This is a genomic window from Halobacillus litoralis (assembly GCF_009856445.1).
Classification (GTDB): domain Bacteria; phylum Bacillota; class Bacilli; order Bacillales; family Halobacillaceae; genus Halobacillus; species Halobacillus litoralis.
Genome location: NZ_WMFA01000004.1, coordinates 172273 through 229006 on the forward strand (window position 1 = coordinate 172273; position 56734 = coordinate 229006).

Sequence of the window (56734 nt, forward strand, 5' to 3'; positions counted from 1 at the left end):
GCGGTTGCTATGGCTGAGCATTACATTAATTTCATGGCATTCTCGAAATCCGGGTTGATCGATCAATTGGAGTTTGAGGGATTCAGCACAGAAGATGCTACTTATGGTGTAGAAAATATATCGGTGGATTGGGAGGAACAGGCGGTGATCAAAGCCCAGGAGTATCTTGATTTTACGGCTTTTTCGAGACAGGGTTTGATTGATCAGTTGGTTTTTGAAGGTTTCAGTAAAGAACATGCAGCGTATGCGGCCAGTCAAGTGGGGTTGTAATCCCGAGGTGGAATCGTAACAGGTGAAAAGACAAATTTGCAGGTGCTAAAAGGTTGGATTTACTTAACAGGTCGAATATGATTCTAAACATCACATACAAAAGAGCGCTTCGTGACTGAAGCGCTCTTTGTCTATTACTACCGGTTTGCGACAGTTTCTTCAGTACATTCTCCTTCAGAAGATGGCCAGTGTGATGTTAACTATATTCTAGAGTAAAACCAAACTCAATAGTGGCTAAATATTTAGAAAATTAAAAAATATCCTTTACTATTGGATTTTTTTTCTTTATAATTCTCAGTAACTCATAAAGGAAGGGGGAACCTCCAAAATCGTTCGAAAATCTTTTTTTATGAATTTTTGAATGCGGATTCAATAATTCATAATGTATAAGACTTACTTTAAGGATTATCTTTTTGTCTGTTTTGAATGCGGATTCAAAATTTAAAAATTTAGATAAGGTAGTGGTTAAATGGAATCTGTACATTTGAAAAATAAGAAAATGATTCATGAACTTTCATCAAAGTTGTACTACTCAAATAATGATAGTATCGCTGAGGACATTAAGGATTATTATCATGAGGATGCAGTCCTTTACGGTTTTCATCCTATTAACAAAGTAGAGGGTATTGAGCAGATCATAAACACTTTCTACAAACCATTAGTTAGTTCTTTTCCAGATTTGAAAAAAGACTCCTATATTCTCATGGCAGGAGAGTACCAAGAGAATAAATGGGTCACTGCCACCGGAAACTTTGTCGGAACATTTGTAAATGATTGGCTGGATATTCCTGCTAGTCAACATGCGACGTGGATAAGGTTTGGTGAGTTCCATAAAATCAAGGATGGAAAAATTATTGAAACAAGATTATTAATCGATATGCTTGATGTTATGAGACAAGCGGGGTTCAAGTTCATTCCAACATTAGCTCCTGAAATTAACGTACCCGGCCCTTCTACATACGATGGACTTTTGTTGAAAGTAGATGATACTCATGAGAGAGCGAAATCTCTCCAACTGGTAGAGGATATGATCTTTAAAGGTCTCAGGAAAGCAACCTCCGGCTTAGAAAAGCAGGGATTGGAAGCATTTTGGAAAGAGGACTTTATGTGGTATGGACCTGGAGGAATAGGGTCGACTAAGGGAATAAAGGGATTCAAAGATTACCATCAAGGACCTTTCGTCAAAGCGCTGCCGGACCGTGTGGGTGGGCACAATCATGCGTCAAGGTTTGCTGATGGAACTTATATCGCTTCAACGGGGTGGCCTAGTGTGGAAGCGACACACACGGGCGCGGGATGGTTGGGAATACCAGCCCCAAACAAAAAAGTGACGATGAGAGTTATGGATTGGTGGAGGAGAGAAGATGATTTACTAGCAGAAAACTGGGTCTTGATAGACATTGTAGAATACTTGCTTCAGTTAGATATTGATATTTTCGATAGGCTTAGAAAAAGACAATACCTTATCAGGTGAAGGTAATAGATCTTGAATAATACAGGAGAGTGATGGTGATCACATGCATCCAATTGATATAACGATTATTGTAGCTTATATGGCAGGATTAATAGTTATGGGCTACATGCTAGGGAAGGGAAATAAATCACAGAAAGATTATTTCATTGGTGGCAGATCCGTAGCAACTCTACCGATCGCTTTATCGATTGCTGCTACTACGATGAGTGCTAATGGGTTTATTGGAGGCCCAGGGTGGGCCTATACGTCAGGTATGATTGCTTTTATGTTGAATTACAGTATCCCTATTGTCATGATCATTACGTTGTCCGTATTTCTGCCATTCTTCTACAACTTGGATGTTACGTCTATCTATGAATATATTGAAATGAGGCTTGGCGGGATCAGCCGCATGTTGGCGGTTTTTGGATTTGTTGTATCGAATATCATTCAGGTTGGATCATTTCTTTTTATACCTTCTTTAATCATCCAGCAATTTACGGGGTGGTCCTTGTCTGTGGTGGTTCCTATCGTCGTCGTCGTATCAATCATATATACGCTTCTTGGCGGGATAAAAGCAGTCATTTGGACCGATGCGATACAAATGATTGTCCTATGGGGAGGACTCATTGTGACCATGGGGATTATCATCGCTAACCTGGAGGTGGGTTTCTTTGAAGCCCTTGGTGAAGCTAAGGAAGATGGAAAGCTTGCAGCGCTTGATTTCTCTTTGGATGTCCAACTCGAAAACGGGTTTTGGGTGGCGCTAATTGGTGGTACATTCTTGTGGTTGAAATATTATGCTACAGACCAAACCCAAACACAGCGCATGTTTGCTGCCAAATCCGTCACTGAAGTGAAGAAGTCCATTTGTATCAGTGGTTTTGTTATGAATATTATGTATTTTGTGTTTATGTTAATTGGTGTGTTGTTGTTTATCACGATGGATGGTCGTTCATTCGAGAATTCCAACAATGTTATGATCACCTTCATAGCTTCCAATATTCCTGTTGGTGTTCTTGGACTCATGATAGCTGGGGTTTTTGCAGCTGCCATGTCAAGTATTGACTCTGTACTGAACTCTGTCACAACGGTGTTCATAAAAGATGTGTATGAAAAATTCATTACAAAAGGCGAAGAGGCTTCGCTTAAAGTTTCTATGATTTTCACATTGGTTTTTGGATTATTGCTGATTGTCTTCACGTTATTGGCTTTCGGGGACACGACAGCTTCGATCCTCCAAGTAGTCGGAAGTTATCTTTCCTACTTCTCTGGTTCAATTCTTGCTATGTTCCTGCTTGGAATGTTGACGAAGAAAGCAAATGATAAAGGGGTAGCTATCGGTTTTGTAGTTGGGATCATTCTAACAGCCTATATAGGCAAGATGGGAATTGTGAACTGGTTATGGAATTACCCTATTGGCTGTGCTTTTACACTAATCATTGGTTACACAGCAAGTTTTCTTTTCAAAACAGAAAAAGTGGGCTCCGAAGAATTCACAATCCTTGGTCAAAGAGCAAAGCTCAAGGCAGAGGGTCGAACCGAAGATCAGGAAGGAACGTCTATTTTACCTGGTGCCATCGACAAGTACACTTACATTTTATTAGGATTCTTTATCGCTCAAACGGTCTTTCTACTCCTAATTCAGTTATAATGAAAGAAGACTGAATGTTCTAATATTAAAAAAGATGAAATGTATATAATAGAAGGGATTTTAAAAAATGAAAGATCGTATTAGTGCTTATGATGTTGCTGAAAAAGCTGGAGTATCACAATCGACTGTTTCAAGAGTATTGAACAACTATCCTTTTATGAAAGAAACAACCAGGCAAAAGGTCCTGACCGCCATTGAGGAATTAGGATTCACTAGAGATGAAATTGCCAGAAGTTTGGCAAGCAAGAAAACGAGAACCATTGGTTTGATTCTTGGAGATATTACGAACCCATTTTTTTCAGAGTCGGCAAAAGTAATTACAAGGAAAGCGCAGGAAATGGATTATAACGTTATCCTTTGTAATACCAATCATAGTGAGGAAAACTTGAATAAGTACATTCAGACACTGATGGGAAAACGTGTAGACGGCATCATTATTGCCTCAGCAGATAAGGATAATCAAAAAATCAAAGAACTTTACGATAAAGGGTTTCCTATCATTCTTTACAACAGCATTATGGAGCATGATCATGCTAACTACATTGCTGTCAATAACTATAAAGGGGCTCAGCTTGCTGTTGAACACCTTTACCATTTTAACCACCGGGAAATCAGTTACATTGCAGGTCCTTCTAAATATGTAACGACACATCTGCGTAATTTAGGATTTAAAGATGCCCTTGATAAATTTGGTTTGAAAATGAATGACAAGTTCATATATGATCGTGAATTTTCTTATGATGAAGTTTATCTGTTTGCGAAGAATCTATTAAACCAACAGAGTAGGCCTACTAGTTTTTTTGCATCTTCTGACCAAATGGCGCTGGCCGTTTTAGATGCTGCTGCCAGTGAAGGTATTTCAGTACCTGATCAACTTTCCGTTATCGGATTCGATGATATTGATCTTGCCAAGAACCAATTCATAGGACTGACAACCATCACTCAACCTAAAGAGAAAATGGCGATGTTAACTCTAGAAAAACTCGTGTCTTTAATTGAAGAGAAAGAACACGTGGATGCTCCAATACAGATTGTGTTAGAACCTGAGCTTATTTCTAGAAAAACGACAGGCGTATACAAACCATAATTAAAGAGGAAAGGAGTGAAATGATGACTGACTATTTCTCTGATATAAAAGGAAAGCAAGTCATTGTCACCGGTGGAAGTAAAGGAATTGGAAGAGATATAGCTATCGAGTTCGCTAAACTCGGTGCTTCTGTTGTCATTACAGGAAGGGATGAGAATGCCTTACTAGAGACTAAGAATGAACTGATGAAGTTTAGCTCACCGCATTATTATATCAAGTCTGATATAAGAGAAGTCACAGATGTTATTCAGATGGTAGATGAAGCTGCTGGGCTCATGGGAGGTATTGATATCCTCGTAAATAATGCAGGTGTGAACTTGCCAAAGTCAGCGTTTGAAGTGACAGAAGAAGACTGGGATTCCATGATTGACACGAATTTGAAAGGCAGTTTTTTCTGCTCTCAGCAGGCCGGTCGGTACATGCTTAAGCAGAAGAGAGGGAAGATCATCAACATTGTTTCACAGATGGCTTTTGTCGGTTATTTCAAACGAGCGCCATATTGTGCTAGTAAAGGCGGGGCTGTACAACTAACAAAATCTTTGGCTGTGGAATGGGCCTCTCAAAATATTAATGTGAATGCAGTGGCTCCTACATTTATTGAAACAGAATTGACCAAACAGATGTTGGAGGAGCCTTCATTCCGAGAAGATGTCATCAATAGAATTCCTATAGGGAAACTTGCACGACCTCAGGACGTGACGGGAGCTGTGATCTACTTGGCATCGAATATGGCCGATTTTATTACAGGTGAAACGATAAAAGTAGATGGAGGCTGGACGGCAATTTAAATGTGTATCCAATTTTGAATGCGGATTCAAAAATCAGAAGGAGCGTCTTTATGGAAAGTACAGAAAATGAGTTGAATCATGAAACAAACTTAAGTCATGACCGCGTTTATTATGGCGACACAAGTGAAGTGAATCCAGTCGGGTACGCGGATTATAATGAGTATTCTCAGAATAAAGAGAAAAAGCAGAGCATGAAAGGGTTCGATGAGAAATATTCGGATTTTGTAGATTATATCTTGAAAATCACTCATAACATCTGGGAGGAAAAAGGCATTGGCGTGATTTATGACACGTATCACAGTAATGTCGTTATGCATACGGGTACCATTAATATTCATGGGATTAATGAAGTGGTATCCGGAACTTTACAAACCTTGCACGCTTTCCCTGACAGAAGATTGCTGGGAGAAAACGTTGTTTGGTCGGGGAATGACCAAGAAGGTTTTTACTCTTCCCATCGTATTGCATCAAAAGCTACGAATCTTGGAGATTCATCCTTTGGGCCTTCAACAGGGAAAAAAGCATTCTTCCGGACGATCGTGGATTGCTTCGTACATTCCAACCGAATCATTGAAGAATGGTTGGTCAGGGATAACCTTTATATTGTTCAGCAGCTAGATCTTGATCCTGTTGCAGTCGCAAAGCAATTGGCTGAAAAAACGAAGAATAAAAAAGCCTCATTGCAAACAAGGTTTGGGGTAAATGAAACAATGGAAGGCCAGTACATGCCGACCGCCTATATACCTAAACATGATGAGTTTGAAATCGGAGATTTTATTCTGGAACTCTATAACCACATATGGGAGCGGAGGCTATTCAACAAGGTCAAAGATTTTTATATGGATCATTCGACCGTCCACTATATTTGTGACAAGGACTTGATTGGTACCCAACAAATACAAGGGATGCTTGTGAGTTTATTTGCATCATTTCCAAATGCCAAGTTCATCGTGGAAAGAGTGACTTGTAACGAACTCTCTGATGAAAAATGGGATGTGGCGGTCAGATGGAGGATGATGGGACTTCATGAGGGGATTGGATATTTTGGAGAGCCTAGTGGAAACCATGTGGAAATCCCAGGCATTAGTCATCTGAAAGTATATAACCAGAAGGTGGTGGAAGAATGGATTACCTTTGACGGCTTAGATGTACTACGGCAGGTGCACATGGATTCAGAGGATGATCATTTCCATTCAGAAGAAAGTGAGTAAACATGTATTGTTTTTTGAATGCGGATTCAAATACTAGGAGGGGATGAAATGTCAATGCAAACAACCCAACCACAAGTGAAAACGGAAGACTTTCAGGATTTTTTCATGCCGGGGTATGTACGGTTCGGAGTGAATGCCAACCTCACTCTTGCAGAAGAAGTGACGAAACTAGATGCCCGTAAAATCACCATTATCAGCGATAAAGGGTTGGAAAAAGTAGGAGTTGTACAGAAAGTTTTGGATCTACTCGCACCTCTAGACAAAGATATCACTACATTCACTGATATCTCAGGGGAGCCAAGTTTTGATCTGCTTGCTCATTCGATTGATTGGGTGAGAAGGTATGAAAGCGACATGATTATCGGTATCGGAGGGGGAAGTGCTCTGGACGTAGCTAAAGCGACGGCAGCACTGGCGCATGAGGAGGAACTGTCCTTGTGCTTCAGCGGGCAAAAACCCATAGAGACACGAAGCGTTAAATGCATTTTGTTACCGACGACTTCTGGCACAGGTTCAGAGGTCACGATGAACGCTATCTTCGGTGATGAAGAACAGGAAGTTAAACGAGGGTTAGTGAGTCAAAGTTTGTTACCTGACGTAGCCATTGTTGATCCTGTCCTCACTTTATCTTGCCCTCCAAAAGTGACAGCCGCTTCAGGTGTGGATGCTTTCACGCATGCTCTAGAATCGTATGTCGCTGAGCGGGCGACTCCAATGACGAAAATGTATGCAGAAAAAGCGATGAAATTATTCGCTGCCAATATTCCGAAAGCCGTTCATAACGGAAAAGATTTAGATGCGCGAAAAGAGATGAGCTGGGTTAGTCTACTTGCTGGTGTTTCCTTAGCTAATGCAGGAGTGGGTGCGGTCCATGCTCTGGCCTACCCACTAGGTGGAAAGTGCCATGTAGAACACGGGGTGGCGAATGCGCTACTCATGCCGTTTGTATTCGATGTGATCGGGCAGTCCTGCATGGAAGAAATGGTAGAAGTGTCTTCATTTTTGCATCTGGGTGATTTTACAAACCATCCCCATCAAGCAAAAGGTGCGGTTGTCCATTACCTTTATGAGTTGTTAGAAACATTAAACCTCCCTACCTCCTTATCAGAGCTTGGGATTCAAGAAGAAGATCTTCCGTTACTTGCAAAACAAGCATCAAAAGTAGATCGCCTTCTTTCGAATACGCCTTATGAACTATCAGAAAATCAAATATTAAAAATCTATGAAAATGCCTATCGTGGCCAATAAAGGAGTAGATGATTTGCAGAATAAGACCATAAAAAAGTCATTGTTTCTCAATGGCAGTTGGCAGGAAGCAAATGAATATTATGAATTGACATCTCCATACAGTGAAGAATTGCTAGGATATATCCCATTGGCCTCTGAAAACGAGGTAAAACAAGCGATTATGGCAGCAGATGATGCTGCGAGTCAAATCAAGAAGTTGACCGCGTTAGAAAGGGCGAACATTCTCGAGAAAGTGTCTTCTCTTTTTGAAAAGCATGCAGAGGAAGCCGCTTCTATACTGGCTAAGGAATGTGCCAAGCCGTTGAAAGCTGCAAGGGGCGAAGTGGGCCGAACCATTGAAACTTACAAATTTGCTGCAGAAGAAGCAAAGCGTATTCATGGGGAAACCATTCCTATGGATGCAGCCAAAAGTGGACGTGGACGGTTTGGTTATACCGTTCGTGAACCTGTGGGTGTGGTTGCAGCCATCACACCTTTCAATTTTCCTTTCAACCTTGTTGCTCATAAACTTGGACCAGCTATTGCCGCGGGAAATCCAGTAGTTTTGAAACCAGCAAAACAAACCCCTCTAAGTGCTTTGTTCACAGCGGACCTTTTTCAACAAGCTGGTTTGCCGGATGGTGCATTGAATGTTGTTACTGGAAAAGGCAGTGAGATTGGGGATTTGCTTGTGAAGCATGACAAAGTGAAATACATCACTTTCACTGGCAGTTATGAAGTAGGTCTTAGTATTAGAGAGAAAGCAAAGCTGAAAAAAGTGACGCTGGAGCTCGGGTCCAATTCAGCTGTAATCATTGATAGTACAGAAGATCTTGTGGGAGCTGCTAAGCGTTGTGTGGAAGGTGCTTTTGCCTATTCTGGTCAAGTATGTATTTCTGTTCAACGTATTTACGTACAAGAAGCGCTTTATGAAGATTTCATCGAAAGTTTTGTTAACGAAACAAAACAACTGGTATTGGGAGATCCCCTTTCAGAGGAAACCGACCTTTCTTCTCTTATACATCCCAATGAAACGGTACGGATAGAAGAATGGCTGGAAGAAGCTGTTCAATCGGGAGCTTCCATTGTTGAAGGGGGGAAACGATCGGGGAATATGTTGATGCCGACCGTCTTCACAGAGACGGATCAGAATTCCCTAGTCAATTGTAAAGAAGCTTTTGCTCCTATTGTAACGATTACAAAATATAAAGAGTTGGATGAAGCGATCTCTCTAGTGAACGATTCAGAATATGGTCTTCAAGCGGGCATCTACACAGAATCTGTTAATAAAGCGTTTGAGGTAGCTGAAAAGTTTGAGGTTGGTGGCGTGATGGTCAATGATGTTCCGACATTCAGGGTAGACCAAATGCCGTATGGAGGAGTGAAAAACAGCGGAACAGGACGTGAAGGGATCAAGTATTCTATCGAAGAGATGACAGAAATGAAACTCATCACATTTAAATTATAAAAAAGTAATTCCTCTCTGCAGTTAGGGTGGGGAGTAGCCTCAGTAGAAATAAAACAATGAATCATAGAATCGGAAAGGAAGGATTGTATGGAAAATCAACAGCCGAAAGTAAAAAAATCCGTAACTAATGAGGAAATGGAGAAAAACTGGATTGTTCGCTTTGATGAGTTAAAATCAAAATCAATTCCTTTAATGTTTATAGACAGCATCATCCCTGGACACCAACGATTGAATTATGCCTTAATCGGTGATACAGCCAGTGAAAACGACAAATATTCTCCGGAAATTACAGAACCCCATGGTTTTCAAATTGGAATGGTGAAGGCGCCGCCTGGAAATGGACCAGCCTTTCATAGCCACGATTATATTGAGGCCTTTGTTCCATTGACTGGAAAGTGGCGTTTTTATTGGGGAGATGGTCCAGAAGAAATAGAAGGGGAAACGATTATTGATGAATGGGATATGATTTCTTTACCTCCAGGGTTATGGAGAGGATTTGAAAATATCAGCGAGGAAGATGCTTGGTGCTTTGCTGTCTTAGAACAACACAAAGTGTATGACGGGAAAGATCCATACTGGGCGCCCGAAATCATTAAGCAAGCCTCGGAATATGGATTCCATGCCGATGAAAAAGGAAAAATGATTAAACCTGATAATTTTGAAGAATTAGAGAAACAAATAGCTGAAAAACTTCGGTCTGGAGAAAGGTAATGGTTCATAAAACCCCATTACTCCTTCTTCCAGGCACCTTATGTGATGAACGTTTATGGAAGCATCAACTAGCAAGCCTTGACGACATTGCAAATATGACTGTCATTGACCTTACGGGAGCTACGTCTATAAAGGAGCTGGCTCACTCTGTACTGGAAGGAGCTCCAGATACTTTTGCGCTTGCTGGATTATCATTAGGGGGCATCGTAGCGATGGAAGTCGTCCGTCAAGCACCAGAGCGCGTCAGCAAAATTGCTCTTCTTCATTCGAATCCATATGCCCCCCGACCTGAGCAATTGGAAACATGGGATCACCTCGAGCACTTGGTGGAACAAGGAAGGTTTATGGAAGTCTTTAAAGAAAAATTATTGCCTAATTTGATTCATCCCAATCGACAACAGGATGAGAGGTTAGTCTCCACCATAGTAAGCATGGCAGAAAAGATTGGGCCTGAGGCCTATATCCGCCAGCTTAAAGCCGTTGCTACAAGATCAGATGCGAGACAGAACTTGGAGCAGTTACAGTGCGACACTCTTTTATTGACAGGGAGGCAAGATAACGTGTGTCCCCCGGCTTTTCATGAAGAAATGGAACAATTAATACCAAACTCTACCTTGAAAGTCATTGATCAATGCGGCCATTTGAGCAGTTTAGAGCAGCCGGAGGCAGTTAGCGGAGCTTTACGTGCCTGGTTATTAGAAACACCCGAAGGGAGGAATGACTTTTGAAGAATCCGCTGAAAGAAAAATTGGAGAATGGTAAAAGTGTATTAGGTAGCTTTTTAGGGATCTATTCTCCCCCTCTAGTAGAGATGATCGGGTATGCAGGCTATGATTTTGTTGTTATTGATGATGAACACGGCGCATTCAGCACAACTGAATTGGAAGATATGATTCGTACCGCTGATTCCGTTGACCTTGTGCCAATCGTTCGTGTTTCCTATGATCAATCGAGTATACAGAAGGCATTAGACCGCGGGGCATTAGGTATCCAAGTACCGATGATCAACACGAAAGAAGAGGCAGAAGAAGCAGTACAAAAAGCAAAATATCCTCCCAAAGGACGGAGAGGAGCAGCGTATTCACATCGCGCTGCTCACTATGGAAAAGAAAAAGGGAAAAAGTTTTTAGACGAATCAGATGAAGAAATTTTAGTCATTCCTCACATCGAAACTTTAGAAGCGGCAGAAAATTTTCATGAAATTTTCAATGTCGAAGGGATCGATTTCCCTTTTATTGGAACCACAGACTTGTCAGTCAATATGGGTTATAAAGAGGAAGGACCAAATCACCCGGAAGTTAGGAAAGTTGTAGACAGGATTTACATGAAAGCCAAAGAGCGAAATATTAAAATAGGTACGGTTGCTAATGATGCGATTGGAGCTAACAATGCCTATGATAAAGGGGCTTCTTATGTAGGGATTGTCGCCATAAATGTAATTACAAATGCTTTAGGAGATGTTTTGCAATCAAGTAAAGGATAGATACATTTTCACTGTGAATTGGAATCAAATTCTCTTTTATCATCTGATTTTGGCTGGCTGTATGCCAGCCTTTTTCTTTTCCCTCAGATACGGCCTTCCCATTTTAGTTATAATCTTTATAAATAAGCTCTAGTTGATTCAAAACGTTTTTGGTTGTTTACGATCTTCACAGTCGGTTCAGCACCCCCTTCTTGTTTTTTTACTCGGTTAGCTTCCTATTTAAACCACTAAAAATGGTGCAGGATTGCTTTACTCACCAAAAAAAGTACCTGCCCTCCCACTGCGCTACAGTGCTAACGAGGTGGGGGTCAGGCAATTTCTTAAATAATATATGACTAATTAGTATTAAGATTATGATTCTTTCTTGACATAGTCAGTAACTTTTTCACCAGAAACAGTAAACCCTGATGAAACATATTTATCAATATACTCTAAGTATTTTTTCATTTGTTGATTTTCTCCCTCTTTGATTCTCTGTTCTACCGCATCAATTGCCTTAATGAAATTTTCATCCAAATATTTAAAATTAAAATACTTTGGGTCGTTTTGATTAATTATTAAAACACCCATACTATTGAGGGTTAAGGCTATTCCATTAAATCTACCGGATAATAGGTCATCATTTTTCTCATTAAGTATATAGTAATTTACAAATACTACATATTCTCCTAGTCTTAGGGCTTGTTTCTTAGAGTGATGTTTTCTTACCGCAATAATATATAAGACATCGATATTTGAAAATGATGATAGAAACTTTTCAAGGTATTCTTGTGTATAATTTGCTTTTACAATTTCCTTATTCTCTTTTTCAGTGGGTAGTGGTTGAAAGTTCGGCTCAGTTTCGCTGCTTTCTAATATCCTTGTTAAAGAATCAATTCTTTCATATATTTCTTCTCGCATTGAATCAAACTTTGGATGAAGCTCTTCAAATGTGTTCAATTGCTTATCAAAAGTGTTTAACCTTGTATCAATTTGATTTATGAAGTCTTTATAATCTGTCACATCTTTCAATTCATTAGTGATATTTTCAATCTTATCAGCAGAATCATCTAATTTACTTTGGGTATTAGCGAATCCTTGAGATTGGAAGAAACTATATATGATTGCTACTACTGCCAATAGTATTGAAGTGATAGTTCCCGCAAAACCTATATAATTAACTATCTTGTCATCGTCAGCTAAATTGAATGTAAATGCATTTATTACGAATAATGCTGCTATTCCAACTCCATACTTTAAATGAAGTTTAATATAATTTGCTTCAGTGTACTTCTCTTTAGTCATAAATACCTCCATTAACTTTAGGTTTCATTCCTTTTTGAACCCGGTGTGAGAGTAAGGCAAACAGTGAAAAGTCTTAAATAGATCTATCCTAACTTTTATTTCAATATCATTTAGCTAATATAAGCAATAATGATCGAAACTTACTAGACGTAATTTAGTAATTTAATGACTATTTGGTACTAAGTTAATTCCTTTTACGAACTCGTTCATTTAATGTATAAATTAATCTGAAATAGTCCTTTAATGCAAAACACAATATAAATCTTATATAAATTATCACATAGAGAAAAAGCGCTTCAGTCACGAAGCGCTCTTTCTCTATGACTACCCGTCTGCGACAACCTCTTCCGGACATTTTCATTCAAAGCATCCATCTCTTCAATAAACTGCTCACTCGAAGCAATAATCCGTTCCGACGACTGCTCTGTCGTTTTCAATGCATCAAACACATTATCAAAAGACTCCTGAAGAGCCTCCATACTAATGGCCGGATTTTCCATCATCTCTGTCGTCTCTTGCGCATTCTCCTTCAGATTCCTGGAGTTCGAAAGCAGCATCTCCTCAGTCGCTTTATTGACCCCGTTCACCGTATCAATTACTTTCCGCTGATTATTCAAAGCGAGCTGAATGGAAGCAGAGACGGTAATGATGTTTTTCGTCAACGTCACCGCATTACGGATCGATTCCTTCAGTTTCTCATTGTTTTTCTTGATGATATCGACAGAAGAAATGCTCTGATGCAGCACACTCTTCATCTGCGTCATGTTTCTCGTACGTGTAATGATTTTCTCTTTTCCTTCGGTAATCAGTGCCAGGTCGTATTCGCCGGTCGCTTCTTTTTCTCTCAAAAGCTCAAACAGCTTCTTACCGAGGTAGATCTGCTTGTCCAAATCATAAATACGTTTCTGGGCATTTTCTTTAATCAGCTGCAGTTCGACGCTATCTTCTTCGAGGCGGTCTTTCCCAGCAAGCAGGCTCCTAACAACCATATCAATCTTCGAATCGACCGTCTCATACCTCTTCATGTAGCGGTCGATGGGCTGCTTTTTGCTTAGTTTGTAAAAGAACTTCTGCACGCCATTGCCTTCAGTGCGCTTTGGATCAAGGTTCGATACGATCGTTTCGAGTTCTCTCAGTGAATCGGGGATGTCGTTATTGCCTTTAGTCATGAGGTCGTTGACTGGCCGCTTCAACGTTTCCATCGTCTCTCCGGCAACACGCTGTTCTCTTTCTCCGAGGTCTCCAAGTTCTCTCATCACGTCAGATAGGGAGTCGTCCCTGGATGTATCGAACCTTCCGGCGTAAGCTTCGGCCTCTTCGTTCAGGCGGTCGATATCTTCTTTTTCAATAAGCGTCATCGCTTCTCTCAGGTCCTGTTGGTTCATTTCCGCTTCTTTATCTTTATAGGGAGAATGTTTACTCATGTCCATACCTCCTGTATGTCATTCGTTGGTTTTGTGAAAAACAAAAAGGTCGTTTACTTTCGCGAAAGGAAGTTTTCGTCTTCCTTATTATATTTGGAAGCAATGATGCCTTTGCTTCTGGCAAAGTTCTGCGTATGGCTTTCTTCTTCTTTTCGCTCCAGAGTTTCAATGAACTTCTGCAGATCGTACATCGTCTCTACCAGTTCATGTTTCCGTTTTTCTTTATTCTCATCTGATAATCGCTGAAACGATGCGATGAAGTTGGGGACGTCTTTGTCCATCATCGTCTCAAGAGAGTATTGTTCTTCGATGTCGAGTTCTTCCATCCTTCTGAACTGTTTCTCTGTCCGTTCCTTCAAAGACGTCCACTCCTGTTGAAGGTCCGGATGGTTCTCGAGAAACGGGAAGTCCCAGTCTTCGAAGATCGGTTCCTCCGGTTGTTCAAACGTTGTACTCTCTCCGGATATTTCCATGTGCTCGACATAGGTGTTCACATGTTTGAACAGGATCTCTGAAAAATCCCTCAGCGTGCCTCCAAGTCCTTTTTTTCTGGTGAATTCTTCTTTCAGAAAAGTAGGGAGGAAGGCTTTTTCTTCTTCGATCCATTCAAAGCGTCCGAGCAGCATTTTCGGCGGCTTGCCGTAAAATTCGAGGGTTCCTCTGAATGTGTTGGACTTCGGAATCACGGCGGAAAATAAGACACCGTTCCAAAATCCATCCATGATATATCTCTTCTTCATTTCTACCAGTTCTTCTATATCCAGATCGAAATAAACAGGGCGTTTTCCTTTGATCACCTGCTTCATATCTCTCATCGTTTGAAAATCGATGTAGCGCTGATATTCGGAGGTATGTGGCATGAATGTTCTTTCCAAATTCTCAAGCATAAAAGAGTTGAGGTTTTCCATGCTTCGTCAGCCCCTTTTCCATCTTTCCTTTTTCCACGACTAAATGAATCTATGCTACTTCAAGAATACCACAAAATGGGGGTTGAGACTAAGATATGCCTACGTCACTTCCCAATGAGAAGGAGGAGGCGGAGTCATCATCTGTGGGAAATCTATCTTCCATTTACTATGAATATACGTATGTGCGGGCTTCAATGTTTCACTATTTTACATATTACTCTTCAAAGTCCGGGTGGGAGTATTGGTGCATATTTTTTCCTTTGTAGGGAATTAGGACCAAAAGAGAAGGACACTAGCCATTGAAGCAAGAAGGAATATAAGGAGGAATTTCAAGGTGAAAAGGATTTTAATCGTCATAGCAACCATCCTATCCGTTTTATTCGTTACCAGTGCCTGCACAAATTCGGATCAAAGCTCTGTGGAACAAGAGGGAGATTCAAGTGAGGGAAACGAAGCCACAACCCCTTCAGATGAGAATCGTGAGCGAGTACGGGAGTTTCTCGAACACGAATTTAATGGCCCGAGTGAAAAAACGGAAGAAATCTATAGGGAGGGGACGAATGCAGAGCTCTGGAATTATGTAGAGGAGACGTACAAACCTTACTTTAATGAAAAAGGATACAAAGACATAACACAATTACAAAAAGCTTCGATGTATATCAGGGAAGCAAGTAGGAGCGGTTATGAATTGAACGCAACAGACATTAACATTGATAAAGATGAAGAAAATAATGCTTACGCTTTTGAGGTCGATGTGGAATACAGCAAAGATGGCGAAACAGATGCTACAACGGTGCAAGGAAGAATCAATTTGGATGAGGATGGAAAGTTCAGCTTCCTCCGATATTCAGATCGAGGCGGATTGCTTGAGAGTATGTAAGTTTCTTTAAGCATCATGTTTGGATTCCTCCTAAAAGAAGCACCACGATACTTACCTAAGGTGGATACCTAAACATTTGGTTAAGTTTATTAAAATTTGAACTTTTGTCCAATGAATTATGATAGGTTGGTCATACAAAGATTCCTATTAAAATGGAAGCAGATAGAGTTTGGTATCACAAGTGGTGAACAGGAGGGGTTGAAGTGACGAGGGTTTTGCTTCATATGGAAGGAGCATTCGTATTCCTGGCAAGTTTATATTTTTACCAGCAGAATGATTTCAGCTGGCTCGCCTTCGTGTTCCTTTTATTGATCTTCGACATTTCCATGCTCGGATACCTCGTCAATGAGAGAGTCGGGGCGGTTGTCTATAACCTTTCCCATAGTTATGTTCTACCGTTATTGCTTATCGTAGCTGCTATCGCTGCCTCCCTGGATGCCCTCTTAATGATCAGCTTGATTTGGATGGCGCATAACGGGATGGACAGGATGTTCGGGTATGGGCTGAAATATCCGACCGGTTTCAAGGATACGCATCTTCAAAGAATCTAGGAGGGTAAATCAATGGTCGATGCTTTTCTCGTAGGATGTACGGAGAAGTTCTATGAAATTTTCGGTGAGAATATAACAGGTGTGTATCTACATGGTTCGCTTGTCTTAGGTGGATTTGTGCCTGCGAAAAGTGATGTCGATTTGATTGTCGTGACGGAAAAACCGATGTCCCGTATGGATGCCGTTCAGCTGACAGATTTTCTTCTCGAACAGTCGGGCTCTCCTTATCCGATCGAAATCTCTGTATTGAACCGCCGTCAGCTCGACGAATGGCAGCACCCGTGTCCGTTTGATTACCACTACAGCGAGGACTGGAGGAACCGTTTTCTCACAGGCGGATCAACCTATGGCGAAGAAAGGGAAGATCCAGACTTGGCTGCTCATCTGACCATCATCCATCACAGCGGGTGTGTGTTGTTCGGAAAGCCGGTCGATGAAGTATTCCCTCCTGTTCCGAAGCAGGACTATTTGGATTCGATTCTGAGCGACTATGAGGATTGTCTGGAAAATGTCGAGGTGGAACCGGTTTATAGTGTGTTGAACATCCTCCGGGTCTATTATTATTTGGAGGACGAACGCATCTACTCGAAGGATGAGGCCGGCCAGTGGGCCTTGAGTTCTCCTTTTTCAAAAACCGTGGTGAAAGTATTGAAGCGGAGGCGGGGGGATGATGTTTCGATCGCAGATGAAGAACTCGCATCTTTCAAACGATATTATCAAGAGAAAATAGAAGCCTCCCTTCATGAGAAGAAGGTGAGGGTGAAAGGCTCTGTCAACGTTGGTGATTGATCGCTGCTTGAGGAGGATCCACGATGAGCAGGGGAAGGACTGGGAGCGCAAACGATATCCTTAAAACCAATAGCTAACCGGAAAATCACCGTATACGTAAGCTTACGTGAATCCTTCCCTACACAGGAAAGGTATCTTCCTGTCATCGATCAAAAACGGACTATCATCCTCCCTCTAATTCATGTATAGTAGGTAAGGCATATCTTAGGCTTTTTAAGCAGAAGATTAATTATTATTAGAGGTGAAACAGATGGACTACAATCAAATTACACAAAAAATTGAAGATATTGGTGGCAACTATATCACCATATCTTACTTGCAGGCGACAGAAGAAGATGACTCGCTATATGACGTTTTCGTTAATGTATGGCCCAATAAAAGTATGAAGAGAAACTTTGAAACGATCGTCGTTAAAACGGATATTCCAATGGAAAAGGCTGAAAACATTTCTAAACGTCTGCACACATCATTGGGACGTGTTTATGGAGATGTCCATTACACAGGACTCGAAGCATAATATCTTAGGGAAAAGCATGGATGGGATCCATGCTTTTATTTTTTACTTCAGGCCATCTACCGGCGCCAAATAAAAAAAGAGAGAAAAGCGTCGATGGCTTTTCTCTCTCTAAAATTAAGAAATGGAGAAACTTTTTTCTTCCTGTACGCCTGCGTTTTCCGTAAATTCATCAAGGAGAGCGCGCACTTCATCGGTCGATTCTGTGTTCATCAGCTGGTTTCTGAGCTCACCGGCTCCACGGAAACCGCGCACGTAAATCTTGAAGAAGCGGCGGAGCGGTTTGAAAAGACGTGGCTCAAGTTCTGCTGAGTACTTATCATGCAGGTCGAGCTGCAGACGCAGAAGATCGAGCAGTTCTTCACTACTATGCTCTTTCTTCTCTGTTTCGAAGCAGAACGGGTTGTGGAAGACTCCGCGTCCGATCATGACTCCGTCGACGCCGTATTTCTCTACGAGTTCAAGACCTTTCTGGCGGTCAGGGATGTCTCCGTTGATCGTCAGAAGTGTGTCTGGAGCTATTTCGTCACGCATTTTCTTGATTTCCGGAATCAGCTCCCAGTGTGCATCGACATTACTCATTTCTTTTTTCGTACGAAGGTGGATGGAAAGGTTGACGATATCCTGTTCCAACAAGTGCTTGAGCCATGTGCGCCATTCGTCCACTTCCGTATAACCGAGACGGGTTTTCACACTGACAGGAAGTCCGCCGGCTTTCGAAGCCTGAATGATCTCTGCGGCGACATCCGGACGGCGGATCAGTCCGCAGCCTTTCCCTTTTGTCGCGACGTTCGGAGCCGGGCAGCCCATGTTGATATCGATTCCTTTGTATCCCATTTCGGCCATTCCGATACTCATCTGACGGAAGTATTCAGGTTTGTCACCCCAAATGTGGGCGACGATCGGCTGTTCATCTTCAGTGAACGTCAGACGTCCGCGTACGCTGTCTTTTCCTTTCGGATGGCAGTAGCTTTCCGTATTCGTGAACTCTGTGAAAAACACGTCAGGTCTCGCCGCTTCACTCACGACATGACGGAACACGACGTCCGTCACGGCTTCCATCGGTGCCAGGACAAAAAACGGTTTCGGCAACTCATGCCAGAAATTCTCTTTCATATATATCTGAACCCTTTCTTTATTGAAAATAATCGTAGTATTTTTTGTAAATGTCTTGTTTCTATTATATCCATTACCATTTAGGCAGGATTTGAACCATTATATACTTTAATGGTATCGCGTGAAAAGTGCAAGGGGAAGAGCTGGATTGTATCTTTACAGGCGTTTATTGAAGCCTATCATATATTTCTCCTTTAATCGGTAGAAAGGGTTTGTCAGTGGTCTCTCCAGGTAATAGAATCCTAAAGAGTAGTATGGAGGGCTGTTATGAATGATACGCTGATTTCAGTCATCATTATTCTATTGGTTTCAGCGGGTTGGGGAGCCATTATCCTTAGAGACTTTGATATCGCAAAAGGGATAACGAAGGGAAATGGTGTTCACCTTGTGGCTGCTGCAGGATTCGCTTTTTTACTTATTTGGATAGCGACAAGCTTATAATCATAGAAAAAGCCAGTACTCCCGAAGAAGGAGACTGGCTCTTTTTTATATTTCGTCAAGCACATCATTCAACTGCACACGCTGCTTTTCCATCTCTTGTAGCACAAAAGTGATATTCCGCTCATGAAGCTGCAAAATCAGCTGACCATACGTCTCTCCAGGAACAGCCCAGCGGCCGTTCAAGCGGGTCCACGTCGGGGCGATCCCTCGCGTGACGAGGTCGAAGCGCGGATCTACTTTTTCCAATCCTGCTGGAATGGGATCCGTTGAAGCATAGGCGTAAAGATGCTGGATGTGGGCGTGGACGCCTTCTTCTGGTGTGGCGAAGGTGGCTCCCTGAACGCCTCCACCGGTCGCGCCGATGCCGGCGAAGTTATTCTGTTCCGGTCTCACATCTCCTGTGAAGCGGAAGTAGTTTGTTTCATTAAGCGCTTGGGCGTAAGCGACGTCGCCGCGGATGCCGTAAAATTCTCCGTATTTCAAATAGAAGTGTCCGAGATTAGGAGCGCCAGGGTTTACAGTTTTCGCGTAATCATCGAGCTGGCAGGCGGTCAAATACATGTCACCGAAGATCTTGTACCCACCGTCGTCGACAGGAGGTTCTGGTTCCGTCGGCGGGGTCGATCCGTCCGTGACAATGAAGGCATCCGTGATGCCGATCGATTGGAGACGTGCGATCTGTGCTTCGGCATTTTCTCTCATGGAATAGGCACCGGCCTGCAACCGGAAGTAGGTGACACCGTTGATTTCCACTTGGATAATCACGCTTACAATGCCGTTTTGAGCGAGAAAAGCGACTCGTTCTTCTGCATTCTCACGGTTACGGAATGAACCTGCGATGACGCGGAACAATCCATCGCCTGGCTCAGGTTGTGGTGGGGCAGGGGTATCTCCATCACGCACGATGAAAGCTTCTGTAATGCCGATGGCTTTAAGACGTGCGACCTGGGCTTCGGCGTTTTCCCTCTCTGCGTATGCGCCGGTTTGCACGCGGAAATAGGTTACGCCGTTGATTTCGGTCGGCACGATGAAGCTGTCGATGCCATTTTGGGCGAGGAAGGCGACGCGTTGATCGGCATTCACTCGATTTTGGAACGACCCGGCGATGACACGGAACAAGCCGTCTCCAGGTTCCCCCGGTTCCGGTGGCGGAGGTGGGGCAGGTGCATCTTCGCCGCGGATGATGAAGGCATCCGTAATTCCGATGCGCTTGAGACGCTCCACCTGTTCTTTTGCATTTTCTTCATTAGAAAAAGCGCCTGTTTGCACACGGTAATACGTTGTTCCTGAAATCGTCGTCGGTACAACAAAGCCGGGGAAGCCTTCGGCAGCGAGTGCTTCGACCCGTTGTTCAGCATTCTCGCGGTTTTGGAACGACCCGGCGATGACCCGGTACAAGTTGCCATCCCCCGGTGGTGAAGGTGGTGATGGGGTTCTCGGCAGATCGAGTGCATCCGCGACGCCTTCGGCGATCCCGCGGCTGACATCATTGATGAAGGCGGAATTCCTCAAAAGCGCAAGGTCGGCGGGGTTGTCGACGAACAGGACTTCGATGAGCAGGGAGCTCATGTTCGTTTCCCTCGTCACGAAAAAGTTGGCGCGTTTTTTCCCACGGTCGCGTACATTGTACTTTCGGATCGCGCGGTAGGTGGTGTCATGGATGATATTTTGATAGGTTCGTGTATTCGGAGCCAAAGGACCGTTGTAGATATAGCTTTCAAAGCCGCTTCCTCCTGCCGCATTGTTGTGGATCGATAAGAAGAAGTCAGCGTTCACACGATTGGCGAGGTTTGTGCGGTCCCTGAGGGATACGGTAGCATCTGTCGTTCGGGTCATTAGAACCCTTACTTCATAATTCAATGAAAGGATGCGTTGGACATTCAGGGCAATAGACAAATTGAAGGTCTTCTCCTGGAACCCTTGAAAGGTTGCACCAGGATCCGACCCTCCGTGACCAGCATCTATGACAACGGTTTTCATATAAGTCAGTCTCCTTTCTGAACTTCCTCCTATTATATGAAATTATCAGACAAGGAGTATAGTCAAATATAAGGCAACCATCACAAAAATTTCGCCTTAGATAAAACTTTATTCCTACTCTTTCATTTCTACCATTCTTCGGATTCATCATTTATAATTCCATCAAAAAATCGTGTATAATGGAGGCAGATAAAGAAAAGCAGGAGGGGGACACATGGATCCACTCGATATCTTAGGCAATTTACATAAAATCAGACCAGTCTTCCAGCCGATCGTCAGTGCCATCAACCAGGGCGTCATCGGCCACGAAGTCCTGGCACGCTATGAAGAAGATGGGAAATGGCATAGTTTAGGTCCGTTTTTCCTGGACCCCGACGTCCCGGAAGAATTCAAGGTTGAAGTCGATCAGCATGTGCTGAGGCTTGCGGTCGACCAGTTTTTAGAAAAAGGGACCGATGGGATGTTGTTCATCAACCGCAATGCGAAGCAGTTGATGATCAATGACGGGGACGACCTCATACAGTCACTGCTTGAATATGAACAAAAGGGGTTGGAGTTGAACCGGATCGTCATTGAAGTCACGGAGCATGATTTCGATGAAGAGTTCGAGACGTTGAACCATCTGCTTCTCTATTACAAAACGTACGGCATCCAGATTGCGGTCGACCATGTCGGAGCGAAGAGCTCGAACATCGACCGGATCCGGCAGCTGGAACCGCATATCCTGAAAATCGATTCGAGGATCATCCGCCAGCAGAATGGAGATACGTTCCATGACATCATGTTCTCACTGTCGATGCTCGCACACAGGATCGGGGCGGCCCTTCTTTTTGAAAACATAGAAGATGACTACCAGCTCTATTTTGCATGGAAACATGGCAGCCGCTATTACCAAGGGTTCTATCTCGGGTACCCTGCCTTCCAACCGGTCACCCGGGAATCGCTCGCCTTGAATATCGGGGAGAAGATGGCTGGTTATGTCCAGCGTGAAAAAAGCTTACTGCAGCAGCGCCATGATTTCATCAAAACGTGGGAAAAGAAAGTGAAGAACCTGCTGCCGAGGTGGGAAGGTCCGAAGAAAGCGGACACCTTCATAGAAGGGGTCACCCAGCAGTTCGATGAAGAGAGCTTCCGGATGTTCGTCTGCCACATGGATGGCCAGCAGGTGTCCTCGAACTTCAGGAAAAAGACCGATGTATGGGAACTCGAGCCCCACAAGCGTGGAGCGAACTGGGCGTTCCGTCCATATTTCCTCGAAAACGTCATGCAGATGAAAGCCCTCAATACCGGGTTGCTTTCTGGTCTTTATTCCGATATCGAAACGAAGGAAATGGTCCGGACGTTCAGCTTTCCACTGACGGATCAGCATTTCCTTTTCATCGACTTGAGGTATGCGTACCTCTATGAACACGAGTGCCTGCTTGCCTGATCAACGGAGAAAGAGGTGCAGGATGATGATGACCACCACGCCATTTGATACGTTCCTGTAGGGAGAGAGTGAGTGCCTTGAGCCTCCTTGCGGGATCGTGTCAAATCTCGAGGGACAGGACGTGGGTACGATGAAAAACAGAACGACCGATTATTACCGCCATCACAGGGAGCGCATCATCCGGAAGCAACTGGACATTCTGCTGAACGTGAGAAAGTATGAGGAAAGTGAACCTGGGCATCCGTGGTTGCAGCACCCCGGAAAACTGGCGAAAGCGCACCGGAAAGGGGCGTATCGGTATGAAAAGAAACACAAAATCAAAACAGCACCGGAAAAGTCCCGGCTGCAGATGATGCTTGCCGAGATGGAACATTTTGAAGAGGACTGGTGCTGAACGAGGGGGAGCAGGTTGAACCTTTCTTTACAAACCATGACGAAAGAATATGCGGAAGAATCTCTCCAGTGGACGTACGAGCCGCCTTACGATTTTTACAACGTGGAACTGTCCGAAGAGGCGCTTGCCGAGCGGTTGGACGGAACTTACCGTTCGGTTTTGGATGACAAGGGAACGCTCATCGGCTTCTTCTGCACGGGAGAGAGTGCGAAAGTTCCTGCCGGTGAAAAGGACGGCGTCTATGAAGAAACCGCTGTCGATATGGGTCTCGGACTGCACCCTTCGCTTACAGGACAGGGGAATGGTCATCTTTTCGGGAAAAAGGTCCTTGCCCAAATTCAACAGGAAAATGAAGGGGTCCCCATCCGACTTTCCGTGGCCACCTTCAACAAACGGGCCATCCGTCTTTATGAAAACATGGGCTTTGTCAAACAGGCTTCATTCCAGACAGAGGCGTGTCCATTCATTACGATGATCAAAAAATAAGCAGAAGTCCGGGACGGTTGTTCCGGACTTTTTTTATCCTCTTGTACTCTAATTGTCTAAAACATTAAAATTGCCAGACATCTTTCCAGTGGGTATAATGATGAATATACAGGGATAGGTATTATGGATTATTACAGGGGAGAGGGTTGTTACAATGGTACATAGTTTAGAGAAAAAGAATGTGAAGAAAGATCTAATGTTTGAAGCGGCGGAAAAGAATCTGGCCATCATCCAGTTCGGGACCGACCGGAGAGTATCCTACGTGAATGAAATCTTTTCATCGACGATGCAGTTCCGGTCAACCGAAGACATGATGGGCTTGCATCATAAGAACTTTTGTTTTGATGATTTTGCTAAAAGTAGAGAATACGATACGTTCTGGAACGACCTGCTGAGCGGGCGCAGTTTTCAGGATAAAATCGAACGTAAAGATGCGAAAGGCCGTCGTGTCTGGTTGGAAGCAACCTACATGCCGGTGTACGATGACGCAGAAATCGTCGGTGTCATGAAGATTGCGACAGATATTACGAAGCGTCAAAGTGAAATCACCGAAGTGGTGGAGAGTTTGAAAGAGATGTCTGTCACACTGAATACAAGGGCCGAAGAAGGGGTTCGCCAACACGAAGAACTGAACGATAAAATCAATGAAATCGCTGTGAAATCAAAAGGGAACACGGATATCCTCATCGACTTGCGTGCCCAGGCAGAAGACATCCAGGGAGTTGTGAAGACGATCAGGGACATCGCCGCGCAGACAAACCTTTTATCCTTGAATGCAGCGATTGAAGCGGCTCGTGCCGGCGAGCATGGTCGCGGATTTGATGTCGTTGCCAAAGAAGTGCGGAAGCTTTCGACGAAGGTGGAAGAGTCGATCGGAGAGGTGCGCGAAAATATCGATAACATAACGAAAGAGATTTCCAATATCACATCAGGAACAGAGCAGATCAGAAAAGATGTGGAAGGCAGCCAGACACAGATCAACGGAGCCTCTGCAGGATATAAGGAAATCGTAGGGGCTGCCGAAGCACTGAAGAAAGAAGCAGAAGCCTTATCCGGAATCATTTGAACATTGAAACGTTTCAGATGTAGGAGGAGGGGTATCTTTATCTTAGAGTAAATAGACCTAGGTCTTAATGACTTCAAAGACACTGTTTATTCGAACCCCTTTGGAAAGGTCGTCTTCGTATGAAAATGAATTATTTGAGATGGATGCTCATTATCTATATCGTGCTCGGGACTGTCATGGGCATCAGTTTTTCACTGGTCCTCGATCAGTTCATCCCGATTCCGGATCAACTGTTCCTGTTCTTCATGATCGCTTCGGTCTTTGCTGGGGCACTGTTAGGGTCAGTCAACTATTTGATCTATTATTACTTTACAAAACGTTTCATCCGACATGTGAATCTGGTCCTGAACGCGGTTCGAAATGGGGATTTGTCTGCAAGGACCACCTTTCGGTCCGGGGGCATGATTGGTGAATTGAATAAAAACATTAATAAAACGCTGGTCAACCTGGAGCGTTCCCAAAAGAATATCCTCCATGATGATCTGACAGGGATACCGAACAGACAGGCTTTGCAGCAGCGTTTCCTCGAAGGGGAGGAGAGCGGAGTCCATGTTCTCTTGTTTATTGACGTAAATGAATTCAAAAGGATCAATGATACATACGGCCACGTGATGGGAGATGAGATGCTCCAATCCATCGCTGCCCTCCTTCATGAAGCGGTGAAAGGGAGCGGCCACGTGTACAGGTTGAGTGGCGATGAATTCGTCATCCTTCAAAAAATACAGGACGGCGAAAGTGCGGATGAACTGTGTGCCCGCATCCACCATGCTTTTCTTGAACCGTTCCATCAAGGGGGACACCGGATTCCTGTCAGCATCAGCATTGGCGTATGTGAATTCGTGTTCGGGCAAAAGGATTTCGTCAGCATTTTGGATGAGGCGGATCAGGAGATGTATCAAGCGAAAAATAGCCGGAAAGTTCGGTTGCAGTCGTAAAGGAAAGGCGCTTGGATTAGATCCAGGCGCCTTTCCAGGTTGTTGCAGCATCTTATTTTACGATGAACGCCAAATCTCCGACGCCCATTTCAGCGTTGATGTGAATGCGTGGACCACTAGAATCATACGCTTCGTTCACCCATGAGTCTCCTGATTTTAGTAGACCATCCGTCTCGATATCTCCAATCCCTTTTTCAACTGTAATTTTGACACCTGTATCTTCCGGCAGATAAACGGTACTTTCCCCAACGCCAGTTTCGATGGTTGCATCAAAGCTTTCCTCATAATCGCCGGAAAGGTCGACGGTCAACTCTCCTACGCCAGCCTCGATGGAGAGGTTCTGCAACCAGGCTTCTTTTAGATCCAGTTTCGATTCTGCTGCCCACGTCTGGAGGGCTAGATCGACCGGAATCTGATTGGTCAAAAGAACGTCCCACTCACTCTTTTGATTGTTGAGGAATTTCTTTTTACCTTCCGTTTGGGAGAGTGTGATCGTGCCATCCTGATAGGAAAGTTCAGGAGTCAGAAAGTTTTCAGGGTAAAGGAACGACCCTTCCAGCCAGTCTTCCGATCCTGTTGCTAACGTAAGCTCACCGACCCCCATCTCGATCTCCATCTTCAGTTGATCGGCATCATCTCGTTCGATCCGTTGAGTCTCCTCCACCTGTTCACCCGCATGAACGAATGAACACCCGGCTAGTGTCATGAAAGTACTTGCACCCAAAAGAGTTTTGACTAATTTCTTCAACCTCATCGCTCCTTTTTTGCATCTGAAAATAGTATAGCGTGCTTCATCCAAAAGGCTAACTGCCTGCGGGTGTATCTTTCATAGGTCCCGAGATGTATTTTCTTTCATGGAAAAGGGGCGTTCTACTCGGTGGAATAGGGAATAGATTGAAAAAGAAGGAGGAGATGTCATGAAAGTCGTTGCCTTGAAAGATGTAATCGGGACGAGTCAGGATGTCGATGGAGGAACGTGGAACAGCCGGCGTCTCATCGTTAAGAAAGACGGGATGGGCTATTCCGTCCATGACACGATCATCCGCGCAGGTACGGAAACACACATATGGTACAAGCACCACCTGGAATCGGTCTATTGCATCGAAGGAGAGGGTGAAGTCGTCACGCTGAAAGATCAAAAGACCTGGCCGATCGAGCAGGGTGTCCTCTATGCCCTCGATGAACATGATGAGCATGTGTTACGGGCAAAAACGGATGTGAGAATGATCTGCGTTTTCAACCCACCCATCAGCGGGGATGAAGTCCATGATGAAGATGGTGTGTATCCAGTCGATGAATCTTAACCTTTCCTAGTCCAGGAAGGGTTATTTTTTTCCATAAAAACGGAAATTTTTGTTACAATAAGAGCCGTGGCATGTGGAAAGGAGGGTCTTTGTGTTGAAAGTGTGGGACAGAGTTGGAGGCATTTTCCTGATCGCTGGATTATTCGCTCTCATCCTCCCGCTGTTTACAGACTTTCCTTTCCGATGGGAGTTGTTATGGATTTGCTCGGTGCCATCCACAGTAGTGATGCGGGTGAAAGACATTCAGGAAGGGAAGAGAGTAGAACCGATCCTTGTTATTACTTTTTGTGTACTTATTTTTGGGTTTGCGCTGTACAGTTTGTTCTACAGTCCTTTATAAAAAATGATAGAACTCTTTGACCGCATACATATTTTTATAGGACCGTAGTCGTTTGGAGAGGGGGAATGAAATTGAAGAAGACTTGGAGGTGGATCGGACATTTTCTCTTCGGGGCTGCCGTTCTCATTTTTCTTGTGATGCTGCTCACCGACCTTCCATTCCGCACAGAATGGGCCTGGATGTTCCTTGCGCCATCCGTCGCCATTACGAGAGTGCGGGATATGCGTGAAACAGAAAAGACAGTAGAGCCGCTCATCACCATCGGTCTTTGTGTCCTCATTTTTAGTCTATCATTATTTGGTTTATTATTTATCTGATTACATATCGCGAGGGATTTTATATGGAAGAAGCTTTAAAACAAGAAAGTGTCGACCAGAAAAAGGTTAGAAACAAAGCCCGGAGCTCAATGTGGTACCTTTTCTTATTGATGGTTTTGTGTATTGGCTTCGGGCAGATTTTTTTCAATATGATTCAGGGTCTCTTTTATTTGGGGGCTGTCATCTTTTATGGATCTTTCCTTTACGAAACGTACATGAGCAGGAAAACGAACGAAGAGTTGTGGCAGATCTGGGATGAACGGTGGAGGGACCGGCGGTTTCTTTTCCAATTCCGTTCTTCGCTGTCCAAAAGTATAGAAGTGCTGTTCCCTGCCATTCTTGGAGCAAACGCGTCGTGGATGATGTTTGGCCTCTTCCTGGTTATCGGGCTCGCGACTGGCTTTAGACAAGGCATACAGAAATGGAAAGCCAAAGAGCATTACTACCAGGAATACTTGGAAGATAGGAGCATGGCCGCATGAAAGCATTCAGGATATTTATCGCTCTCTGTGGAGTGATGACCATCATATGGATGACGGTCAGTTTATTTAATGAACGGATCAACCCTTCTCCATTAATCAATGCTCTCATCATCGGCGCTCTCTTTATATTACTTGGAGTAGAAAATTGGATCGATGATCAAAAGAAATACGCTGCTTTTTACATACTCCTGGCCTTCATTCCAATCCTATCACTCTTGATATAAAAAAAGAGCCAGAAGCTGGCTCTACCTTTGATGGTACGTTAAATCGATCATTAAAGTCGTACATAATAACAGAATCGCTTGTTCCTCCGTCCACTCGCGGCCTCTCACATGGTAGATATCGCCCGAGAGCCACGCTTCTTTTGTGGTCGGGGCCGGGATGGATCGTTTTTGGATGGTAGCGATTTGCGTATCTCCTGCTTTCGCTTCAAAATCAGATGCCATATTCTTTCCATTCACTTCAAAAAGCGTTTCCCCAGAAGATTCAGCAATGATTTTCTGCGAAATGCTCCCTTTGAAGCGAAGATCGTATGTAGCATCTCCTGTTTGGATAGAAACATCGCTCGTGAGTCCTTTTTTGCGGTAAATATGTGCGATGACCTCCTGATTCACTGATAAAAGTTTGATATGTAAGCTGGTCATTTGATTAAGATTGAAAAATTGGAGAGCATGGTTCAGCCAGTTTCCGGAGCTTGAAGAGTCCTCTTCAAACGTGGCTACTCTTTGATTCTCTTTATCTGATATGCAGTATTGTTTGCTTTGATGAGTCATGATGGTTTTGGTTTGTAGGGTGTAGTAGGTAGAGTTATGTAACATAATCGTCTCGCTTTCTATAATAGGTATGACTAAACAGTACGGATGAGTGTGTGTGATGGTTTCATCCATTTGAAAAAAGTGAGTCGCGCGCTGGAAGCCTGAGTCGCGCGCAAGGAGCCCGAGTCGCGCGCAGGGAGTCCGTGTCGCGCCAAAGAGAGCCCGAATCGCGCCAAAGGGGGCCTGAGTCGCGCCAAAGGGAGTCCGAGTCGCGCCAAAGAGGGCCCGAGTCGCACCAAAGGAGGCTCGAGTCGCGCGCAAAAAATTACGAACCGCACGAAAAGAATAAAAGTTAGGAAGATACATATGAAAGGAAAAACATTCATCATCTCTCTGCTGATCATCGCCATCAGTTGGGGAGGAAATTTATGGTTCTACCATTCCAAGCAGCTGGAGGAACCAATATTTCTCGAACATTTTTACGATGGAGCCGGGATGTTCGAGCTCTATTACTTAACCAATAGAGATGACCCGTCACATATCGTCCGTGTAGAGTTTAGTGACGGAACAACGTTACATGCGGAAGCGGATCAGTATGCTTTTCGGAATGAGAACCCTGCCTACGGGCCGGATGTCCGCAGCAAATCCACGCATTATCTGCTGAAAGCGACTAGGTTTGATGAGCAGAGAATGAGAGAATTGGGCGTCGATCATGAAGGAAAAGCCACGATCCATTTTAATGGTGGTGAAACAATCGTCGCAGATATTGGCATGGTTGAAGCCGGTGAGTTGAGGAAGGGGAATGGACTATTCACTCAACAATCCAGTTCGAGTAGCAGTAACGGTCGTTCCTTCCGGTCATATTCAGTAAAAGAGGAGTTGGATATAGAATCTATATCCTCTCCGTTCCCTGAAGTCGACGATGGTCTCAAGATGAAATTATACGCACCATCGATTGGTTCAACGGGTACGCCCGACGGGGGAGGGCCCCGCACATACAAAAAAGAGCTGGATGAGGACTGGAGCGAAGTGGCAGGAATGCCTTTGGCAAAGATTGATTTTCCAATCAAAATGAAGTCCCAAGATCGAATCAGGCTGACGATGCAGGAAAAGAAAAATAACCTTCGTTCATACTCCTATGAAATAGAAGTAACAGGTACAACAAAAAACGGTGTGCCTTTCACGCAGCCTTTCCTCGTCTCCAATGATCCTCAGTTTACACCAGAACAGATGGAACTCCTGATCGAAAGGAGGGGAAGAGAGTGAATCCTTTTTATCGGATCTTCGGAGGTTTATTACTGGTCTTAATCGACATCCATCTCGGCCAAATTGAAATCTTGGCTGACTTTATCGGTTATCTCATGGTATTAAGTGCCTTGAATGGAATGGACGGCAACTTAAAAGGGATGAAGGGTGCGAGAACCACAGCCCTGGTCATCAGCATTCTTGCCATCCCGCTTGCTTTCATTGGTCAGCCTACAGGAACAACGATGGGTGTCAGTATCAGTACCGATCTTGTGACGATTTACCACCAGTTCACGACTATCGTTCATCTGATCCTTGCCTACTTCCTGTTTTATGTTTTCATGGATTGGTCGAGAAAAGAAGGCAAGGAAGAGCTGAGAAAGAGAACCCACAAACTATTCCGGTTTTATCTAGGGGCGCATATCCTCTATTTTGTACTCATCCCCTTTTCGATCAATATTCCTGAGAACGTGACGATTCCTTTGTTTATCTTAGGGCTGGGAGCGTTGCTCATCATGGAGATCGCTTTTCTGGTTTTGATAAGAACGTACCATAAAGAACATCAGAATATCGTCCCTATGTAAAAAAAGGCGCCTCATTATGAGGCGCCTTTTTTAGGCGGGCTGTTTTTCCAATTCCGGATCGGCTTCCGCTGCATCAATGAACAAAAAGATTGCTGTCAAAATGTGCATGACCATGCCGACGAAAGGAACCCAGCCGACGCAGGAGGTGACGATTCCGAGGATGCTTCCTCTCGTTTCCCGGCCTTTTTGCTGGGAAAGCACAAGGGTGATGATGTGAAGAATGAGCATGACGGCCAGGGGCGTCCACAATAATGTGATAACAAAAGATCCTCCGATCAAAGGGATACCTAAGAATGCTTCCAAAGAGGCGGTGACCCACATGAGAACACGTGCTGCTGACATACAAACACCTCCCATATATCCTTTTTCAATGTATTCAAAGAACCCATGTTTAGAACTTGGGACTATAGAAACAGGACAAACGTTTCTTTTTGGATCATTTTCTGAATATTTATTCACACTCAGGAAATCTATGGTATATTGTTTGTGAAAGCGTTTGCACTAACGATCGCGTATCGCTCTCGGAAACTCATATAAGGAGGATGAATAATTTGAGGATGAATAGACAATGGTGGAAAGTTGTCATCAGTGTTGTGCTCGTATTTTTGCTTGCGGTTCCGACTTCTTTTTCGCAGGTCACTTCGATGAAAACTTTTGCGGAAACTGATGAAACCGTTACCATTCATTACAAACGATTAGATGGAAATTATGAAGGGTGGGGCCTGCACCTATGGAACCAGGACGGTTCCAATCCTGCGATTGAACAAGGGACAGACTGGTCGGACCCTGTGGAGTTTACCAATGAAACCGACTATGGAGTATCCGTGGAGATTCCGGTCATTGATATAACGAACGGATTGAACTTCATCGTACATAAGGGGGACATGAAAGATACTCCGAACGACAGAAGTTTTCCAACAACGGGTGAAACGGAGTTCTGGCTAGTCCAAGGCAAGGAGGACGTTTATTTGGAAGAACCTGTGCTGACCACTTACGTCGAGTCTGCGAAAATCAAGGATGATATGCTCATTTCAGCAAAAATGAGTCAGGTGATCGAAAGTGCAGATCATTCAGACTTTGTTCTGAAAGGCGCGGATGGAGAAGAGGTCATGATTGAGTCTGTAGAGGCAGATGGACAAGATGTCCAGCTGCACACATCAGAAGCCCTTGATCTCACTCAAACGTACACCATCCAGTATGGAGAAGAAGTAACGAATGTGATCGTCGACTGGAAGCTGATGGATGAAAAGTTTGCTTATGATGGGGACGACCTTGGAGCGACGTTACATGACAACGGTACCGCTGAACTGAAGCTTTGGTCACCGATTGCGACGAATGTCTCTGTCGTTCTTTATGATAAAGAAGATCAGTACGAAGTCGTGAACGAGGACATCCAGATGGAAAAAGGGCACGATGGCGTCTGGTCTGTGACGCTCGATGAATCCAATACGGGAATCAAAGATCTGAACAGCTACTATTATCAATACAAAATCGAAGCTTATGGCGAAGAGAAGCTTGCTCTCGACCCATATGCGAAATCGATGGCGGCTTCGAACAATGAGGACAACGATGATGTCGGAAAAGCGGCGATCGTCGATCCTTCTGACATCGGTCCGAAACTTGATTTTGCTAAAATCAAAGGCTATGAAAAACGCGAAGATGCGATTATCTGGGAAGCACACGTCCGTGACTTCACATCTGACCCGAGCATCGAAGGGGAACTGAATTCCCAGTTCGGAACGTTCAATGCTTTTGTAGAAAAATTGGATTATGTAAAAGAGCTCGGTGTCACCCACATACAGCTGCTTCCTGTCATGAAGTATTATTTCGGGGATGAGTTCGACAGCAGCACGCGTGAGCGTGAGTATTCCGCTTCAGGGAACAATTACAACTGGGGCTATGATCCTCACAGCTATTTCGCTCTTTCCGGCATGTATTCGGAGCGTCCGGAGGATCCGGAAGAAAGAATCGAAGAGTTCAAGAATCTGATTGATGAAATCCACAAACGCAAGATGGGCGTCATTTTGGATGTCGTATACAACCACACGGCAAAAGTAAGCATCCTGGAAGACCTTGTCCCGAACTACTATCATTTCATGGATGAGGAAGGGAATGCCAAAGTCGGTTACGGCGGAGGAAAAGTGGGAACGACGCACGAAATGTCCCGCAAGCTTATGGTCGACTCCATCGAATATTGGGTCGATGAATTCAAAGTGGACGGGTTCCGCTTCGACCTGATGGGTGATTTGGATGCCGAAAGTGTTCAGGCGGCCTACGACGCAGCGGAAGCCTTGAATCCTAACATCCTGATGCTTGGAGAAGGCTGGAGAACGTATGCCGGCGATAACGATGGCGAAGGTGTTCAACCGGCCGACCAGGATTGGATGGATGAAACAGATGGAGTCGCTGTGTTCTCTGATGAAATCAGGAATGAACTGAAGTCCGGTTTCGGCAGTGAAGGCGAACCGCGTTTCATCACAGATGGCGCTCGTAATATCGATACCATTTTTAACAACATCAAAGGTCAGCCTGGAAATGTGATGGAAGATGATCCAGGCGATATCGTGCAGTACATCGCAGCCCACGACAATCTGACGCTTCATGATGTCATTGCCCAGTCGATTAAAAAGGACCCAGCGGAGCATGAAGAAGAAATCCAGAAACGGATCCGCCTTGGTAATTCTATGATTCTTACAAGTCAGGGCATCTCTTTCCTTCATGCCGGTCAGGAATATGGCCGCACGAAGCAGTGGAAAGCCGATGGTGTTCCTGAAGACAAGTGGACCTACATGGAAGATGAAAACGGGAATCCGTTCGAGGATCCTTACTTCATCCATGATTCCTATGATTCTACCGATGTGATCAACCAGTTCGACTGGCAGGCGGTGTCCGAGCCAAGCATCCAGCAGGAAACGATGGAATATACGAAAGGTCTGATCGAACTGAGACGCTGGACAGATGCTTTCCGCCTCGGTTCTGAGGAAGCGGTCGAAGAAAACGTAACCCTTTTGGATGCACCTGAAATTCAGGAGACGGACTTGATGCTCGCCTTTAAAGCTGTCGATCCTGGCAAGAAAGCAAAAGGAAGCTATTACGTATTCATCAACGCCGATGACGAAGAGCGTACGTTGACGCTTAGTGAGAACTTGAAGAAAGGAAAAGTACTCGTCGACAATGACGAAGCCGGACGTAAAAAAGTGAAAGATCCGTCCGGTTTCAAGCTCAGTAAAGATGGCATTACCATCGATCCATTGACGACGGTTGTGATTCATACGAAATAAAAAGAAACCAGCTTCCTCTTGGGGAGCTGGTTTTTTGATATGGCAAAGTGACTTTATGGAGCGCTAAAGTGCCCAAACGCACGACCAAAGTGACTTAACGGGAAGTCAAAGTGCCCTAACGCACCACGAAAGCGCCCTAACGCCAGCCTAAAGTGACTTAACGATCAAGAAGCGGACTTTTCCCTGTACCGAGCCGGCTTCTTTTTCGACTCATTCACTATGATGACTGATAAAAGGACGAGCGCGACGCCGGCATATTGGTAGACCGTCATCACTTCCGCATAAACGAAGTACCCGACAAGGGTCGCGACGACTGGTTCGATGGTGGCGACGATGGAGGCGCGGCTCGATTCCACATGCTGTAGCCCTTTCGTGTAAAGAAGAAAGGGCATAACCGTCGAGATGAGTCCAAGTCCTAAAATCAACAGCCAGACCCGCCCATCAGTAAGGACATCTGCATCGTTCCATAGACGGCTGAAAGGAACAACAGCGATCGTTGCAAAGACGAACGTGTAAAAGGTCACCGTCAAGGAAGGGTACTTTTTCAAAATGACCTTGCCAAAGATGCTGTAAAGCGCGTAAAACAAGCCGGAACCCAGTCCGAAAAGGAAGCCGGCGAGGGACAAGGAAGCTTCCAATTCCGGAAGCAACCCGATGACGAATGTACAACCGATAAACGTGGTGACAAGAGCCATCAGTTTTCTTCCTGTCCACGTTTCTTTGAAGAACATCCTCGAGAAGATGGTCACGAAAACAGGCGCTGTATAGAGGAGCACGAAAGCGATCGACATCGAAGTGGCTTCGATCGCGCTGAACAGACACCAGTTGAACAGGGCGATGCTGATGACCCCTGTGCCGAAGAAGTAGCTTGTATCCGCGGGCTTTATTTTCAAAAGTGCTGTATTGGAAACGAGGATATAACTGAATAGCATCACCATCGCAGAGGTCACTCGGAGAGCGACGACCTGGATGGGGGAGAGGCCATACTCGTACAATTCGTTCACAAACAGGCCGATGATCCCCCATAGGGATGCGCCGAGAAATATGAGGATAAACGCGCGGTTTCTCGTCACCTGGATCCCTCCTTCTTCCATGAATGTCCGTCTATTATACAAAAATTTAGAAAGGTTTGAATATAGCTGTTGCAAAAAAATAGAAATTCTTGTTTGATAGAGGATAAGGATGAAATCGAAACACAAGGGGATGGAACAATGAATCCAGTTATGAGAGATATTAAAACACACATCGAAACCGAACGGCTGATTCTGAAAATGCCGGAGCCAGGAGATGGAACAGCAGTCAATGCGGCGATCCAGAGATCTGTGAATGAACTGAAACCATGGCTCGGATTCGTCCAGGAGACGCCGACCGTCGAAGATACGGAATCAAACGCAAGAGAAGCGCACGCGAAGTTTTTGCTGCGACAGAACCTGAGGTATCTCGTTTTTCTAAAAGAGGATCGCACCTTCGTCGGTTCGACAGGTTTTCATCGAATGGACTGGGATGTCCCGAAGTTTGAACTAGGCTACTGGATGGATACCGCTCATAGTGGAAAAGGATACATGCGGGAAGCAGTGGAAGCTTTGACGGGATATGCGTTGAATGGTCTAGGCGGGGCACGGGTGGAAATCCGCTGTGAGTCGGAAAACAAAAGAAGCCGTGCCATCCCGGAGTCGCTCGGGTTTGAACTGGAAGGAACCCTTCGCAACGACGATCTCTCTGTCGATGGAAAACGTTTAACCGATACGTGTATCTATGCCAAAGTCCGTGAAAAAGGGGAGTGATCCCGTGTATGACATCACGATCATTGGTGCCGGCGTCAGCGGGGTATTCCTTGCTCACACGTTAGCTGAGGAACATCCGGATGTGAACATCCATGTGATCGATAAAGGAAAACCTCTGGTTGAACGAACGTGTGGATTGCAGCAGGAGAGCTGTATCTGTGATGGCTCTTGCGACCGCTACATAGGATTTGCCGGGTTGGGAAAATCGGAAGGGAAATTCAATTATACGAACGACTTTGGAGGACAACTGGGAAAGAAGATCGGGGAAGAGGCAACGCTCTCGCTCATGGAAGAAGTCGATGAGCTTTTATGTTCTTATGGTGGCGACCTTGTGGAAAAATACAGTACGAAAAATGAGAAACTCTCCGAAAAAGCCGCCCAGCACTCTTTACGGGTTTTCTCAACAGAAGTCCGCCACCTGGGAACGCAGCTCGCCCGAGGGGTTTTTCAAAGCATGTATGAGGTCATGGCTGAACGGATGACATTTACCTTCGAAGCGGATGTGACGGCGGTCACAAAAGAAAGCGGTCGATTTTCGATCGATACCAACCACGGGCGGTTCCAAAGCAGGAAAGTAGTGTTCGCCACAGGCATGAGCGGGGGAGAATGGCTGAAATTCATGACTCAGGATTTAGGGCTGAGAGCGGGCGAGACGCGGTTGGATCTCGGGATCCGGGTGGAGATGCGTGGCAATCAGCTTGATGCCATCCTTCAGGAAACGTTTGAAACGAAACTGCATTACATAAACGAACGCTTTTCAGCGACCACTTACTGCATGAATCCACGCGGGAGGATCATACGCAAGTATCAGCATGGTCTGGTGATGGCAGATGGTCAGAACCAGAACGAGGAGGAACCGAGTCAGAATTTGAATTTCACTCTTTTCGTTCCACGGTATTTTAAAAATCAAGACGAAGCCATGGCAGAAGCTCATCGTGTCATTGGTGGTATCAATCAAGGGCAGGGCAGGATTGTAGCACAGAAATTAGAGGATCTATTGGCAGGAAAACCGTCGATCCATCTTGAATCAGCGGTGATCCACCCTTCTTTGGAAGCAGAAGCAGGAGATCTCCAAAAAGAAGTTCCGCCTCTTTATATCGAAGCGCTTCTTGAGTTTTTCGAGGCATTGGAAGGGCTGCTGGGAGAGAAAATCGATTGTGACACCATCCTATATGGAATGGACAGCAAATTCTATGAAGCGAAGATCTTTACAGATGAGCATTTTGAAACGGAGCTGCAAGGTTTGTATTTGATCGGAGACTCCTCCGGGGAGACGCACTCCTTATCACAGGCGGCAGCGAGTGGCATTTACTTAGCTCGTTGTATGAAAGCTTAGCCTTTTACAAGGAGGCTAAGCTTTTTTCTACGGTTAGGATCGCTTCTTTCACTTGGTCTTGCGTTTGAATTCCCATCAGGTGTATCGATTCGCTGGGACGAGTGGAATAGTAGGAAATGGTTTCTATATCCTCCAGGGAATCTGCATCCAGCTCTTTGAGGGTGAGAGGGAGCCGCATGGATTTGTAAAAGGGAATCAGCTGCTCGATTTGATCGGTTTTCCCTTCAAGAGTCAGCTGGACAAGGATGCCGTAGGCTACTTTTTCTCCATGTAAAAACTTATGTGTTCCGGGCACTTTCGTCAGGCCGTTGTGGATGGAGTGCGCGCCGGATATACGACCGTAACCATCTCCAAAGCCCCCGACCATCCCTCCAGCCATGATGATCGTTTCAGTGACTCGTGTAAATGAGGACGTGCATTGAGCGTTTTCATTGGCTACTACAGCGTCTTTTCCTTCCTAGAATAGAACGTCTCTGCACAATTTTGCTGCGTGGAGAGCCATTTCCAAGGGGAGAGGCTTTTCTTTCATATGGCTCGTCAGGACATCGGCCTCATACCATTTGGCGATTGTATCTCCAATCCCTGCACGGAGATATTCTACAGGTGAGTTAGCGAGCATATCCGGATCGACGATGACCATGTATGTACTTCTTTTGTAAATGATATATTCAAGGAAATTCCCATCTTCATCGTAAAAAACGCTCAAAGGCGTCCATGCGGCACAGTTGGATACCAGGGTGGGAATCAGGATCACAGGCAGGTCCAGGTGAGCCCCGCATGCTTTCGCAAGGTCGAGGATTTTCCCTCCACCAACACCGATCAGGACATCTGTGGTTGTGATTTTCTCCGCGATCCTTTCCACTTCTTTATGTGTGCATTCCCCTTCATAGAGGATGGTTTCGACAGCAAATGGAAATGCAGGGATGTAAGGCTTGGCCATCTCCCACGAATCGCTCCCATGGATAATGGTCCCATGCGTGAACGTTTCATCCTTCACGAGGTCAGGTACTTTTTTCAAAAGGCCGGGTTCACACCGGTAATAAGTCGGCGCTCCTTGTACTTGGATTGTTTCCATTCAAAATTCCTCCCTCTAAGATATGACCATTATTATCCATACCTGAAAATGTCATGTCAACGGAGAAAAATTATAATTGAAAAAATTGAGAAAATTATTTACAAAACCTATCACTTGCGTTAAAGTGTTAAAACATAAACGAAATTCTTATCAAGAGTGATTGAGGGAAAAGGCCCGTAGAGATCACAGCAACCTTCCATTTGGAGTGGTGCTAATTCCTGCAGAATATTTTTATTCTGGGAGATAAGAGTTTAGCAGTCTTTCATGCGAAACTCTCTCCCTAAAGGGCGGGAGTTTTTTTGTAGGACTTGAATTTGTTAATGAAGGGGGAAGCCGATGATTTCATTGGAACAACTGAGCAAAGTCTATCAATCCAAGGAGAAAACCGTAATCGGAGTCGATGACGTCTCATTGGACATTAAGAAAGGTGAGATTTTCGGAGTTGTCGGGTACAGCGGGGCTGGTAAAAGTACGCTGCTGCGATGCATGAACATTCTGGAACGCCCGACAAAAGGAAAGGTCATGGTGGATGGAATCGATCTCATGACATTGAATCCTAAAGACCTGAGGAAGGCGAGACAATCCATCGGGATGATCTTTCAGGGTTTCCACCTGGCGATGGCGAAAACCGTTTTGGAAAATGTCGCCTTCGCTTTAAAGGCTTCAGGCGTCAATCGCCAGGAAAGAAAAAGGAGGGCCAAGGAGCTCTTGGACCTTGTCGGGCTGTTAGATAAAGCGGGTGCGTATCCCGCCCAGTTAAGTGGAGGTCAAAAACAGAGAGTGAGCATTGCGAGAGCGCTCGCCAATGACCCGAAGGTGCTTTTATGTGATGAAGCCACTTCTGCTCTGGATCCGAACACGACACAATCCATACTGAAGTTGTTAAGAAAGATCAACCGCAAACTTGGACTCACGATTGTCCTCATTACCCATGAAATGGAAGTCGTGAAAGAAATCTGTGATCGCTGTGCTGTGATGGAGGACGGGAAAATCGTAGAACAGGGGTCTACGTACGAAATTTTTGCAGCCCCTGAAAACGAACTGACGAAACGCTTCATTCAAACGGTGATCGACTTCCGTATTCCTGAAAAGATTCTCTCCGAAAGAAAAGGGACCATCGTACATATGACGTTCAAAGGGGACTCCGCGAACGAATCAATTGTGTCAGACCTCTTGCAAGGATTTAAAGTACGGGCCAATATTCTCCACGGGAAAATCGACTACATCCAGGACCAGGCGCTCGGAAACTTCGTCATGGAATTGACTGGAGAACAGAAAGTTGTTAAACAGGCGATCGATGATTTGAAAGGGAAACTTGGAGAAGTGGAGGTGCTGCAAGATGATCGAACAGCTGATCAATCTCTGGCCAGAGCTGAATAAATCATTCCTGGAAACACTGATCATGGTAGGTATCGGACTCCTCGTCGCTTTAATTGCAGGGCTTCCGCTTGGATTGCTCTTGTTTGTAACAGACCGTGATTTATTTTTGGAGAATCGAACCATCAAAAGCATCGTCGGCGTTGTCGTGAACCTGATCCGTTCGGTTCCGTTCATCATTTTACTCGTCTTTCTGTTTCCTTTTACCAACTTCCTGATTGGGACAACGACAGGGCCGGTCGCTGCATCCGTAGCTCTTTCTGTAGCTGCGATCCCTTTTTACGCAAGGATTGTGGAATCATCGGCGCGTGATATTGACAAAGGGGTGATCGAGGCGGCCATCGCCTGCGGGGCTTCCCCTTGGTTGATCATCAAAGATATCATCTTCCCGGAAATCAAACCCGGACTGATCAGCGGATTGACCATCACTGCCATCAGTTTGATTGGGTACTCGGCCATGGCAGGGGCCATCGGGGGCGGTGGAATTGGAGACCTGGCGATTCGGTATGGTTACTACCGCTACGATAACTTCGTCATGTTTACAACTGTCATCCTGCTTATTGTTCTTGTTCAAATCGTACAGTACACAGGCGATTACATTGCCAAAACGGTAAAAAAGAATTAAAGAAAATTTAGGAGGTACCATCATGAAAAAACTCATTTTGTTAGGTGTCACATTATTATCCATTGCCTTTCTAGCTGCGTGCGGAGAGGAAGAAGAAAGTGCGGACGCTTCTGGAAAAGATACGATCCGATTCGGCGCTACGGCTGGACCGTACAGCGACATGGTCACGAAAGCGATTGCTCCTTTGTTGGAAGAAAAGGGATACGAGGTGACGAACAAAGAATTCACAGACTATGTTCAACCAAACAAAGCCCTTGCCAATGGAGATTTGGACGCCAACCTTTTTCAGCATAAAATTTACTTAGAGTCGTTCGCCAAGGAAAACAATTTAGATCTATCCGAAGTCATCATTGTACCGACGGCTCCAATGGGGATTTACTCCAATACATACGAGGATATCAAGAGTATTGAAAAGGGAAGCACGATGGGCGTACCGAACGATCCAACGAATCTTGCCCGTGCCTTGATTGTGCTTGAAGATGAAGGCCTTGTTGAGGTCGATGACAGTGTCGATCCTCTACGTGCATCATTGAACGACATCACGAAGAATAAGAAAGACATTCAGTTTGTCGAAGTTGAAGCAGGGCAATTGCCTCGACTCGTTGATAGCGAAGATTTGTCCATGGTTCCAGGGAACTATGCTTTGGCTGCCGGAATGGATCTTCTGAATGCACTAGCCTTGGAAGACATGCCTGATGATTACCGCAACCGCGTTGCGGTGAAGACGGAAGATCTCGACGCACAATTTGTGAAAGATATTAAAGAAGTAGTGGAGTCAGAGGAGTTTGAAAAAATCATCGATGAAGAATTTAAAGGCTTCGGAAAACCACAGTGGATGAAAGAATAAAAAGGAAGGCTGACGTTCACTCGTCAGCCTCTTTTTTATATAGTCCCAGGCAACCATACGTGTTGTTTGGAACAGGTCAACATTACTTCAATCATTGGAGAGTACGTTCATTAAAAAGACCCGCCTGGATCTTTATGATTCAGGCGGGTCTCACGATGCTGATAATTTAAAATTTAATCCAGCCAGGTATTTTGCCTGATTTAAAAAGGATTGGTCGCCCACTGAAGCGACTGTTTGATGAAAATTCGAGGATGTAATTTCAATTGAGAGACCATGTACTCAGCAAGGTCCTCAGGCTGCATATACTTCTCTTTATCCTGTCCTTCCATGTCCTCGCCTAAAGCGAGTTCTGTCGCGACAAGACTCGGGTTTAAGGTGAAAACGCGGATATTATCTCTTCTTACTTCCTGCATGAGCGCTTCCATCATGCCTTGAAGAGCGAACTTCGATCCACTGTAAGCCGTAGAACCGGCCGTCCCTTTAAGCCCACTGCTTGAAGAAATATTGATAATATCCCCTTGGTTTTTCTCCTTCATCATTGGCAGGACCGCTCTCGTGACATGGTATGTACCATAAACGTTCACCTCAAACGTCCGTTTCCATTCTTCCGGCTCGAGTTCAAGGAACTTCCCGTAAACACCGATTCCGGCATTGTTGATGAGAATGTCCGCTTCACCAAGTTCTTCTTTTAACTGCTTGACCGCTTTTTCAACTTGTTCGAGATCGGAAATATCAACAGCTGCGACAGCCGCTTGGACCCCGTATGAACGTACTTCCTCAGCCACCTCTTCCAGACGGCTTTCTGTCCGAGCCATCAGCCCTACATGAACACCCTCTTTAGCCAGCTGCAAAGCTGTAGCCTTTCCGATGCCGCGACCTGCACCGGTAACATAAGCGATTTTTCCTGTGATTTCTTGTGCCATGATTCTCACTCCTTTACCTATTCTTTATTCAAGTCTACGAGTTTCCTTTTTTGAAAGCAAAAGATAGCATCTACCTTTGGGAAGAATCCTTTGATAGACTAGGAGAGGGAAGAGGGATTTTATGGAAACTCTGGAGCTTTTGAGACCAGCCTTTTTATTATTAGTGATGGCCTCCGTACTGCTTACTCTATTTATCATGTTTCAAAAGGAAGAGAAGGTGAATGGATGGACACTCTTCTTCATTACATCGATGAGCTTAATTATCGGCAGCGTCTGCCTGTACAGCAGCGGTTTTATCGTGGATGAGTTCGGAATGAGTGGCGATCCTGTTTCCTTTTATCTATACATCGCTTTATTCCCTGTAAGTCTATTGACTGTTTTGGTGTACACTTTTAAACCAAATCATAGGGTAGAAGCCTGAGATAGAGCACTTAATAAAGGGAGCTAACCAGCGGTATTCATGAAAAATGGTTTTGAACATATGGTTAAATATTCCAACTATTAAAAATGAGGGAATCATTTTGAGGATAAATATGAAAATTACAACTGTCATTTCAACAATAATTATGTTGTTCCTTATAATAGGATGTGAACAGGAAACAATGGATTTTTATGAGAGTACAGACGGTATTGACCTCTCTGGTGAAAATATCGATTCTATATCCATACATTCATCTGAGAACGATGTATTAAACACTTTTGGAAAACCAATGGAAGTCGAGGAAATAGAAGATCCAAAATCAAAATATTTAAGTTACGATGGGGTGGAGTTTGGGTTTGCCGATGACAGGGTTATGCGATTATTCATTCGAAGAACACACGAAAACTCCAAAATCTATGAAACTGCCGAAGAAATTAAAGTCGGGGATACAAAAGAACAGGTAATTAGAGAATACGGTGAGAACTATTACGAAAGGGTTGAAAGTGGCTTGGATACCCTTGGATATTTTGATAAAGACAATAGGATAAATATAGAGTTTGGGTTTAATGAAAAAGAAGTGATCGCTGTTATTATTAAGGAAATTGGTTGGAAGGAAGATCATTAAGCGAATAATTAGTGAAAACTGGTTCAATATATCTCTGGATTATCTCCATAGTGAGTCTTATAGCATCATGCACCGTCAGTGACTAGCCCGTAAGAGGGGTTAACGAGAAGGTATTTTGAAAGAAAAATAGAAATACTATGTAAGCCACTCATAAGGAGGAGAAGTAATGGAATTAGGAGCATTTTCTGTTAGTTTAAATGTGAAAGACATTCATCGATCTAAAGAATTTTACGAAAACCTTGGGTTTGCAGCCACTGGAGGAAATATTGATCAGAATTGGCTGATCATGAAAAATGACGATAAGGTGATCGGGTTGTTTCAGGGCATGTTTGAGAAAAACATTCTGACTTTCAACCCAGGGTGGAATAATAATGCTGAAGAGTTGAAAGGTTTTACAGATGTCCGTGATTTGCAAAAAGAACTAAAAGAAAAGGGAGTAGAACTGATTGAAGAAACTGATGAATCTACAAAAGGGCCTGCCCATATTACATTAGAAGACCCGGATGGCAACCCAATTTTAATTGATCAACATCGATCATAATAAGAGGCTATGGAAGTGGAAGATTTGTGATAAGAGTGGAAATGGAAACTTGAAGGTAGCCAAAGTATATGGGGACTTTTTAACGTTTACATACATATCACTCGAAACAGAATTTGTTATAGCGGCGAATTCTGCTTCCACATCTTTTTCATTAGCATACTCCTTTTCTTTTTTATTTTAACCCAAAAATGATCTTGATTACTTAATAGGTAATTCAACGTCAATGTTAATGAATTCATTTAACTAACGAGTGTTTAGTGTGTAACCTGCTTCAAGATATCTCGGGATCAAGTCTTACAGGCTAGGAGGCAATTCTAAATTAATGGAATGGCCTCTTTTTTTATGTTTGGTCATGATTATAGAAGTCTCAGCTTCGATTTAAAGCTATTTTTGAAACCATAATCGTTTTATCTCGTAAATAGAGAGTATAACTTTTGGATATTATAATTTGCCACATCAATAAGAGGTGTAAGTCATGATCAAATTTTTTATTGAACCATTGAAGCAATCATGGATTGAATGTAAGGATTGTTGGCATAGAAGTAAAGAGGAGAATAAAAAGGCCAAAGAGAAACTCATTGGGCTTATTTACTTTAACACAATTTTCATCATAGGCTATAGTTTAGCTCTTTGTGCAGGCCTGTATGCGTTAATTGGAGGAATAGTGATTCATCCATATGGTTTTCTAGCCTTAGCATCCGTTCTGCCATTTCTTATCATCGCTGTATTTTTTAGAATGAAATATTATCCTAAATTTAAAGAGTATTATCTTAAAGATGTTACATAATGTAAACTAGCGCTGTTGTGTTGGCTGAAATCATAGGGGTGCAGTGAATTTTTATAGGAATTATGGTTTTTAAAATATCAAGTTTAGTATGAAAGCAGCGTATAGTTAAATATTCTTAATAGAGTCCTTCCGAATTCCCAACTATATATTTCATAAAGAAAATAGTGGAGGTATCATTTAGCCGATGAGTAATATCCATATTAAAGACATAGATCATGCTAATGAATACAAAGTTAGAAATATAAAATTAAAATTTGGGCAAGAAAAATTTATAGAAACTGTAGATGAATGTTTAGAGGAAGCCGGTACTTACCATCAATGGCATCCAGTAGCTATATATTTTGAGGAAGACATTATTGGATTTGCTATGTACGGTTCTTTTGGTCCCAATAAAGAAACTTGGCTTGACAGGATCATGATAGATAAAAGGGCTCAAGGCAAGGGTTACGGTAAGAGGGCGATCATTATGCTGATTGATATAATTTCTAAAGAATATGGGGTGAACGTTATATATTTAAGTATCACAGAGGACAATAAAAAAGCTTTTCATCTATATACTAGTATTGGATTCGAGTATATGAATGAGAGAGACCCGAATAATGGAGAATTATTATTTAAGTACACCTTGAAAACGAAATCTTCATGAACCATTTGTCTAATAATAGCTGGCTTTAGTCTCTAATTGCCCATAATATCGAGTCTTCAAAAACGATGGCTATTGTTCAATAAAGCTTTAGATCATCAATTACATAAGTCTGAAATATATAGAGGTATGGAGCTATTAGATTGATAGAACAAAATCTTGAATAAAATGGATGAACTTAGAGGTTGGGCAGTAACGACCTAAGGAGTGGAGTATGGTTATGAAAAAAACTCTGATATTATTTGCAGGCTTGTTTTTGATTTCGGTAGTGGCAGGATGTTTTGGTGAAGATTATGATGTTGGAGTTCCAACGGCTCATTTACATATAGATGCTCACGTGCTTAGTCAATCTGTACAATTAACAGAAGCGAATATCCATTGGTATTCATCAAGCGGGAAAGTAGAAGATACCATAGAAGATATCGAAGAATATGCACAATCACAAGATGAAATAAAGATATTCCCAGGGCAGGACGCTTCTTTAGATTTTAAAGAGAATAAAGAAAATGGCGGAGATATTTGGTCGGCCCCAACGATCTCAGCTGTTCTATGGAAAAATGGAGAAAAAACCGAAATCGAGATGAATGAGCAAAGAGAATTTCAGTTTCCGACTAAAGAAGGGAATTATGTTTTTGAAGCTTCATTTAAAGATGGAAGTAACGCGGCCCAGTACGTAGGGAATATTGTTATTAAAGATGATACACAGACTTCCCGTTAAGTTATCAAGAATTAGGGGAATTAAAAGAGTAAGTAATAGAGCCGGCTGAATGCGGGCTCTATTATTCGTGATAAGCCTAGCACCGGACGTTTTGCTCAAAAAATGAATTAGTTAAATGGTTAATTATGTTAAACTTACCCCAGTGGTCCTGTCATTGATTAAATAATGGAGAAGTAAACATATGTAATTGCGCAGGCAGTGCCACTAAGTGCAAAGACGTTTTTTAATGAAACCATCCGTTCTAGTAAAATGGACGATTAAAAGGAGAGGTTATATGGTAACTGTCCTTAAAATCATAGGAATCCCGCTCTATATTTATGGAGTGAGTTTGTTGGTCTATCCGCTCTTTGATATGGATGTAGATGGATTAGGACAGATCGTATTAGTGATTCCTGTTACTTTAATCGCGTATTGGCAAGTTTTCTTTGCAAGGAACAATGAAAAATAGTGATTCCTGGTTTTGATTCTCAGGTGTCGCTGCTACAAGATAGCGAGCTAAAACTGCTTAGTAAGTTTACATGATGCAAAGTGACCATGTATTTAATGGAACCAAAGAGTGGGTGGGGAGGTACCTATGAAAAAAATTTTGATCCTTTCCTTCTTTTTGCTTGTATTCTTCTCAGGATGTAATAAAGAAGAGCAAGACTTTTCCGGTGAACCCACCATAGAGGGCTATTTAATTAGAGTGGAAGATAAGGAAATATTAGTGGTTCATGGGATTACAAAGGAACAGGCTGTTCATCAGACCTGGAATGACCTTTCAAAAGATAAGCATTACGAAGCTCACGAATTTCATATCGATCGCTTTTTTGAGTCATTCTCAGATTTTCAAAAAGGAGATAAAGTCAAAGTATGGGGCGAGGGTGGAGCTAATGAATCGTATCCCGCTCAGTCCAGTTTAGGTAAGATTGAACGTGTAAAATGAAACCTTTCCAATCGAGCTATTACTTTTCCATGTGGTGTAGAAAGGTGCAATGAAGCGAGGTGGTATGATTAGAAAATCAAACGTCATGCAAAGAAAGAACTCTCTCCTGCTCCTATTTGGATTGGGCATCTCTACATTAGGAGACTTTATTTACCTTGTAGCCATAAATGTTTTAGTGTTAAAGCTTACTGGCTCAGCCGCTGCCGTCGCCGGTTTATGGATGATGGGACCGATCGCTTCCTTACTGACTAAATTCTGGTCTGGAAGTCTAATTGACCGGCTGAACATCCGAAGGATTATGATTGGAACCGATATTCTCCGGGCGGCCCTGGTAGCTACGATTCCTTTCTTCTCTTCCGTCTTGCCGATCTACATATGTCTGTTATTCTTATCTGTTTCTAAAGCGTTTTTTGAGCCTGCCGCCCTTACTTACATCACCCATGCTGTTCCTGAAGAAGACAGAAAACAATTCAATTCTTTTAGAAGTTTGATTACTTCCAGTGCTTTCTTAGTCGGTCCGGCTATTTCCGGAGCCTTACTCCTCATTACTTCTGTTGACATCTCCATATGGCTGAACGCTGTTTCGTTCGTTGTTTCAGCTATTCTGGTGTATTTCTTACCCGACGTAAATGCCAGCACCAATCAAACAGCGCAAAAGATTAGTTTCCAAATGCTTAAAAATGACTGGGGTGAAGTGTTTAAATACAGTCACAATCACCGATTCATTGTAAAAGTGTACTTCCTGGCGCAGTTTTTTATGATCATCGCCCTTGGTATGGATGCCCAGGAAGTTGTTTTTACCCAACAGGAATTAGGTTTATCTGAAACAGATTACGGTTTGCTTATAAGTCTCACAGGAGTCGGTTCTATTTTAGGGGCGGCTGTGGTTTCCTCCCTTGCTAAAAGAATATCCATAAAGGCTTTAATGATCAGTGGCTATTTGATGGTTTCGATCGGCTATCTCGTTTATGCTTTTTCCTTTTCCTTTGTGACAGTAGCCCTGGGGTTCATGGTCTTAGGTTTTTTCAATTCCTTTTCAGGGACTGGATTTATGACATTTTACCAGAACAACGTACCCGTAGGGATGATGGGCAGAATCTCAAGTATATTCGGGATTTTCCAAAGCTTACTACAGATTCTTTTTATTCTTCTAATTGGTTTCACAGGGGAGATCATTCCCATTAGGTACAGCATTATTGGTGCCTCGACATTAATGCTGTTCGTAAGCATGTGGCAGATCAAGCTCGTTCTTATGCCAGACAAATCGGATTACTTTGAAGATCGATCCGTACTTAAAAATACGTCTTGAAATCGTTAGCTGAACAGGGAGTATGAAGTACGGTGTTTACGAATCATCTAAAGAAATAAAGAAAACAGGAGTGGCGTATGGATAATTACAAATTCAAGGAATTTCTTACAATTGCACAAAAACTAAATGATATAAAAATCATTCCATTGTTGATGGGATCCGTAGGGCTTGAAGTCATAACAAACATGAATTGGGAAGCCCAGGACCTGGATATTCATGTTCCAGGGGATAAAAGGGGATGGGAGGTATCTCCTGAATCGAACATACATAACTGGGATGATATTGTAACGGTGATGAATTCGATGGATTATACTTTGGTTGATCTGCATGAACATGAGTTTGCAAAACAGGGGTTATCGGTTGAGTTTGGAATCATGGATACGCTGCCGAGTTTCGCAGGCATCCACCTGAATGAATTGGAGATGCATCATTGGGGAGAGGCCACATATTATTTACTGAACCGAGATCAATACCTAAGGGTTTATGAATCTTCATCCAAGGATAGTTACCGGGCGGATAACAATAATCGTAAAGACTTTAGAAAAATTGATGTCCTAAAAGGAATGATCTAACGGAACAGGTTACTCTATGGGGGCATGGTTTATTCTAATGGATGTCACCGAAAAGATCATCGACCGCCTGCTTTCCCTATAAAAAACATGTCATGGATTTAAGGGTTTTAAAATTCGATGTTACATTCTTTTCATCCGATTAAATTAAGTTTAAAAATATTTGATAAATGATGAAGGACTAACAATATCCGTTAGAAAATCTTGTATAATAGGTATGAAGTATAAATCGGTATTCAGGAGTAAATGGACGGAGTATTAGAAGGGGACCTTGCTTTTTGTGGTTTTTTCCATCGAGATGTTTCCGGTTAAGTAAAAATCCAGAGGAGGTGCCGATGATTGAATATGATGAACGATAAAGATAAAGAGACCTATGACAACCTTATACATTCCTTTAAAAATGCTGTGTCGATAGAGGAGAGCCGCTATTATTTCGGGGAAATCCAACTTTATTTGGACAACCTTCAATCAGCCGACGAACATTCCATAACGAAACCCCAATTGGAAGAGTATCAACGGTTGAGAAAGGAGTTAATTGAGGCAACGTCGAAAAAGGAAGTAAGGTATTATGAAGACCAGATCCATGAGTGGTTAAATAAAATCCATTATAGTAAGCTGACATAAGTTGTTATTGCAGTCAAAAATTTGCAAAATAGTATTTATTTTCTGATAATAATAGTGTAAACTATAGTCAAGGTGTTCATTATAGTGGGAGACCTGTATTAAAAAAAATAACGGACTTAAACGGAGCGGCGAGCTTGGTTGAGGATTTAGTGCATAGTAGCGTATGTTTCTAAGTTTCTACCAACTGCCGCTCTTTTAGTCTAGGGGGAAAATTTCTTATGAATACACTAATCATTGCGGGGTGTATTGGAGGACTGACAGGTATTGTCGCTCATTTGATGAGAAATGGAAAAGTTCTGATTTTTCCTAAAAAAAGAGCACGTCCCAAGGGAATTTATCTAGGGTTTCTGGCAGATTTCTTTATTGGGGCGGCCGCTTCCATTTTCGCCGTCACCTATCTGACCCCTGAGTCGGATGCGTTAAGATCGCTTATTGGAATCTCTATATTAGCGGGGATGACAGCCGAAAATGTGTTATTAAAAAGGGAATTGAATGTAGAGAAAGCGAAAGTAGAAGGATTGGATCGTATCAATCAGAGATTAAAATAAATGCTCAACTGGTCCAATCCTTATTTTTTCTTTCGAAGAAATCCTCACTCGTATCCTCACTTTTATCTACTCCTCAAACAAAACGCCCCTGGTCAATTCTTAAATGGAATCTCATAAGCTGAATCCAAAGTAAAAGATTGATGCAGCCACAAAGCTGACAGCGAGCGCTCTTTTGACCAGCTTTTTAATCGTCTGCTGATTCAACTTTCCAAGTAATTCATAGATCATGGCAAACGATACGACCACTATGATCATTTCATTTCCGAAATTAAGATAAGGGAAGAATATAATCCATACCGTAGAGCACAAGGGCAAATATAGACCCAGCTTTATGAAAAACTTTCCTACTTCCAACCGCTTCACCATTTTATTGATGACCAGGGATAACGGGAAGAGTACGACCAGCAGGAGAAGAAACAATGCTATGTAAGTGCCATGTATTTCTTCCAGCGGAAATTCGAAATAGTGCTTATCATATGGAATTCCCGGCGATGATGTGAACCTTGGAAGCAGCATCAGAAAGGCAAGGTTCCAAACGATTAAAACGGCTAGGAAATTCCGCAATTGCTACACTCCTTCTTACCTATTGTCCTGATATCCATACTAGATCTTTCGATTTTGACTAACCTCCATTTTTCTTTACCCACACAAATATATCTTGAATGAAAGTCTAAAACAAGCCGGGATTAGTGAAATAAATAGACAAAAGAGCCCGCATTGTTGCGGGCTCTTTTGTCTATTGGAATACGTGTTTTTACTTAAGCTTTCGTTTTATAAGAGGTGATGTGATCCTGCAGCGTGTCGTCTTTGCCGAACAGGAAGTGTTTTTCCATATCCGGGGAATACGTGGAGTTCACAGCTTTGCGGCCGACGGTTTCTGCTACTTCCCGGAGCATGGCAGGGGAAGCTCCACAGCAGAGTCCAAAGTAGTTCACGCCAATGCTTTGCGCTTCTTTGGCCCATTCTGCGAGTTCATAACGGTTCGTGTAGAGCGGATCCAGGGACGTAGGGAACGTGGTTTCCGTTGGGAGTGTACAGGCACATCCACCATCCGGCAGGTTGAAGAAGGTCGGGTTTTCTTCTGTCGTCCGGTAAGGAATGGGAAGGGCACCTACATATCCGTCCACCGTCTGACGGATTTTCTCTACATACGGCTGCATCGTCGCTGGTCCGCGGAAGCAGTTCATCCCGACGACAAGCGCTCCTTTTTCTTCTAATAAGCGGCAGGCTTCTTCCACTTCGTAACCATCTCGGAGAATATTTTCGCCCATCAGACCGAAGGTGATCACAGCAGGGAGGTCCTGCTTTTGAATTTCCTCGAGAGCGATCAGCGCTTCTTCATAATAATAGAAGGTTTCACCGTTCACAAAATCTACGCCTTCTTCCTTACACCAGCCGATCATCTCGGCAAACATGCTCCTCGTTTTTTCAATAGCTTCAGGATCGTCCGGATTGAACAGATTCGTGTTGGAAATGTTCCCCGCAACGAGTGCCTCTTCTTCAGGGTGCTCCTTGGCGACTTCTTTGGCCAGGCGGATCGCCTGACGGTTAAGCGGCTCCAGCAATTCCTCTTTGCCGATGATTCTCATCTTCTCGCGATGACCGTTATAGGTAAAGGCTAAGACGACGTCTGAGCCTGCGAGCATATAGTCGCGGTAGGTTTGTTTAAGGGCCTGTGGGTTATCGAGAGCCACCTCAGGTACAAACGATCCGGCCTGTAAATAGCCTCTTCGCTCGAGCTCAAATAAGTATCCCTCTCCACAAATCACGGGTCCATTTTGTAATCTTTGTTCTAATGATCTTTTCATGTCCTTGCACAACCTTTCCATTTTGTAAGAGTTATTTATTTAGTAAGCGAATGTCCTCTTTAGACACGCTGACTTTCTGTCTGTGAGGGACTCCATCGTTTTGCGCCCGAGAGCTCTTTTTCAAAAAAAATAAAAGGACCTCCCTGGATAAGGGGGTCCTTTATATATAAAGAGTCTCCTTATCTTCAAGGTATAACAACTACCTTCTGGATTTAGCACCGTGCCAATGGCTGGTTGCTGAGGTATCAAAGGGCCAGTCCCTACACCTCTCTGGATAAGTTTGATGGATATGTAGTTTTTGGAAAAACATTTCGCTTGCGATTTACAATACAGGAAATCGGAATAAGAATCAATAGAATTTTCAGAAAAAGTTCAGGTTACTTTTATGAAAGTGCTTGCAGGGTTGGAAGGAGCTCATAATTTTGTTCCTTCTGAGTGTGTACATAGTCCTTATTCATGAATTTAGCATGTGATTGAATGGAGGTGAAAAAGCTCTCTCCAAAAAATTAGAAACTTATGGTAATCTTGGATTTAGTAGACGAAAGGGAGAGGATTCCCAGTCTGTTCCTGGTAACAGTTTCAGTATGCATGAGGCTGTAGCTTACTCGTAAAGGTGATGAGGAGATGAAAAGAGTAAAGGATTTCACGTCATTTCAATGGATCATTGATGAAACAGAACGAATAGATTTTGAAAATGGGATAGGGAGCAGGGGGGAAAACTTTATCCCGAACCGGTTCACTCATTACGCTAAACTCATGCATCCGATTTATGCAGATGAAAATATAAAAGATACCAGCATCTTGTGGAGCCAATGTAACCCGGATGAAGAAGTGAGCTTTAATTTTGGTGAGCGCATCTTTATGAAAGATCTGGCTGAAGCCTATGGACGACCACACACAAAAGAGTTTAGCTTCGCCTCGATTTATCATTGGTTAGGTGGTTACCCCAGATATATTCTCGGACCAGCAGAAGATACCATGGATGAGAAATTGGTTCCAGAAGTCGTTCGCGTACTCCAGCCCTTTACAGGCGTCCCCTGTTATTTTCAATATGATCTAGTTAAGGCGAAGAGGTATGAGGAAAATCATGGATATGGGTATTTGTATCGAGGAGAATTAACGGAGGTTGAGCAGTTCACTGGTTATGGAGAGGTGCACGATTTCCCGAATTATTGGTACCCGGAAAGCAAGAACTGGTGCCTCTTCACAGGAATAGACTTCAATTTCACGTTATTCGGTGGAAACAAAAAGATGCTGGAAGCACTTCAAGCAAATGCTGAAATTGAATGCATGGAAGTAGATAAAAGGACGAGAGTCGATGACAAAGCAGATGTACACCATTTACCTTAGGCTGCGTGAATGATAGTAAAGGAAGGAAAAGGTTTGGATGAAATATATGGCGATCATTCTATGGGCATTCTTATTTTTTTATCTTAGCAATGCTTTTGATGTACCTAAGAATATACTTTATATATTTTTAGGGTTTCCAATACTCTTAGGAGGGGTATTTTTTATTCGTTATTTGTTTGAAAGAGAAAATGATGGAAAACGATAATCGGCTCCACGGGGGAGATGACATTGTTTCAAAAAGGAAACGTAAACGTCCGTAAGTTAAAAGAAGAAGATAAATACTTGTTAGCAAAGTGGCTTTCAGACCCGTCGGTACTTGAGTTTTATGAAGGTAGAGATCAACCTTTTGATTTAGCGAAAGTGAATCAAGTATTTTATAGTTCGGGGGATTTTAAAGATAAATGTCTGGTAGAGTTTGGAGGCAAAGGGATAGGATACATACAATTTTATCAACTGGATGATAAAGCAAAAAATGTGTATGGATTGACCAACGGGAATGTGTATGGAATCGACCAATTTATTGGTGAAATAGAACATTGGAATAAAAGGTTAGGGACATTACTTGTTACATCCATGGTTCAATTCCTCATCGAAAATAAAAAAGCTGATCGGGTCGTCATGGACCCGCAGACAAGCAATACGCGGGCGATCCGGTGCTATGAGAAATGTGGTTTTAAAAAAGTTAAGCTTCTGCCAAATCGTGAGTTTCACGAAGGGGAGTATAAAGATTGTTGGTTTATGGAGTATTGTGAAGAATCCATATAAGTGCTTTTTTCATGCTCTTTAATCTACAAATAATAAGGGGATCACTTATGAAGTGACCCCCTTATTATTTACCTCTGTCATTTAGTAGATTTTATTCCATATTCATTAAAGTGGAGGATCGTTACTCTTTCTTTTTACTAATTTGAAGAGGCTGCTCCTGAAGAGGGAGACCTTTCTCGATACTACCGATGTCACAAAGAGGTACAAAACTAGTTGTCCCAGGTACGAGCAGATCTTCAATTTCAAGGACATAGTTTTCCAAGCTTCTGAATCTACCTGTAAATATTCCTGCACCTTCATCTACGAAAAAGGTGATCCCGATAGTATCCCCACAACAAAATCGACTCGAAATGATATGAGCCAAACCAGTAACACAACAATTACAGGTTGTCGCATCATTATGATCATAAGAGTTACAACTTCTATAATTAGGGTTGTTATTCACAAAAATACACCTCCCCTGTTGCAAGATATATTATTCTATGAGGTCGCATGCTTTCTTGTATAGATTAATAACCTGCTTGTCCTCTATATCTTTGAGAAGATAGACTATAGACCCTCTTGATTACATATAAAAGTTGGGAGCCAGCCATCTATTCTGACATTTTTATACTTAATGCCCCAGTGAACAATAGGGAGTATGGATAATGATGTTAAACTTAGCCGAGTAGGGTTAACCACTAGACTTCAAGGGGTTGGGGTGAACCAAAGTTCAAATCTATTAGAATTGAGAGGTAGGATATATGGACATCAGTATTCGAAACGCCGAGCTGAACGATTATGAATCATTATTGCCTTTATTCAGGCAGGTTCACGAATTCCATGTGCAGGCAAGGCCGGATTTGTACAAAAAGAATTCGACTCCGGTTCAACAAGCGTTTTATGAAAGCCAGGTGAAGGATAACAAGCAACACCTTTTTGTGGCGGTCACAGGCAAGGAGATCATAGGAGTGATCGTGACGCAGGAAGAAGAAATACCTGAAAACTCTTTTGTACGAGCGAGGAAAGTATTATCTATCAATAGTTTAAGCGTGGCTGAAGCGTATAGGAACAAAGGTGTCGGGAGAAAGCTTGCGGCCTACGTTTTTGATTTTGGAAAAAGCCTCAATGTTGAAAGTGTTGAATTGGGAGTATCTGAGAGCAATCCATCAGCCATCGAATTCTACAGGTCCCTGGGGATGACAACCAAGAGCAGAAAAATGGAGATGGTGTTCAATGAAAGGGACACTTAAAAAGAGATCCTCCACGATCTCGCAGAATCGAATCGTCTAGAGGGAGCGTTCATGCTAAGATTTCAGCGGGATGTTGAATCTTACTAATCGTATGTTCTTGCGGTGAACATATCGCTTTTTGATGGAAGGAAAGTGGAGAATCCAAGGATATAAGTACTTGGGTAAGGGTGTTTATTCGTTTATTGAAACATATGTTATACAAATCAATCCAGATGTGATATTTGGGAATGCGAAACAAAGGGATCCTTTTCTTTTATAGAAGTATGGTTTGGCAGCCTTTCATTCATGATGTTCATTACATCAGTCATGAGGTATGTGGAATTCATTTGGTTATAAGTTCTATGAAAAGGTGTGGGTGCTGTGGTCTTAATGTTTGATAAAGATCGATTCGTAGATGAACGTTTGTTGAGTGTAAGTGTAAAGAATAAAGGTCTTAATTATGGATTAGGCTGCCTGGATGGAATCCGGGCTTTTTGGAACGATGAGAAAGAGCAATTGTTTATCTTTCGATTAGAGGATCATATGAAAAGATTGCACGGATCCGGGAAGAGTTTGTTTATAAACATCCCTTATACGGTAGAACAATTGTCCTCCATAACGAAACAGTTGCTGCTTTTAAATCAGGTCACTCAGGACGTTTATATTCGACCCATTTGTTTTAAGGGAGCCAATACGTTGCGGCCGGATTTAAATGATCCTTTCAATCATCTGGCTATCTATACACACTATACAGAATATGAACCGAAGCCATATTTGAAAGTCTGTATTTCTTCATGGACCAGAATAGGCAGTAATATGATTCCTCCTCAAACGAAACCCACCACAGGCTATATGAATTCCGCATTGGCGAGTGAAGAGGCGGCGACCAATGGATTTGATGGAGCGATCCTGTTAACCGCAGAAGGCAATGTCAGTGAGGAAGCGACGGCAAATCTATTCATTGTCCGAGATGGTCAAGTGTACACTCCTCCTGTATCAGATGACATACTTCCAGGGATCACCAGAGATACAACCGCCCAAATTTTTATGAATGAGATGAACATACAAGTACGTGAGCAAAGTTTAACAAGGGTCGAATTATATGAAGCGGATGAAGTGTTTTTAACAGGAACAGCGATGGGGATTAAACCTGTAATCGAGATCGATCGGAGAGTGATTGGGAGCGGGCAGGTGGGCCCAATGACAACTAAAGCTCAAGAAATCTATCAATTAATTGTGCGGGGTAATCTGCCTTCCTATATGAATTATTGTACTCCTGTATATGAAAAAGAAGAGAAGTTTAGCTGATTTATTTAATCCTAAGGTTTTGAACACCTTCAATATCTGCGCTTAATCGTACCATAAACATCATTTCCTAGAGGTGGAGGGGCGGATAGCTTTATTTAAGCCAACAGACCAAAAATGGCTGATGAGCATATAAACAATATATATGCTCTCAAGCAACTTGAAAATTATTACCGGCGTATGAAGGAAGTGCATGAGAGGTCCATATGATTAATGTTTATATTTACACGCTCGACACATTAGCAGAAAAAGTGGCTTTTATTCACTTTTAGAAAAGGATAGTGCAAGGATTAATCAGACATCATAATAAGTGACAATCACCAGGAAGTTAGCATTCAAGTAATGTAAGAAAATAGACACGATCCTTATTTTACTGCGTTAAAAAATACCGAAAGAAATCAATGATAATGTAACAGTGATAAGGAGAATCAACAAGCCCTCAATATTTACCCACAGGGCATTGACGTGGTTACTTAGTGTTTCTCGATTATTCATAGCAATCAAAAGGAATAAAACGATAAACGGTAGAATCAATCCATTGGCATATTGAGCAAAAACAATCAGCTGGATCGGGTCATAACCAAGACTGGCAAAAATAGTACCTACAAGAAGCACTCCAATCCAAACCAGGCGAAATTTCGTTGAACGTAAATCCCTTTCCCATCCTAAAGCGCCTGCAGTAGCGTAAGCAGATGCTAAAGGCGCTGTCATAGCAGAAGATATTCCGGCAGCAAAAATACCGATACCAAATACATATTTAG

Annotated in this window: 66 protein-coding genes and 2 riboswitches (2 of these 68 running past the window's edge); of the genes, 50 read left to right on the forward strand and 16 right to left on the reverse strand. The window is 43.2% G+C overall.

The features are described 5' to 3' along the window. The 11 genes from GLW00_RS20820 to GLW00_RS12890 form a co-directional block, all read left to right on the forward strand. Nucleotides 1-270, forward strand: the end of a protein-coding gene (locus GLW00_RS20820; protein ID WP_202412489.1) for an Ltp family lipoprotein. The gene continues 717 nt to the left of window position 1, outside the view; 270 of the gene's 987 nt are visible here — the last part of the coding sequence; the start codon falls outside the window, past its left edge; its stop codon occupies nt 268-270. Nucleotides 271-739: 469 nt separating this feature from the next. After that, complete coding sequence (locus tag GLW00_RS12845; protein WP_160914663.1) at nt 740-1744, forward strand: ester cyclase; 1005 nt, start codon at nt 740-742, stop codon at nt 1742-1744. A gap of 43 nt (nt 1745-1787) precedes the next feature. Beyond that, entirely contained in the window at nt 1788-3377 is a 1590-nt protein-coding gene (locus tag GLW00_RS12850) for a sodium:solute symporter family transporter (RefSeq protein WP_160914665.1), read from the forward strand. Between the two features lie 67 nt (nt 3378-3444). After that, on the forward strand, nt 3445-4464 hold the full coding sequence (locus tag GLW00_RS12855) for a LacI family DNA-binding transcriptional regulator (protein ID WP_160914667.1): 1020 nt from the start codon (nt 3445-3447) through the stop codon (nt 4462-4464). 23 nt (nt 4465-4487) lie between these two features. Beyond that, on the forward strand, nt 4488-5252 hold the full coding sequence (locus GLW00_RS12860) for an SDR family NAD(P)-dependent oxidoreductase (protein WP_160914669.1): 765 nt from the start codon (nt 4488-4490) through the stop codon (nt 5250-5252). Between the two features lie 50 nt (nt 5253-5302). Continuing rightward, complete coding sequence (locus tag GLW00_RS12865; RefSeq protein ID WP_202412490.1) at nt 5303-6463, forward strand: ester cyclase; 1161 nt, start codon at nt 5303-5305, stop codon at nt 6461-6463. Between the two features lie 48 nt (nt 6464-6511). Beyond that, complete coding sequence (locus GLW00_RS12870) at nt 6512-7711, forward strand: iron-containing alcohol dehydrogenase (protein ID WP_160914671.1); 1200 nt, start codon at nt 6512-6514, stop codon at nt 7709-7711. A 13-nt stretch (nt 7712-7724) separates the two neighbouring features. Then, a complete protein-coding gene (locus tag GLW00_RS12875) occupies nt 7725-9158 on the forward strand; it encodes an aldehyde dehydrogenase family protein (protein ID WP_335808477.1) in 1434 nt (477 codons plus the stop codon). Between the two features lie 87 nt (nt 9159-9245). Next, complete coding sequence (locus GLW00_RS12880) at nt 9246-9869, forward strand: cupin domain-containing protein (RefSeq protein WP_160914673.1); 624 nt, start codon at nt 9246-9248, stop codon at nt 9867-9869. Then, nucleotides 9869-10597, forward strand: coding sequence for an alpha/beta fold hydrolase (locus GLW00_RS12885; RefSeq protein WP_160914675.1), 729 nt, complete (start codon nt 9869-9871; stop codon nt 10595-10597). The genes GLW00_RS12880 and GLW00_RS12885 overlap by 1 nt, the downstream gene beginning before the upstream one ends. Further along, entirely contained in the window at nt 10594-11352 is a 759-nt protein-coding gene (locus GLW00_RS12890) for an HpcH/HpaI aldolase family protein (protein ID WP_160914677.1), read from the forward strand. Before GLW00_RS12885 ends, GLW00_RS12890 begins: the two co-directional genes overlap by 4 nt. A 351-nt stretch (nt 11353-11703) precedes the next feature. Here the strand turns inward: GLW00_RS12890 and GLW00_RS12895 are convergent, their stop codons facing one another. The 3 genes from GLW00_RS12895 to GLW00_RS12905 form a co-directional block, all read right to left on the reverse strand. Next, the gene (locus GLW00_RS12895; RefSeq protein ID WP_160914679.1) at nt 11704-12636 is read right to left on the reverse strand and encodes a hypothetical protein; all 933 of its coding nucleotides are present in this window, start codon (nt 12634-12636) and stop codon (nt 11704-11706) included. A 296-nt stretch (nt 12637-12932) separates the two neighbouring features. Then, a complete protein-coding gene (locus tag GLW00_RS12900; protein ID WP_160914681.1) occupies nt 12933-14060 on the reverse strand; it encodes a toxic anion resistance protein in 1128 nt (375 codons plus the stop codon). 53 nt (nt 14061-14113) lie between these two features. Continuing rightward, a complete protein-coding gene (locus GLW00_RS12905) occupies nt 14114-14968 on the reverse strand; it encodes a hypothetical protein (protein ID WP_160914683.1) in 855 nt (284 codons plus the stop codon). 334 nt (nt 14969-15302) lie between these two features. Here GLW00_RS12905 and GLW00_RS12910 point away from each other — a divergent pair, with 334 nt between their 5' ends. The 4 genes from GLW00_RS12910 to GLW00_RS12925 all read left to right on the forward strand — a co-directional run bounded on the left by GLW00_RS12910 (nt 15303) and on the right by GLW00_RS12925 (nt 17705). Continuing rightward, nucleotides 15303-15848 carry a hypothetical protein gene (locus tag GLW00_RS12910; protein ID WP_160914685.1) on the forward strand — a complete coding sequence of 182 codons (546 nt, stop codon included), beginning with the start codon at nt 15303-15305 and terminating at the stop codon, nt 15846-15848. Nucleotides 15849-16051: 203 nt separating this feature from the next. Beyond that, nucleotides 16052-16399, forward strand: coding sequence for a DUF4260 domain-containing protein (locus GLW00_RS12915; RefSeq protein ID WP_160914687.1), 348 nt, complete (start codon nt 16052-16054; stop codon nt 16397-16399). A gap of 12 nt (nt 16400-16411) precedes the next feature. Continuing rightward, entirely contained in the window at nt 16412-17188 is a 777-nt protein-coding gene (locus GLW00_RS12920) for an aminoglycoside adenylyltransferase domain-containing protein (RefSeq protein ID WP_160914689.1), read from the forward strand. A gap of 250 nt (nt 17189-17438) precedes the next feature. Beyond that, nucleotides 17439-17705, forward strand: a complete 267-nt coding sequence (locus tag GLW00_RS12925; RefSeq protein WP_160914691.1) for a hypothetical protein — start codon at nt 17439-17441, stop codon at nt 17703-17705. A gap of 114 nt (nt 17706-17819) precedes the next feature. Here GLW00_RS12925 and GLW00_RS12930 read toward each other — a convergent pair whose 3' ends face one another. Beyond that, nucleotides 17820-18818, reverse strand: a complete 999-nt coding sequence (locus GLW00_RS12930; RefSeq protein ID WP_160914693.1) for a tRNA dihydrouridine synthase — start codon at nt 18816-18818, stop codon at nt 17820-17822. 267 nt (nt 18819-19085) lie between these two features. Here GLW00_RS12930 and GLW00_RS12935 point away from each other — a divergent pair, with 267 nt between their 5' ends. Then, nucleotides 19086-19259, forward strand: a complete 174-nt coding sequence (locus GLW00_RS12935) for a hypothetical protein (protein ID WP_160914695.1) — start codon at nt 19086-19088, stop codon at nt 19257-19259. A 45-nt stretch (nt 19260-19304) separates the two neighbouring features. Here the strand turns inward: GLW00_RS12935 and GLW00_RS20720 are convergent, their stop codons facing one another. Beyond that, nucleotides 19305-21239 (reverse strand): SPOR domain-containing protein, encoded by a 1935-nt coding sequence (locus tag GLW00_RS20720; protein ID WP_160914697.1) that lies wholly within the window; start codon nt 21237-21239, stop codon nt 19305-19307. 214 nt (nt 21240-21453) lie between these two features. Between GLW00_RS20720 and GLW00_RS12945 the strand changes: the two genes are divergently transcribed. The 5 genes from GLW00_RS12945 (at nt 21454) to GLW00_RS12965 (ending at nt 25549) form a co-directional block, all read left to right on the forward strand. After that, nucleotides 21454-22668 carry an EAL domain-containing protein gene (locus tag GLW00_RS12945; RefSeq protein ID WP_160914699.1) on the forward strand — a complete coding sequence of 405 codons (1215 nt, stop codon included), beginning with the start codon at nt 21454-21456 and terminating at the stop codon, nt 22666-22668. Between the two features lie 130 nt (nt 22669-22798). After that, nucleotides 22799-23062: a hypothetical protein gene (locus GLW00_RS12950; RefSeq protein WP_160914701.1), complete on the forward strand. Its 264-nt coding sequence runs from the start codon at nt 22799-22801 to the stop codon at nt 23060-23062. A gap of 15 nt (nt 23063-23077) precedes the next feature. Beyond that, nucleotides 23078-23548, forward strand: coding sequence for a GNAT family N-acetyltransferase (locus tag GLW00_RS12955; protein ID WP_237417510.1), 471 nt, complete (start codon nt 23078-23080; stop codon nt 23546-23548). Between the two features lie 154 nt (nt 23549-23702). Continuing rightward, nucleotides 23703-24614 (forward strand): methyl-accepting chemotaxis protein, encoded by a 912-nt coding sequence (locus tag GLW00_RS12960; protein ID WP_160914702.1) that lies wholly within the window; start codon nt 23703-23705, stop codon nt 24612-24614. Between the two features lie 119 nt (nt 24615-24733). Next, a complete protein-coding gene (locus GLW00_RS12965; protein WP_160914704.1) occupies nt 24734-25549 on the forward strand; it encodes a GGDEF domain-containing protein in 816 nt (271 codons plus the stop codon). A gap of 52 nt (nt 25550-25601) precedes the next feature. Here the strand turns inward: GLW00_RS12965 and GLW00_RS12970 are convergent, their stop codons facing one another. Beyond that, nucleotides 25602-26297 (reverse strand): toast rack family protein, encoded by a 696-nt coding sequence (locus tag GLW00_RS12970; protein WP_160914706.1) that lies wholly within the window; start codon nt 26295-26297, stop codon nt 25602-25604. Between the two features lie 169 nt (nt 26298-26466). On the opposite strand from GLW00_RS12970, the gene GLW00_RS12975 reads away from it, so the two are divergent. The 5 genes from GLW00_RS12975 (at nt 26467) to GLW00_RS12995 (ending at nt 28216) form a co-directional block, all read left to right on the forward strand. After that, a complete protein-coding gene (locus tag GLW00_RS12975; protein ID WP_160914708.1) occupies nt 26467-26853 on the forward strand; it encodes an ectoine synthase in 387 nt (128 codons plus the stop codon). Nucleotides 26854-26944: 91 nt separating this feature from the next. Further along, complete coding sequence (locus tag GLW00_RS12980; RefSeq protein WP_160914710.1) at nt 26945-27193, forward strand: hypothetical protein; 249 nt, start codon at nt 26945-26947, stop codon at nt 27191-27193. A 71-nt stretch (nt 27194-27264) separates the two neighbouring features. Next, nucleotides 27265-27510, forward strand: a complete 246-nt coding sequence (locus GLW00_RS12985; protein WP_160914712.1) for an intracellular growth attenuator family protein — start codon at nt 27265-27267, stop codon at nt 27508-27510. A gap of 23 nt (nt 27511-27533) precedes the next feature. Continuing rightward, nucleotides 27534-27992 carry a hypothetical protein gene (locus GLW00_RS12990; protein WP_160914714.1) on the forward strand — a complete coding sequence of 153 codons (459 nt, stop codon included), beginning with the start codon at nt 27534-27536 and terminating at the stop codon, nt 27990-27992. Then, a complete protein-coding gene (locus tag GLW00_RS12995) occupies nt 27989-28216 on the forward strand; it encodes a hypothetical protein (RefSeq protein WP_160914716.1) in 228 nt (75 codons plus the stop codon). Before GLW00_RS12990 ends, GLW00_RS12995 begins: the two co-directional genes overlap by 4 nt. A gap of 21 nt (nt 28217-28237) precedes the next feature. On the opposite strand, the gene GLW00_RS13000 is transcribed toward GLW00_RS12995, so the two are convergent. Next, on the reverse strand, nt 28238-28810 hold the full coding sequence (locus tag GLW00_RS13000; RefSeq protein ID WP_160914718.1) for a hypothetical protein: 573 nt from the start codon (nt 28808-28810) through the stop codon (nt 28238-28240). A 303-nt stretch (nt 28811-29113) separates the two neighbouring features. Here GLW00_RS13000 and GLW00_RS13005 point away from each other — a divergent pair, with 303 nt between their 5' ends. Together GLW00_RS13005 and GLW00_RS13010 are read left to right on the forward strand one after the other, a co-directional pair. Next, nucleotides 29114-30013, forward strand: coding sequence for a hypothetical protein (locus GLW00_RS13005; protein WP_160914720.1), 900 nt, complete (start codon nt 29114-29116; stop codon nt 30011-30013). After that, a complete protein-coding gene (locus GLW00_RS13010; RefSeq protein WP_160914722.1) occupies nt 30010-30576 on the forward strand; it encodes a hypothetical protein in 567 nt (188 codons plus the stop codon). Before GLW00_RS13005 ends, GLW00_RS13010 begins: the two co-directional genes overlap by 4 nt. 30 nt (nt 30577-30606) lie before the next feature. Here GLW00_RS13010 and GLW00_RS13015 read toward each other — a convergent pair whose 3' ends face one another. Continuing rightward, nucleotides 30607-30918 (reverse strand): hypothetical protein, encoded by a 312-nt coding sequence (locus GLW00_RS13015; RefSeq protein WP_160914724.1) that lies wholly within the window; start codon nt 30916-30918, stop codon nt 30607-30609. Nucleotides 30919-31133: 215 nt separating this feature from the next. Between GLW00_RS13015 and GLW00_RS13020 the strand changes: the two genes are divergently transcribed. Next, nucleotides 31134-33857 (forward strand): pullulanase, encoded by a 2724-nt coding sequence (locus tag GLW00_RS13020; RefSeq protein WP_160914860.1) that lies wholly within the window; start codon nt 31134-31136, stop codon nt 33855-33857. Between the two features lie 164 nt (nt 33858-34021). On the opposite strand, the gene GLW00_RS13025 is transcribed toward GLW00_RS13020, so the two are convergent. After that, a complete protein-coding gene (locus GLW00_RS13025; RefSeq protein WP_335808478.1) occupies nt 34022-34930 on the reverse strand; it encodes a DMT family transporter in 909 nt (302 codons plus the stop codon). A 138-nt stretch (nt 34931-35068) separates the two neighbouring features. Between GLW00_RS13025 and GLW00_RS13030 the strand changes: the two genes are divergently transcribed. Both GLW00_RS13030 and GLW00_RS13035 read left to right on the forward strand, forming a co-directional pair. Beyond that, nucleotides 35069-35641: a GNAT family N-acetyltransferase gene (locus tag GLW00_RS13030; RefSeq protein WP_160914728.1), complete on the forward strand. Its 573-nt coding sequence runs from the start codon at nt 35069-35071 to the stop codon at nt 35639-35641. 4 nt (nt 35642-35645) lie between these two features. Continuing rightward, nucleotides 35646-36977: an FAD-binding oxidoreductase/lyase gene (locus GLW00_RS13035; RefSeq protein ID WP_160914730.1), complete on the forward strand. Its 1332-nt coding sequence runs from the start codon at nt 35646-35648 to the stop codon at nt 36975-36977. Nucleotides 36978-36981: 4 nt separating this feature from the next. On the opposite strand, the gene GLW00_RS20965 is transcribed toward GLW00_RS13035, so the two are convergent. After that, nucleotides 36982-37344: a dehydroquinate synthase/iron-containing alcohol dehydrogenase family protein gene (locus GLW00_RS20965; RefSeq protein ID WP_439108895.1), complete on the reverse strand. Its 363-nt coding sequence runs from the start codon at nt 37342-37344 to the stop codon at nt 36982-36984. Between the two features lie 90 nt (nt 37345-37434). Continuing rightward, a complete protein-coding gene (locus GLW00_RS20970; protein WP_439108896.1) occupies nt 37435-38052 on the reverse strand; it encodes an iron-containing alcohol dehydrogenase family protein in 618 nt (205 codons plus the stop codon). 144 nt (nt 38053-38196) lie between these two features. Continuing rightward, nucleotides 38197-38302, forward strand: a riboswitch (SAM riboswitch). An 86-nt stretch (nt 38303-38388) separates the two neighbouring features. Here GLW00_RS20970 and GLW00_RS13045 point away from each other — a divergent pair. Genes GLW00_RS13045 through GLW00_RS13055 form a run of 3 tightly spaced genes read left to right on the forward strand, consistent with a single transcriptional unit; the run spans nt 38389 to nt 40901 of the window. Next, nucleotides 38389-39432 carry a methionine ABC transporter ATP-binding protein gene (locus GLW00_RS13045; protein WP_160914732.1) on the forward strand — a complete coding sequence of 348 codons (1044 nt, stop codon included), beginning with the start codon at nt 38389-38391 and terminating at the stop codon, nt 39430-39432. Beyond that, nucleotides 39392-40054, forward strand: coding sequence for a methionine ABC transporter permease (locus GLW00_RS13050; protein ID WP_160914734.1), 663 nt, complete (start codon nt 39392-39394; stop codon nt 40052-40054). The genes GLW00_RS13045 and GLW00_RS13050 overlap by 41 nt, the downstream gene beginning before the upstream one ends. 22 nt (nt 40055-40076) lie before the next feature. Continuing rightward, nucleotides 40077-40901, forward strand: coding sequence for a MetQ/NlpA family ABC transporter substrate-binding protein (locus GLW00_RS13055; RefSeq protein ID WP_160914736.1), 825 nt, complete (start codon nt 40077-40079; stop codon nt 40899-40901). 200 nt (nt 40902-41101) lie between these two features. On the opposite strand, the gene GLW00_RS13060 is transcribed toward GLW00_RS13055, so the two are convergent. Further along, on the reverse strand, nt 41102-41824 hold the full coding sequence (locus GLW00_RS13060; RefSeq protein ID WP_160914738.1) for a 3-ketoacyl-ACP reductase: 723 nt from the start codon (nt 41822-41824) through the stop codon (nt 41102-41104). A gap of 121 nt (nt 41825-41945) precedes the next feature. Here GLW00_RS13060 and GLW00_RS13065 point away from each other — a divergent pair, with 121 nt between their 5' ends. The 12 genes from GLW00_RS13065 (at nt 41946) to GLW00_RS13120 (ending at nt 49534) form a co-directional block, all read left to right on the forward strand. Continuing rightward, entirely contained in the window at nt 41946-42245 is a 300-nt protein-coding gene (locus GLW00_RS13065) for a hypothetical protein (RefSeq protein WP_160914740.1), read from the forward strand. Between the two features lie 112 nt (nt 42246-42357). Beyond that, nucleotides 42358-42870, forward strand: a complete 513-nt coding sequence (locus GLW00_RS13070) for a hypothetical protein (RefSeq protein WP_160914741.1) — start codon at nt 42358-42360, stop codon at nt 42868-42870. Nucleotides 42871-43036: 166 nt separating this feature from the next. Continuing rightward, entirely contained in the window at nt 43037-43411 is a 375-nt protein-coding gene (locus GLW00_RS13075) for a VOC family protein (protein ID WP_160914743.1), read from the forward strand. A gap of 475 nt (nt 43412-43886) precedes the next feature. Beyond that, nucleotides 43887-44198 (forward strand): hypothetical protein, encoded by a 312-nt coding sequence (locus tag GLW00_RS13080; protein WP_160914745.1) that lies wholly within the window; start codon nt 43887-43889, stop codon nt 44196-44198. Nucleotides 44199-44382: 184 nt separating this feature from the next. After that, on the forward strand, nt 44383-44844 hold the full coding sequence (locus GLW00_RS13085) for a GNAT family N-acetyltransferase (RefSeq protein ID WP_160914747.1): 462 nt from the start codon (nt 44383-44385) through the stop codon (nt 44842-44844). Nucleotides 44845-45055: 211 nt separating this feature from the next. Beyond that, the gene (locus GLW00_RS13090; protein ID WP_237417511.1) at nt 45056-45559 is read left to right on the forward strand and encodes a hypothetical protein; all 504 of its coding nucleotides are present in this window, start codon (nt 45056-45058) and stop codon (nt 45557-45559) included. 274 nt (nt 45560-45833) lie between these two features. Then, a complete protein-coding gene (locus GLW00_RS13095; RefSeq protein ID WP_160914749.1) occupies nt 45834-46007 on the forward strand; it encodes a hypothetical protein in 174 nt (57 codons plus the stop codon). A gap of 126 nt (nt 46008-46133) precedes the next feature. Then, nucleotides 46134-46484, forward strand: a complete 351-nt coding sequence (locus tag GLW00_RS13100; protein ID WP_160914750.1) for a YobA family protein — start codon at nt 46134-46136, stop codon at nt 46482-46484. A 64-nt stretch (nt 46485-46548) separates the two neighbouring features. Further along, a complete protein-coding gene (locus tag GLW00_RS13105) occupies nt 46549-47793 on the forward strand; it encodes an MFS transporter (RefSeq protein WP_160914752.1) in 1245 nt (414 codons plus the stop codon). 77 nt (nt 47794-47870) lie between these two features. Continuing rightward, nucleotides 47871-48365: a phosphoribosylanthranilate isomerase gene (locus GLW00_RS13110; RefSeq protein WP_160914754.1), complete on the forward strand. Its 495-nt coding sequence runs from the start codon at nt 47871-47873 to the stop codon at nt 48363-48365. Between the two features lie 336 nt (nt 48366-48701). Then, complete coding sequence (locus tag GLW00_RS13115) at nt 48702-48986, forward strand: hypothetical protein (protein WP_160914756.1); 285 nt, start codon at nt 48702-48704, stop codon at nt 48984-48986. Between the two features lie 218 nt (nt 48987-49204). Further along, entirely contained in the window at nt 49205-49534 is a 330-nt protein-coding gene (locus GLW00_RS13120; protein WP_160914758.1) for a DUF4257 domain-containing protein, read from the forward strand. Between the two features lie 111 nt (nt 49535-49645). Here the strand turns inward: GLW00_RS13120 and GLW00_RS13125 are convergent, their stop codons facing one another. Together GLW00_RS13125 and GLW00_RS13130 are read right to left on the reverse strand one after the other, a co-directional pair. Beyond that, nucleotides 49646-50098 carry a hypothetical protein gene (locus GLW00_RS13125; RefSeq protein WP_160914760.1) on the reverse strand — a complete coding sequence of 151 codons (453 nt, stop codon included), beginning with the start codon at nt 50096-50098 and terminating at the stop codon, nt 49646-49648. Between the two features lie 194 nt (nt 50099-50292). Continuing rightward, a complete protein-coding gene (locus GLW00_RS13130; protein WP_160914762.1) occupies nt 50293-51342 on the reverse strand; it encodes a homocysteine S-methyltransferase family protein in 1050 nt (349 codons plus the stop codon). 176 nt (nt 51343-51518) lie between these two features. Beyond that, nucleotides 51519-51623: riboswitch (SAM riboswitch) on the reverse strand. A gap of 343 nt (nt 51624-51966) precedes the next feature. Here GLW00_RS13130 and GLW00_RS13135 point away from each other — a divergent pair. Next, nucleotides 51967-52692: a hypothetical protein gene (locus GLW00_RS13135; protein WP_160914764.1), complete on the forward strand. Its 726-nt coding sequence runs from the start codon at nt 51967-51969 to the stop codon at nt 52690-52692. 222 nt (nt 52693-52914) lie between these two features. Next, nucleotides 52915-53457 (forward strand): GNAT family N-acetyltransferase, encoded by a 543-nt coding sequence (locus tag GLW00_RS13140; RefSeq protein ID WP_160914766.1) that lies wholly within the window; start codon nt 52915-52917, stop codon nt 53455-53457. Nucleotides 53458-53578: 121 nt separating this feature from the next. Here the strand turns inward: GLW00_RS13140 and GLW00_RS13145 are convergent, their stop codons facing one another. After that, entirely contained in the window at nt 53579-53902 is a 324-nt protein-coding gene (locus GLW00_RS13145; RefSeq protein ID WP_160914768.1) for a hypothetical protein, read from the reverse strand. A gap of 298 nt (nt 53903-54200) precedes the next feature. On the opposite strand from GLW00_RS13145, the gene GLW00_RS13150 reads away from it, so the two are divergent. Both GLW00_RS13150 and GLW00_RS13155 read left to right on the forward strand, forming a co-directional pair. Further along, nucleotides 54201-54689 (forward strand): GNAT family N-acetyltransferase, encoded by a 489-nt coding sequence (locus GLW00_RS13150; RefSeq protein WP_160914770.1) that lies wholly within the window; start codon nt 54201-54203, stop codon nt 54687-54689. Between the two features lie 369 nt (nt 54690-55058). After that, on the forward strand, nt 55059-55976 hold the full coding sequence (locus tag GLW00_RS13155; protein ID WP_202412500.1) for a branched-chain amino acid transaminase: 918 nt from the start codon (nt 55059-55061) through the stop codon (nt 55974-55976). Nucleotides 55977-56351: 375 nt separating this feature from the next. Here the strand turns inward: GLW00_RS13155 and GLW00_RS13160 are convergent, their stop codons facing one another. Then, nucleotides 56352-56734, reverse strand: the 3' end of a protein-coding gene (locus tag GLW00_RS13160; RefSeq protein ID WP_160914774.1) for an Nramp family divalent metal transporter. The gene runs 829 nt beyond the window's last position; 383 of the gene's 1212 nt are visible here — the last part of the coding sequence; its start codon lies off the right edge, out of view; its stop codon occupies nt 56352-56354.

Coding starts and splice junctions, on each gene's coding strand:
- GLW00_RS12990 (WP_160914714.1), top strand. CDS start 27,534: ATGGAAGAAGCTTTAAAACAAGAAAGTGTCGACCAGAAAAAGGTTAGA.
- GLW00_RS13060 (WP_160914738.1), bottom strand. CDS start 41,824: ATGGCACAAGAAATCACAGGAAAAATCGCTTATGTTACCGGTGCAGGT.
- GLW00_RS12920 (WP_160914689.1), top strand. CDS start 16,412: ATGGTCGATGCTTTTCTCGTAGGATGTACGGAGAAGTTCTATGAAATT.
- GLW00_RS12935 (WP_160914695.1), top strand. CDS start 19,086: ATGAATGATACGCTGATTTCAGTCATCATTATTCTATTGGTTTCAGCG.
- GLW00_RS13100 (WP_160914750.1), top strand. CDS start 46,134: ATGAAAAAAATTTTGATCCTTTCCTTCTTTTTGCTTGTATTCTTCTCA.
- GLW00_RS13085 (WP_160914747.1), top strand. CDS start 44,383: ATGAGTAATATCCATATTAAAGACATAGATCATGCTAATGAATACAAA.
- GLW00_RS13120 (WP_160914758.1), top strand. CDS start 49,205: ATGAATACACTAATCATTGCGGGGTGTATTGGAGGACTGACAGGTATT.
- GLW00_RS13045 (WP_160914732.1), top strand. CDS start 38,389: ATGATTTCATTGGAACAACTGAGCAAAGTCTATCAATCCAAGGAGAAA.
- GLW00_RS13070 (WP_160914741.1), top strand. CDS start 42,358: ATGAAAATTACAACTGTCATTTCAACAATAATTATGTTGTTCCTTATA.
- GLW00_RS13130 (WP_160914762.1), bottom strand. CDS start 51,342: ATGAAAAGATCATTAGAACAAAGATTACAAAATGGACCCGTGATTTGT.
- GLW00_RS12950 (WP_160914701.1), top strand. CDS start 22,799: ATGAAAAACAGAACGACCGATTATTACCGCCATCACAGGGAGCGCATC.
- GLW00_RS13005 (WP_160914720.1), top strand. CDS start 29,114: ATGAAAGGAAAAACATTCATCATCTCTCTGCTGATCATCGCCATCAGT.
- GLW00_RS13150 (WP_160914770.1), top strand. CDS start 54,201: ATGGACATCAGTATTCGAAACGCCGAGCTGAACGATTATGAATCATTA.
- GLW00_RS12995 (WP_160914716.1), top strand. CDS start 27,989: ATGAAAGCATTCAGGATATTTATCGCTCTCTGTGGAGTGATGACCATC.
- GLW00_RS12960 (WP_160914702.1), top strand. CDS start 23,703: ATGGTACATAGTTTAGAGAAAAAGAATGTGAAGAAAGATCTAATGTTT.
- GLW00_RS13140 (WP_160914766.1), top strand. CDS start 52,915: ATGACATTGTTTCAAAAAGGAAACGTAAACGTCCGTAAGTTAAAAGAA.
- GLW00_RS13000 (WP_160914718.1), bottom strand. CDS start 28,810: ATGTTACATAACTCTACCTACTACACCCTACAAACCAAAACCATCATG.
- GLW00_RS20720 (WP_160914697.1), bottom strand. CDS start 21,239: ATGAAAACCGTTGTCATAGATGCTGGTCACGGAGGGTCGGATCCTGGT.
- GLW00_RS13020 (WP_160914860.1), top strand. CDS start 31,134: ATGAATAGACAATGGTGGAAAGTTGTCATCAGTGTTGTGCTCGTATTT.
- GLW00_RS12860 (WP_160914669.1), top strand. CDS start 4,488: ATGACTGACTATTTCTCTGATATAAAAGGAAAGCAAGTCATTGTCACC.
- GLW00_RS13015 (WP_160914724.1), bottom strand. CDS start 30,918: ATGTCAGCAGCACGTGTTCTCATGTGGGTCACCGCCTCTTTGGAAGCA.
- GLW00_RS12855 (WP_160914667.1), top strand. CDS start 3,445: ATGAAAGATCGTATTAGTGCTTATGATGTTGCTGAAAAAGCTGGAGTA.
- GLW00_RS13155 (WP_202412500.1), top strand. CDS start 55,059: ATGTTTGATAAAGATCGATTCGTAGATGAACGTTTGTTGAGTGTAAGT.
- GLW00_RS13075 (WP_160914743.1), top strand. CDS start 43,037: ATGGAATTAGGAGCATTTTCTGTTAGTTTAAATGTGAAAGACATTCAT.
- GLW00_RS13065 (WP_160914740.1), top strand. CDS start 41,946: ATGGAAACTCTGGAGCTTTTGAGACCAGCCTTTTTATTATTAGTGATG.
- GLW00_RS13090 (WP_237417511.1), top strand. CDS start 45,056: ATGGTTATGAAAAAAACTCTGATATTATTTGCAGGCTTGTTTTTGATT.
- GLW00_RS13030 (WP_160914728.1), top strand. CDS start 35,069: ATGAATCCAGTTATGAGAGATATTAAAACACACATCGAAACCGAACGG.
- GLW00_RS12895 (WP_160914679.1), bottom strand. CDS start 12,636: ATGACTAAAGAGAAGTACACTGAAGCAAATTATATTAAACTTCATTTA.
- GLW00_RS20965 (WP_439108895.1), bottom strand. CDS start 37,344: ATGGTCGGGGGCTTTGGAGATGGTTACGGTCGTATATCCGGCGCGCAC.
- GLW00_RS12850 (WP_160914665.1), top strand. CDS start 1,788: ATGCATCCAATTGATATAACGATTATTGTAGCTTATATGGCAGGATTA.
- GLW00_RS12865 (WP_202412490.1), top strand. CDS start 5,303: ATGGAAAGTACAGAAAATGAGTTGAATCATGAAACAAACTTAAGTCAT.
- GLW00_RS13080 (WP_160914745.1), top strand. CDS start 43,887: ATGATCAAATTTTTTATTGAACCATTGAAGCAATCATGGATTGAATGT.
- GLW00_RS12885 (WP_160914675.1), top strand. CDS start 9,869: ATGGTTCATAAAACCCCATTACTCCTTCTTCCAGGCACCTTATGTGAT.
- GLW00_RS13055 (WP_160914736.1), top strand. CDS start 40,077: ATGAAAAAACTCATTTTGTTAGGTGTCACATTATTATCCATTGCCTTT.
- GLW00_RS13095 (WP_160914749.1), top strand. CDS start 45,834: ATGGTAACTGTCCTTAAAATCATAGGAATCCCGCTCTATATTTATGGA.
- GLW00_RS13050 (WP_160914734.1), top strand. CDS start 39,392: ATGATCGAACAGCTGATCAATCTCTGGCCAGAGCTGAATAAATCATTC.
- GLW00_RS12905 (WP_160914683.1), bottom strand. CDS start 14,968: ATGGAAAACCTCAACTCTTTTATGCTTGAGAATTTGGAAAGAACATTC.
- GLW00_RS20970 (WP_439108896.1), bottom strand. CDS start 38,052: ATGGAAACAATCCAAGTACAAGGAGCGCCGACTTATTACCGGTGTGAA.
- GLW00_RS12925 (WP_160914691.1), top strand. CDS start 17,439: ATGGACTACAATCAAATTACACAAAAAATTGAAGATATTGGTGGCAAC.
- GLW00_RS13105 (WP_160914752.1), top strand. CDS start 46,549: ATGATTAGAAAATCAAACGTCATGCAAAGAAAGAACTCTCTCCTGCTC.
- GLW00_RS12900 (WP_160914681.1), bottom strand. CDS start 14,060: ATGAGTAAACATTCTCCCTATAAAGATAAAGAAGCGGAAATGAACCAA.
- GLW00_RS12945 (WP_160914699.1), top strand. CDS start 21,454: ATGGATCCACTCGATATCTTAGGCAATTTACATAAAATCAGACCAGTC.
- GLW00_RS13110 (WP_160914754.1), top strand. CDS start 47,871: ATGGATAATTACAAATTCAAGGAATTTCTTACAATTGCACAAAAACTA.
- GLW00_RS12870 (WP_160914671.1), top strand. CDS start 6,512: ATGTCAATGCAAACAACCCAACCACAAGTGAAAACGGAAGACTTTCAG.
- GLW00_RS12930 (WP_160914693.1), bottom strand. CDS start 18,818: ATGAAAGAGAATTTCTGGCATGAGTTGCCGAAACCGTTTTTTGTCCTG.
- GLW00_RS12975 (WP_160914708.1), top strand. CDS start 26,467: ATGAAAGTCGTTGCCTTGAAAGATGTAATCGGGACGAGTCAGGATGTC.
- GLW00_RS12845 (WP_160914663.1), top strand. CDS start 740: ATGGAATCTGTACATTTGAAAAATAAGAAAATGATTCATGAACTTTCA.
- GLW00_RS12965 (WP_160914704.1), top strand. CDS start 24,734: ATGAAAATGAATTATTTGAGATGGATGCTCATTATCTATATCGTGCTC.
- GLW00_RS12880 (WP_160914673.1), top strand. CDS start 9,246: ATGGAAAATCAACAGCCGAAAGTAAAAAAATCCGTAACTAATGAGGAA.
- GLW00_RS13135 (WP_160914764.1), top strand. CDS start 51,967: ATGAAAAGAGTAAAGGATTTCACGTCATTTCAATGGATCATTGATGAA.